The 55,931-nt window shown below is 68.0% G+C and carries 53 protein-coding genes (1 of these 53 running past the window's edge); 35 read left to right on the top strand and 18 right to left on the bottom strand.

The genetic code is table 11. The features are described from left to right. From AB0O24_RS09750 to AB0O24_RS09765, 4 genes are all read left to right on the top strand, one after another. Nucleotides 1-1,542 carry the 3' portion of a glycoside hydrolase family 2 protein gene (locus tag AB0O24_RS09750; RefSeq protein ID WP_363374481.1) on the top strand. 924 nt of this gene lie to the left of the window's left edge, so only the last 1,542 of its 2,466 coding nucleotides appear in the window; the start codon falls outside the window, past its left edge; it ends in the stop codon at nt 1,540-1,542. 15 nt (nt 1,543-1,557) lie between these two features. Continuing rightward, nucleotides 1,558-2,424 (top strand): substrate-binding domain-containing protein, encoded by an 867-nt coding sequence (locus AB0O24_RS09755; protein WP_363374484.1) that lies wholly within the window; start codon nt 1,558-1,560, stop codon nt 2,422-2,424. 142 nt (nt 2,425-2,566) lie between these two features. Continuing rightward, nucleotides 2,567-4,318, top strand: a complete 1,752-nt coding sequence (locus AB0O24_RS09760; protein ID WP_363374487.1) for a sodium:proton antiporter — start codon at nt 2,567-2,569, stop codon at nt 4,316-4,318. 266 nt (nt 4,319-4,584) lie between these two features. Continuing rightward, nucleotides 4,585-5,055, top strand: coding sequence for a dehydrogenase (locus tag AB0O24_RS09765; RefSeq protein ID WP_275797670.1), 471 nt, complete (start codon nt 4,585-4,587; stop codon nt 5,053-5,055). A 27-nt stretch (nt 5,056-5,082) separates the two neighbouring features. Here AB0O24_RS09765 and AB0O24_RS09770 read toward each other — a convergent pair whose 3' ends face one another. The 4 genes from AB0O24_RS09770 to AB0O24_RS09785 all read right to left on the bottom strand — a co-directional run bounded on the left by AB0O24_RS09770 (nt 5,083) and on the right by AB0O24_RS09785 (nt 11,411). Beyond that, nucleotides 5,083-7,422: an excinuclease ABC subunit UvrA gene (locus AB0O24_RS09770; RefSeq protein WP_275797668.1), complete on the bottom strand. Its 2,340-nt coding sequence runs from the start codon at nt 7,420-7,422 to the stop codon at nt 5,083-5,085. 627 nt (nt 7,423-8,049) lie between these two features. Beyond that, entirely contained in the window at nt 8,050-9,258 is a 1,209-nt protein-coding gene (locus tag AB0O24_RS09775; RefSeq protein ID WP_363374490.1) for an IS110 family transposase, read from the bottom strand. 391 nt (nt 9,259-9,649) lie between these two features. Further along, nucleotides 9,650-10,120: a nuclear transport factor 2 family protein gene (locus tag AB0O24_RS09780; protein ID WP_275799501.1), complete on the bottom strand. Its 471-nt coding sequence runs from the start codon at nt 10,118-10,120 to the stop codon at nt 9,650-9,652. Nucleotides 10,121-10,166: 46 nt separating this feature from the next. Beyond that, a complete protein-coding gene (locus tag AB0O24_RS09785) occupies nt 10,167-11,411 on the bottom strand; it encodes an FAD-dependent oxidoreductase (protein ID WP_275799500.1) in 1,245 nt (414 codons plus the stop codon). A gap of 238 nt (nt 11,412-11,649) precedes the next feature. On the opposite strand from AB0O24_RS09785, the gene AB0O24_RS09790 reads away from it, so the two are divergent. The 11 genes from AB0O24_RS09790 to AB0O24_RS09840 all read left to right on the top strand — a co-directional run bounded on the left by AB0O24_RS09790 (nt 11,650) and on the right by AB0O24_RS09840 (nt 23,452). Continuing rightward, on the top strand, nt 11,650-12,918 hold the full coding sequence (locus tag AB0O24_RS09790) for a cytochrome P450 (protein WP_363374493.1): 1,269 nt from the start codon (nt 11,650-11,652) through the stop codon (nt 12,916-12,918). Continuing rightward, on the top strand, nt 12,915-13,229 hold the full coding sequence (locus AB0O24_RS09795; protein WP_275799498.1) for a 2Fe-2S iron-sulfur cluster-binding protein: 315 nt from the start codon (nt 12,915-12,917) through the stop codon (nt 13,227-13,229). The genes AB0O24_RS09790 and AB0O24_RS09795 overlap by 4 nt, the downstream gene beginning before the upstream one ends. Next, nucleotides 13,226-13,702 carry an HtaA domain-containing protein gene (locus tag AB0O24_RS09800; RefSeq protein WP_363374495.1) on the top strand — a complete coding sequence of 159 codons (477 nt, stop codon included), beginning with the start codon at nt 13,226-13,228 and terminating at the stop codon, nt 13,700-13,702. The genes AB0O24_RS09795 and AB0O24_RS09800 overlap by 4 nt, the downstream gene beginning before the upstream one ends. 9 nt (nt 13,703-13,711) lie before the next feature. Next, entirely contained in the window at nt 13,712-14,683 is a 972-nt protein-coding gene (locus AB0O24_RS09805; protein WP_275799495.1) for a LysR family transcriptional regulator, read from the top strand. Then, entirely contained in the window at nt 14,680-15,660 is a 981-nt protein-coding gene (locus AB0O24_RS09810; protein WP_363374499.1) for a cyclase family protein, read from the top strand. The genes AB0O24_RS09805 and AB0O24_RS09810 overlap by 4 nt, the downstream gene beginning before the upstream one ends. A gap of 81 nt (nt 15,661-15,741) precedes the next feature. Next, nucleotides 15,742-16,305 (top strand): nuclear transport factor 2 family protein, encoded by a 564-nt coding sequence (locus tag AB0O24_RS09815; protein ID WP_275799492.1) that lies wholly within the window; start codon nt 15,742-15,744, stop codon nt 16,303-16,305. After that, the gene (locus AB0O24_RS09820) at nt 16,302-17,438 is read left to right on the top strand and encodes a zinc-binding dehydrogenase (RefSeq protein WP_275799491.1); all 1,137 of its coding nucleotides are present in this window, start codon (nt 16,302-16,304) and stop codon (nt 17,436-17,438) included. The genes AB0O24_RS09815 and AB0O24_RS09820 overlap by 4 nt, the downstream gene beginning before the upstream one ends. 45 nt (nt 17,439-17,483) lie before the next feature. Continuing rightward, the gene (locus AB0O24_RS09825) at nt 17,484-18,260 is read left to right on the top strand and encodes an aldolase/citrate lyase family protein (protein WP_275799490.1); all 777 of its coding nucleotides are present in this window, start codon (nt 17,484-17,486) and stop codon (nt 18,258-18,260) included. A gap of 85 nt (nt 18,261-18,345) precedes the next feature. Beyond that, the gene (locus AB0O24_RS09830) at nt 18,346-21,798 is read left to right on the top strand and encodes a pyruvate carboxylase (protein ID WP_275799489.1); all 3,453 of its coding nucleotides are present in this window, start codon (nt 18,346-18,348) and stop codon (nt 21,796-21,798) included. Beyond that, nucleotides 21,795-21,986, top strand: a complete 192-nt coding sequence (locus AB0O24_RS09835) for a hypothetical protein (protein WP_275799488.1) — start codon at nt 21,795-21,797, stop codon at nt 21,984-21,986. Before AB0O24_RS09830 ends, AB0O24_RS09835 begins: the two co-directional genes overlap by 4 nt. Nucleotides 21,987-22,057: 71 nt before the next feature. Next, nucleotides 22,058-23,452, top strand: a complete 1,395-nt coding sequence (locus tag AB0O24_RS09840; protein ID WP_363374506.1) for an aldehyde dehydrogenase family protein — start codon at nt 22,058-22,060, stop codon at nt 23,450-23,452. A 154-nt stretch (nt 23,453-23,606) separates the two neighbouring features. Here the strand turns inward: AB0O24_RS09840 and AB0O24_RS09845 are convergent, their stop codons facing one another. Together AB0O24_RS09845 and AB0O24_RS09850 are read right to left on the bottom strand one after the other, a co-directional pair. After that, on the bottom strand, nt 23,607-24,710 hold the full coding sequence (locus AB0O24_RS09845; protein ID WP_275798791.1) for a zinc-binding dehydrogenase: 1,104 nt from the start codon (nt 24,708-24,710) through the stop codon (nt 23,607-23,609). A 34-nt stretch (nt 24,711-24,744) separates the two neighbouring features. Next, complete coding sequence (locus AB0O24_RS09850) at nt 24,745-25,404, bottom strand: TetR/AcrR family transcriptional regulator (RefSeq protein ID WP_275798789.1); 660 nt, start codon at nt 25,402-25,404, stop codon at nt 24,745-24,747. A 739-nt stretch (nt 25,405-26,143) separates the two neighbouring features. Between AB0O24_RS09850 and AB0O24_RS09855 the strand changes: the two genes are divergently transcribed. Then, nucleotides 26,144-26,875: a hypothetical protein gene (locus AB0O24_RS09855; protein ID WP_275798786.1), complete on the top strand. Its 732-nt coding sequence runs from the start codon at nt 26,144-26,146 to the stop codon at nt 26,873-26,875. Nucleotides 26,876-26,899: 24 nt separating this feature from the next. Here the strand turns inward: AB0O24_RS09855 and AB0O24_RS09860 are convergent, their stop codons facing one another. After that, nucleotides 26,900-27,193: a hypothetical protein gene (locus AB0O24_RS09860; RefSeq protein ID WP_275798784.1), complete on the bottom strand. Its 294-nt coding sequence runs from the start codon at nt 27,191-27,193 to the stop codon at nt 26,900-26,902. A 181-nt stretch (nt 27,194-27,374) separates the two neighbouring features. Here AB0O24_RS09860 and AB0O24_RS09865 point away from each other — a divergent pair, with 181 nt between their 5' ends. From AB0O24_RS09865 to AB0O24_RS09900, 8 genes are all read left to right on the top strand, one after another. Then, nucleotides 27,375-28,049, top strand: a complete 675-nt coding sequence (locus AB0O24_RS09865; protein ID WP_275798782.1) for a response regulator transcription factor — start codon at nt 27,375-27,377, stop codon at nt 28,047-28,049. Next, nucleotides 28,046-29,041: a HAMP domain-containing sensor histidine kinase gene (locus tag AB0O24_RS09870; protein WP_275798780.1), complete on the top strand. Its 996-nt coding sequence runs from the start codon at nt 28,046-28,048 to the stop codon at nt 29,039-29,041. The genes AB0O24_RS09865 and AB0O24_RS09870 overlap by 4 nt, the downstream gene beginning before the upstream one ends. A gap of 68 nt (nt 29,042-29,109) precedes the next feature. Further along, a complete protein-coding gene (locus AB0O24_RS09875; protein WP_275798778.1) occupies nt 29,110-30,357 on the top strand; it encodes a hypothetical protein in 1,248 nt (415 codons plus the stop codon). After that, nucleotides 30,354-31,034 (top strand): DedA family protein, encoded by a 681-nt coding sequence (locus tag AB0O24_RS09880; RefSeq protein ID WP_275798776.1) that lies wholly within the window; start codon nt 30,354-30,356, stop codon nt 31,032-31,034. Before AB0O24_RS09875 ends, AB0O24_RS09880 begins: the two co-directional genes overlap by 4 nt. Before the next feature lie 43 nt (nt 31,035-31,077). Further along, nucleotides 31,078-31,926 (top strand): undecaprenyl-diphosphate phosphatase, encoded by an 849-nt coding sequence (locus tag AB0O24_RS09885; protein WP_275798774.1) that lies wholly within the window; start codon nt 31,078-31,080, stop codon nt 31,924-31,926. A gap of 19 nt (nt 31,927-31,945) precedes the next feature. After that, entirely contained in the window at nt 31,946-32,770 is an 825-nt protein-coding gene (locus AB0O24_RS09890) for a ZIP family metal transporter (protein ID WP_275798772.1), read from the top strand. Between the two features lie 59 nt (nt 32,771-32,829). Beyond that, nucleotides 32,830-33,609 carry an ABC transporter permease gene (locus AB0O24_RS09895; protein ID WP_275798771.1) on the top strand — a complete coding sequence of 260 codons (780 nt, stop codon included), beginning with the start codon at nt 32,830-32,832 and terminating at the stop codon, nt 33,607-33,609. 515 nt (nt 33,610-34,124) lie between these two features. Next, a complete protein-coding gene (locus AB0O24_RS09900) occupies nt 34,125-34,730 on the top strand; it encodes a DUF1349 domain-containing protein (protein WP_363374516.1) in 606 nt (201 codons plus the stop codon). Nucleotides 34,731-34,751: 21 nt separating this feature from the next. On the opposite strand, the gene AB0O24_RS09905 is transcribed toward AB0O24_RS09900, so the two are convergent. From AB0O24_RS09905 to AB0O24_RS09935, 7 genes are all read right to left on the bottom strand, one after another. Continuing rightward, on the bottom strand, nt 34,752-34,937 hold the full coding sequence (locus AB0O24_RS09905) for a zf-TFIIB domain-containing protein (RefSeq protein WP_275798767.1): 186 nt from the start codon (nt 34,935-34,937) through the stop codon (nt 34,752-34,754). Nucleotides 34,938-35,005: 68 nt separating this feature from the next. Next, a complete protein-coding gene (locus AB0O24_RS09910; protein ID WP_307385200.1) occupies nt 35,006-35,833 on the bottom strand; it encodes an ABC transporter ATP-binding protein in 828 nt (275 codons plus the stop codon). Beyond that, on the bottom strand, nt 35,826-37,505 hold the full coding sequence (locus tag AB0O24_RS09915; protein WP_363374519.1) for a dipeptide/oligopeptide/nickel ABC transporter permease/ATP-binding protein: 1,680 nt from the start codon (nt 37,503-37,505) through the stop codon (nt 35,826-35,828). The genes AB0O24_RS09910 and AB0O24_RS09915 overlap by 8 nt, the downstream gene beginning before the upstream one ends. Further along, nucleotides 37,498-38,517: an ABC transporter permease gene (locus AB0O24_RS09920; RefSeq protein ID WP_363374521.1), complete on the bottom strand. Its 1,020-nt coding sequence runs from the start codon at nt 38,515-38,517 to the stop codon at nt 37,498-37,500. The genes AB0O24_RS09915 and AB0O24_RS09920 overlap by 8 nt, the downstream gene beginning before the upstream one ends. Next, on the bottom strand, nt 38,517-39,959 hold the full coding sequence (locus AB0O24_RS09925; protein WP_363374524.1) for an amidase: 1,443 nt from the start codon (nt 39,957-39,959) through the stop codon (nt 38,517-38,519). The genes AB0O24_RS09920 and AB0O24_RS09925 overlap by 1 nt, the downstream gene beginning before the upstream one ends. Before the next feature lie 51 nt (nt 39,960-40,010). Then, complete coding sequence (locus AB0O24_RS09930; protein WP_363374527.1) at nt 40,011-41,570, bottom strand: ABC transporter substrate-binding protein; 1,560 nt, start codon at nt 41,568-41,570, stop codon at nt 40,011-40,013. Between the two features lie 37 nt (nt 41,571-41,607). After that, complete coding sequence (locus tag AB0O24_RS09935) at nt 41,608-42,030, bottom strand: DUF3237 family protein (RefSeq protein ID WP_275798755.1); 423 nt, start codon at nt 42,028-42,030, stop codon at nt 41,608-41,610. 265 nt (nt 42,031-42,295) lie between these two features. Here AB0O24_RS09935 and AB0O24_RS09940 point away from each other — a divergent pair, with 265 nt between their 5' ends. The 4 genes from AB0O24_RS09940 (at nt 42,296) to AB0O24_RS09955 (ending at nt 45,988) form a co-directional block, all read left to right on the top strand. After that, nucleotides 42,296-43,006, top strand: a complete 711-nt coding sequence (locus tag AB0O24_RS09940) for a helix-turn-helix domain-containing protein (RefSeq protein WP_275798753.1) — start codon at nt 42,296-42,298, stop codon at nt 43,004-43,006. Between the two features lie 138 nt (nt 43,007-43,144). Then, the gene (locus AB0O24_RS09945) at nt 43,145-44,092 is read left to right on the top strand and encodes an aldo/keto reductase (RefSeq protein WP_363374529.1); all 948 of its coding nucleotides are present in this window, start codon (nt 43,145-43,147) and stop codon (nt 44,090-44,092) included. A 90-nt stretch (nt 44,093-44,182) separates the two neighbouring features. After that, nucleotides 44,183-44,407: a hypothetical protein gene (locus AB0O24_RS09950; RefSeq protein WP_275798749.1), complete on the top strand. Its 225-nt coding sequence runs from the start codon at nt 44,183-44,185 to the stop codon at nt 44,405-44,407. 120 nt (nt 44,408-44,527) lie between these two features. Then, nucleotides 44,528-45,988 (top strand): MFS transporter, encoded by a 1,461-nt coding sequence (locus tag AB0O24_RS09955; RefSeq protein WP_363374532.1) that lies wholly within the window; start codon nt 44,528-44,530, stop codon nt 45,986-45,988. Between the two features lie 99 nt (nt 45,989-46,087). Here the strand turns inward: AB0O24_RS09955 and AB0O24_RS09960 are convergent, their stop codons facing one another. Then, on the bottom strand, nt 46,088-46,480 hold the full coding sequence (locus AB0O24_RS09960) for a PaaI family thioesterase (RefSeq protein ID WP_307385213.1): 393 nt from the start codon (nt 46,478-46,480) through the stop codon (nt 46,088-46,090). 119 nt (nt 46,481-46,599) lie between these two features. On the opposite strand from AB0O24_RS09960, the gene AB0O24_RS09965 reads away from it, so the two are divergent. Continuing rightward, on the top strand, nt 46,600-47,919 hold the full coding sequence (locus tag AB0O24_RS09965) for an MFS transporter (RefSeq protein WP_363374535.1): 1,320 nt from the start codon (nt 46,600-46,602) through the stop codon (nt 47,917-47,919). Between the two features lie 375 nt (nt 47,920-48,294). Here the strand turns inward: AB0O24_RS09965 and AB0O24_RS09970 are convergent, their stop codons facing one another. Beyond that, a complete protein-coding gene (locus AB0O24_RS09970; protein WP_307385217.1) occupies nt 48,295-48,915 on the bottom strand; it encodes a TetR/AcrR family transcriptional regulator in 621 nt (206 codons plus the stop codon). Nucleotides 48,916-48,951: 36 nt separating this feature from the next. Continuing rightward, nucleotides 48,952-49,794 (bottom strand): NAD(P)-dependent oxidoreductase, encoded by an 843-nt coding sequence (locus AB0O24_RS09975; protein ID WP_307385219.1) that lies wholly within the window; start codon nt 49,792-49,794, stop codon nt 48,952-48,954. 203 nt (nt 49,795-49,997) lie between these two features. Here AB0O24_RS09975 and AB0O24_RS09980 point away from each other — a divergent pair, with 203 nt between their 5' ends. The 6 genes from AB0O24_RS09980 to AB0O24_RS10005 all read left to right on the top strand — a co-directional run bounded on the left by AB0O24_RS09980 (nt 49,998) and on the right by AB0O24_RS10005 (nt 54,649). After that, complete coding sequence (locus tag AB0O24_RS09980; RefSeq protein WP_363374538.1) at nt 49,998-50,540, top strand: sigma-70 family RNA polymerase sigma factor; 543 nt, start codon at nt 49,998-50,000, stop codon at nt 50,538-50,540. Nucleotides 50,541-50,544: 4 nt separating this feature from the next. Beyond that, a complete protein-coding gene (locus AB0O24_RS09985) occupies nt 50,545-51,117 on the top strand; it encodes an Asp23/Gls24 family envelope stress response protein (protein ID WP_363374541.1) in 573 nt (190 codons plus the stop codon). Further along, nucleotides 51,114-51,434, top strand: coding sequence for a hypothetical protein (locus tag AB0O24_RS09990; protein ID WP_275797452.1), 321 nt, complete (start codon nt 51,114-51,116; stop codon nt 51,432-51,434). The genes AB0O24_RS09985 and AB0O24_RS09990 overlap by 4 nt, the downstream gene beginning before the upstream one ends. Nucleotides 51,435-51,506: 72 nt before the next feature. Continuing rightward, nucleotides 51,507-52,355: an SDR family oxidoreductase gene (locus AB0O24_RS09995; protein WP_275797450.1), complete on the top strand. Its 849-nt coding sequence runs from the start codon at nt 51,507-51,509 to the stop codon at nt 52,353-52,355. 132 nt (nt 52,356-52,487) lie between these two features. Continuing rightward, entirely contained in the window at nt 52,488-53,492 is a 1,005-nt protein-coding gene (locus tag AB0O24_RS10000; protein WP_275797449.1) for a pyridoxal-phosphate dependent enzyme, read from the top strand. Further along, nucleotides 53,489-54,649 carry a cystathionine gamma-synthase gene (locus tag AB0O24_RS10005; protein ID WP_363374545.1) on the top strand — a complete coding sequence of 387 codons (1,161 nt, stop codon included), beginning with the start codon at nt 53,489-53,491 and terminating at the stop codon, nt 54,647-54,649. Before AB0O24_RS10000 ends, AB0O24_RS10005 begins: the two co-directional genes overlap by 4 nt. Nucleotides 54,650-54,997: 348 nt before the next feature. Here the strand turns inward: AB0O24_RS10005 and AB0O24_RS10010 are convergent, their stop codons facing one another. Next, a complete protein-coding gene (locus AB0O24_RS10010; RefSeq protein WP_275797445.1) occupies nt 54,998-55,633 on the bottom strand; it encodes an NAD(P)-binding domain-containing protein in 636 nt (211 codons plus the stop codon). Nucleotides 55,634-55,931 lie beyond the last annotated feature (298 nt).

The following is a 55,931-nucleotide window of genomic DNA, read 5'->3' on the forward strand; positions in this document are numbered from 1 at the left end:
TTCTCGGTGCGCATCAACGGCCGGGACGTGTACGTGCACGGGGCCAACTGGATTCCCGACGACGTCTTCGTCACCCGCATCACGCCCGAGAGCCTCGCGGCCTCGATCGCGGATGCCACGGACGCGGGCCTGAACCTGCTGCGCGTGTGGGGCGGCGGCCTCTACGAGAGCGACGATTTCTACGACATCTGCGACCGCGAGGGCGTCCTCGTCTGGCAGGACTTCCTGCTCGCGTGCGCCGCGTACTCCGAGGATGCCGAGCTGTGGGACGAGTTCGAGGCGGAGGCACGGGAGGCCGTCACGCGTCTGACGAGCCACCCGAGCCTCGTGATCTGGAACGGCGGCAACGAGAACATCTGGGGCTACGTCGACTGGAAATGGCGCACTCGTTTGAACGGGCGCACGTGGGGCGAGGGCTACTATCGCGACCTCTTCCCCCGCATCGTCGCCGAGCTCGCACCGACGACCTTCTACTCGGACGGGAGCCCCTTCTCGTTCAGCTCGTACGTCCACCCCAACGACGACGCCCACGGAACGATGCACATCTGGGACGTCTGGAACACGCGCGACTACGACGGCTACCGCGCCTACCACCCCCGGTTCGTCTCGGAGTTCGGCTTCCAGGGCCCACCCGCGTTCTCGACGCTCGAGAGCGTCGTGCGCGACGAGCCCCGCAGCCCCTTCGGACGCGAGATGCTCGCGCACCAGAAGGCGAACGAGGGCAACGACAAGCTCGAGCGGGGCCTGGGTGCGCACCTGCCGGCGCCCGACGACTACGCCGACTGGCACTGGACGATGCAGCTGAACCAGGCGCGGGCGGTCTCGTTCGGCATCGAGTGGTTCCGCTCGCTGTTCCCCCTGAACCGCGGGTGGATCGTGTGGCAACTCAACGACTGCTGGCCGGTCGTGTCGTGGGCCGCGGTCGACAGCCACCGTCACCGCAAGCCCCTCTGGTACGAGCTGCGACGCGTCTCCGCGCCGCGACTGCTGACGATCCAGCCCGCACTCGACGGCGACGGCCTGCGCGTGAGCCTTCACAACGACAGCGACCAGGCGATCGCCGGCCGCGTCGAGCTGCGCCGCGAGGGCCTCGACGGCACCGTCCTGGCATCCCTCACTCTCGATCTCGAGGTGGCGGCGCGCTCGGCCTGGACAGCACCGATCGATGCGTCGCTGGCCGCAGCCGGCGACCCGTCGCGCGAAGTGCTCGTCGCCGAGTCGTCCTCGGGGGAGCGCGGTCTGCACTACTTCGTGGAGGACACCGCCCTCGCCCTCGTCGACGCGACGGCGGTGGACGCGCGCGCCGTCGCGGACGGCTACGAGGTCACGCTGACCGCGCAGACTCTGGTGAAGGATGCCACGCTCCTCGTGGACCTCGTGGATCCCGCCGCTCGCGTGGATTCGGGCATGGTGACCCTGACCGCCGGAGAACGACACGTCTTCCGGGTGAGCGGCCCCGCGGGGATCGACCCCGCGGCCTTCACGCGGGCCGGTGTCCTGCGCTCCGCGAACGACCTGGTCGCCCGCGCGCTCGCGAGATAGGCGATACTGGCGACGATGATGGTCGAGCCCGCACCCCCCTCCGCTCTGCGGCGCTCCGTCGGCCTGGTGCTCCGGCGCCCCGTGCGTCAGCTCGGCGTCGAAGCCTTCTACAGCGACTTCATGAGCGGGCTCGAAGAGGTGCTCACGGAGCACCGTCGCCCCTTCGTGCTGCAGGTGGTGCCCGACCTCGACGAGGAACTCGACGCGTATCAGCGCTGGGCGCAGTCGGGTCGGGTCGCGGGGGTTGTGCTGGTCGACATCCTCGAGCAGCACGACCCCCGGCTCGAGCTGGCCGACCGTCTCGGATTCGCGAGCGTCGCCCTGGCCCACCCCAACGACGCTCCCGACCACGCTGTCGTCTGGGTCGACGACGAGGCACCCATGCAGACCGCCGTGGAGTACCTGCGCGAACTCGGCCACACGCGCATCGGACGGGTCTCGGGCCCGGACGACCTCGCCCACACCGTCCGCCGCACGCACGCCTTCGAGGCGGTGGCGGCGCGTCTGGGCCTCGACGCCCACATCGAGGTCGGCGACTTCACCGGTGCCGGCGGCGTCGCCGCCGTCGATCGCCTGATGGCGGGCGCGAACGCCCCGACCGCGATCGTCTTCGACAACGACGTGATGGCCGCGGCCGCGGCATCCGCTCTCACCTCGCGCGGGGTCGACGTGCCCGGCGACCTGTCACTCCTGGCCTGGGACGACTCGGTGCTGTGCCGCTCGACGGTGCCGTCGCTCAGCGCGATGGCCCGTGACATCGCTCTCTTGGGAGAGCGCGCGGGGACGGCGATCCTGCAGGCGCTGGGGCACGACGCCCAGCCGGTGATGACCGCTCCGTCACCGGAAATGATCGTGCGCGACTCGACGGCTCGGGCGCGCTGACCGGACACCCCTCGTCGTGGGATCAGTCCGTGAACCCCGGGGCAGACCCCGTCGTCGCGGGCATACGCCAGGACATCGAGGGCATACGCCAGGACAGAGAGCGAGAGGCGATGCCAGAAGAACCGAGGACTAGCCTCGAATCGTGACCGAACCCCTCTTGATCGTGGTGGCCGGTGTCGTCGTGGTGGCGCTGGTGACGGTGATCGCGCCGCGCTTCAACGTCGCCGGGCCGCTGGTGCTCATGGCGATCGGGCTCGGGGTGAGCCTGCTGCCGTTCTTCCCGCCGTTCGTCCTCGACCCCGAGGTCATCCTGGTCGGGGTCCTCCCGCCGCTGCTGTACTCGGCGGCGGTGCAGTTGCCGGCCATCGAGTTCCGCCGAGATTTCGTCCCGATCGCGGGGCTCTCGGTCCTCCTCGTCGTGCTGAGCTCGGTGGTGCTCGGACTCTTCTTCTGGGCGGTCATCCCCGGCGTCGGTCTCGCCCTCGGCATCGCCCTCGGCGCGATCCTCAGCCCCACGGATGCCGTCGCCACCTCGATCGCGAAACGACTCGGGATCGCGCCACGCGTCGTCACCACCCTCGAGGGCGAGAGCCTCCTCAACGACGCCACCGCGCTGGTGCTGCTGCGCACCGCGGTGGCGGCTCTGGCATCCGGATTCGCCTTCGGCGACGCCGTCGGCAACTTCGCGTGGGGTGTCTTCCTCGCCCTGCTGTTCGGCGCCGTCGTCGGATGGGGCAACCTGCGCCTGCGCGAGCGGGTGACGAACTCGGCGGCCAACACCGCGCTCAGCTTCACCGTGCCGTTCATCGCCTATCTGCCGACCGAGCACTTCGGCGGATCGGGACTGGTCGCGGCGGTCGTCGCGGGGATCGTGACCGGCCAGGGCGCCGCACGACGGTTCACGCCGGAACAACGACTGAGCGACCGCGTCAACTGGCGCACCATCGAGCTGCTCCTCGAGGGTGGAGTTTTCCTCGTCTTCGGCCTCGAGCTGAAGGACATCGTCATCAGCAACCTGCGCGAGAACGAGGGTCTGTGGCACGGCGCGTGGCTGGCGCTGTCGGCCCTCGGGATCGCACTGGCGGTCCGCGCCGTGTACGTCACAGGTCTGATTTGGGTGCAGGGTCGACGCAGCCGCGACCTGGCACGCCACCGATGGCGGGTGGATGCCGCCCAGCAACGACTCGACCGCTTCGAAGACGCGTATCGCAACGACCCCGCGAGCCTCTCGGGCCGGGCCGACGACCCCGCCCGCGCGGCTCGGCGAATCGGCTGGATGCGCTCGCGCATCGCCCGCACGGTCGCCGACCTCGACTACTACCGCGACACGCCCCTGGGCTGGCGACACGGCGTCGTGATCGTGTGGGCCGGGATGCGCGGCGTCGTCACGCTCGCCGCCGCGCAGACTCTCCCGCGCGACGGGTTGACCGACCGACCGCTGCTCATCTTCGTGGCGTTCCTCGTCGCGCTGCTGAGCCTCGTCCTGCAAGGCGTCACACTCCCCGCGGTCGTACGAGCGGTCGGCCTGGGAGGCGAGGGCGGCGAGGGGCCGTCGCGCGAGGAGCAACGAGCGCTCGACGCGGAGCTTCGGGATGCCGCGGTCTCGGCGCTGCGCTCGGGTTCTCTCACCCGACGGGACGGTGAGAGCTTCCCCGCCGAGATCATCGACCGAGCGGGATCACGACTGACCGAGCCGCCCGACGAGGAAGCGACCGCGCGCGTGCGGGACCTGCTGCAGTTGCGCCTCGCGTCGATCGAGGTGATGCGCGACCGCCTGAACGATCTCGCGAACGACGGCCGCTACAGCACGGCCGCCCTGCGCCACGCCCTCGCGGAGCTCGACGCCGACCAAATCAGCCTCGAGTTGCGCATCGACGACGAGGACGACGACTGACGGGTGGCTGGTGGGCGCTCGAGGCGGTCGGGCGCGCCGCGGCGCGGGCTGAGCGCGGCGCGGCGAGGGCTGAGCGCGGCGCGGGCTGAGCGCGACACGGGCTGAGCGCGACACGGGCTGAGCGCGGCGCCCCGCGTGGTCCTGGGCGACGCCCGGGACTCTGCGCGGGACGCACAGCGCGGTGTCCCCGGAATGCGGTGGGCACGGGAGGCGGTGTGCGCTCCGCGCCGGACGCCGCGTGCGGCACAATGGAAGCGGAGGTTTCCATGAGCGATCCGATCCCGACGACGACGTCACCCGCGGATGCCGCCGGGACCGGCGCCGTGCCCATCGCGCACGCCGCGGCTGAGTGTCCGAAGTGCTTCACCGAGCTGCAGAGCGACCGCGACTGGTGGCGCGCCCGGCCCGCCGGGTCGCGCCTCGTGGGTTTGGTGGTCTCGCGACCCGGGATGCCCAGTGTCGTCCAGCAGCGCGATGACCTCACCCGTTTCGGTGTGCCGATCGAGGGCTTCCGGCACCCGGCCCCCGAGACGCTCGAGGGATGGGCGGCGCGCCTGGACCGGTTCTTCAGCACGCTGACGCGCGGTGACGTGCTCGTCGTGACGAGCGCTCGCTCTCTCGGGGTGACGCGCGACGACGAGACGCGGGCGGTCGCCGAGCTCCGTCAACGGGGCGTGATGGTGAAGGTCCTCTCGCACGGGGAGCGTCACCTGCACGATGCGGTCGCACCCCTCTGACGTCCGTTCCGGGTTTCTGACGGCGGTTCAGGCCCCCACGTAGCGGGCGAGATGTTCGCCCGTGAGGGTGGAGCGGGCGGCGACGAGATCGGCGGGGGTGCCCTCGAAGACTACCCGTCCGCCGTCATGGCCGGCCCCGGGTCCGAGATCGATGATCCAGTCGGCGTGCGCCATGACCGCTTGGTGGTGCTCGATCACGACGACCGTGTTTCCGGCATCCACGAGTCGGTCGAGCAGACCCAGCAGATTGTCGACGTCGGCGAGGTGCAGGCCCGTCGTCGGCTCATCGAGGACGTACACCGCCCCGGACTTCGCCATCGAGATGGCGAGCTTGAGTCGCTGCCGCTCGCCGCCCGAGAGGGTGTTCAGCGCCTGGCCGAGCGTGAGATACCCGAGCCCGACATCGACGAGTCGGCCGAGGACCGCGACCGCAGGCCCGGTGGTGAGGAACGCGGATGCCTCGGACACCGACATCGCCAGGACCTCGGCGATGTTCTTGCCGTGGAGTGTGTACTCGAGCACCTCGTCGGAGAAGCCGCTCCCGCCGCACAGCTCGCAGTCCGTTTCGACGGTCGATTGGAAGCCGAGCTGCGTGACGATCACGCCGAGACCCTTGCAGGCGGCGCAGGCCCCTTCGGAGTTCGCGCTGAACAGGGCGGGCTTCACGCCGTTCGCCTTCGCGAAGGCGGCGCGGACCGCGTCGAGGATGCCCGTGTAGGTGGCGGGGCTGCTGCGGCGCGAGCCCTTGATGGGCGTCTGGTCGACGACCACCACGTCGTCGAAGGCGGGGAGTGCGCCGTGGATGAGGGACGACTTGCCGGATCCGGCGACCCCCGTGACGACGGTGAGCACCCCCAGGGGGACGTCGACGTCGATGTCGCGGAGGTTGTGCCGGGTCGCCCCGCGGATCGGGAGTGCGCCGGTGGCGGAACGCACCGCGCTCTTGAGCTCGGCCCGGTGGTCGAGGAAGCGACCCGTGAGGGTGCGAGAAGCGCGGAGGCCGGCGACATCACCCTCGTACTGCACGGTTCCGCCGTCGCGTCCCGCGCGAGGGCCGAGGTCGACGACGTGATCGGCGATGTCGATCACCTCGGGCTTGTGCTCCACGACGAGCACCGTGTTGCCTTTGTCACGCAGCTGCAGGAGGGTTTCGTTCATCCGCTGGATGTCGTGCGGGTGAAGACCCGCCGTGGGCTCGTCGAAGACGTAGGTGATGTCGGTGAGGCTCGAGCCGAGGTGGCGGATCATCTTGGTGCGCTGCGCCTCACCGCCTGACAGGGTGCCGCTGGCACGGTCGAGCGAGAGGTATCCGAGCCCGATATGGACGAACGCGTCGAGCGTGTCGCGGAGTCCCTGCACGAGCGGAGCCACCGAGGGATCGTCGACCGTGCGCACCCAGGCGGCGAGGTCGGTGATCTGCATGGCGGCGGCATCCGCGATGTTCACCCCGCCGATGCGCGACGACCGAGCGCCCTCATTGAGACGGGTTCCCCCGCACGCCGGACAGGCGATGAAGGTGACGGCGCGATCGACGAACGCACGGATGTGAGGCTGAAGGGCGTCACGGTCTTTCTGCAGCATGCTCTTGGTGACCTTGGGAACGAGCCCCTCGTAGGTCATGTTGGTGTTCGCGATGCGCACCTTCGTCTGCTCTTTGTAGAGCAGGTCGTGGCGTTCTTCGGCGGTGAACTCTGAGACGGGTTTGTCGCCGTCGAAGAAGCCCGACTCGCTGAAGACCCGGACCATCCAACCGTCGGCCGTGTAACCGGGCACGGTGATCGCTCCGCCGTTCAGCGACTTCGTTTCGTCGAGGAGCTGCGAGATGTCGATGTCGCTGACGTGACCGAGACCCTCGCAGTCGGGGCACATCCCGCCCGTGATCTCGAACGAGCGCCGCTCCTTTTGCCCCTTTCGCGCCCCGGTGGCGATCGTGACGGCACCGGCCCCCGAGATCGAGGGGACGTTGAAGGAGAACGCCTGAGAAGACCCGACGTGAGGCTGACCGAGCCGGCTGAACAGCACGCGCAACATGGCGTGCACGTCGGTGGCCGTACCGACCGTCGACCGGGCGTTGGCGGCCATGCGCTCCTGGTCGACACGGATCGTGGCGCTGAGATTCTCGAGCGCGTCGACGTCGGGGCGGGAGAGCTGCCCCATGAACTGCTGAACGAAGGTGGGGTACGTCTCGTTGATGAGCCGCTGCGACTCGGCGGCGATCGTGCCGAAGACGAGCGACGACTTGCCCGAGCCGCTGACACCGGTGAAGACCGTGAGCCGGCGCTTGGGAACGTCGAGGTCGACGTTCTGCAGGTTGTTCTCGCGGGCACCGCGCACGCGGATGACGTCGTGGGCGTCGGGGTCGGTCATGGGCGCCTCCTCGGGATCGTCCCAGTGTGGCGGAGACCTCCGACATTCGCGACGGCGCCGCTTGCGCTGCGGGCGCCCGGGCGTACCGTCGCGCGGAGTCCCGGGCGACGGTCTGTGCCGTCAGGCGGAGTCCGGGGCGAAACGCCGAGGCCGCGGCATCCGCAAGCGGCGGGTCGCGGCTCGACTCCGCAGGACGGCACGGCATACGCACGCCGGCACCCACGGCGACCCGGGCGTACCGTCACGCGGAGTCCCGGGCCGCGACGCGTACCGTCCCGCGGTGTCCGGGGCGAAACGCCGAGGCCGCGGCATCCGCAAGCGGCGGGTCGCGGCTCAACTCCGCACGACGGCACACCACACGCACGCCGGCACCCACGGCGACCCGGCCGTACCGCCACGCGGAATCACGGCGCCGCGACGCGTACCGTCACGCGGAGACCGGGGCTAAACGCCGAGGCCGCGGCATCCGGAACCGGCGTGTCGCGGCTCAACTCCGCACGACGGCACACCCCCGGCCCACGGTGCGGCACACCCGTGCCGATCGGCGCCGCGCCGGCGCCGAGGCTCGCTCCGGAAACGACGGTGCCCCCGCGGACGAATCCGCGGGGGGTGCTCCTATGACGTTTGTCAAGCTGTGATGGGTAGCCGGGGTTGGTAGAGGGTGCCGTCGCGGAGCATGGCGTAGAGGACGTCGGAGCGTCGGCGTGCGAGGGCGATGAGGGCTTGGTTGTGGCGTTTGCCCTGCGCGATCTTGCGGTTGTAGTAGGCGCGTGATTCGGGGTCGCGGAGGGCGGCGAAGGCGGAGAGGAACAGGGCGCGTTTGAGGGTCTTGTTGCCGCGCCTGGAGGGGTGTTCGCCGCGGATCGAGGTGCCGGATCTGCGGGTGACGGGCGCGAGGCCGGCGTAGGCGGCGAGATGACCGGCGGTCGGGAACGCTTTGCCGGCGACTTCGGTGAGGAGTCGGGCTGCTGTCCTGACGCCGACTCCGGGCATGCTCGTCAGGACGGGGTGAAGAGGGTGCGCCTCGACGAGGGTTTCGACTTCGGCGGCGACGTCGTCGCGTTGGGTTTGGAGGGTCTGTAGTTGCGCTGCGAGGCGGGGCAGGACGAGGGCTGCGGCGTTGGTTCCGGTGACGGTGACCGTTTGCTGTCCGAGCGCTGCGGTGATCTCCTCCGCCCAGACGCGTCCTTTCCGTGGGGCGTGTTTGAGGAGTAGGTTGCCCAGGCGCTTCGTCCCGGCGGTGCGCATAGCCTCCGGCGAGGGGTGCTTGCGTAGCAGGGTGAGCATCGCCGGGTGATCCAGGTGCGCTCCGATGACGCGTTCGAGGGCGGGGTGGATCTGGGTGAGAAGGCCGCGGATGCGGTTGCTGACCTGGGTGATCTGCGCGGCGAGATCGTCATCGAAGCCGCAGAGCATCGTTAGTTCCGCGACCTGTTCATCGTCGACCTGGATCGATCGGAGCGTGTGCGGCATGGTGCGGGCGGTCTCGGCGATGATCGCGGCATCCCGCGCGTCGGTCTTCGCCTCCCCGGGGTGCAGGTCCGCGATGCGGCGCATGGACAAGCCCGGGAGGTAGCCGACGATCGCGCCGGCGGCCCGGGCGACGGCGACGGGGAGAGCGCCGATGGTGGCGGGCTGGTCGACGACGACCAGCACCGGACCGTGGATGCTGAGGTCGGCGATGATCTGCCGCAACCGGGCCTCATCCTGCGGGAGGGTCTTGTCGTAGAGCTTCTTACCAGCGCGGTCGAGGGCGACGGCGTGATGCTCGCTCTTGCCGACGTCGAGGCCGACGAACACCGCGACGGTGTCGTAGCCGGCGATGGTTGTGGTCATGGTGGTCCCTCCGTTCCTTGTCCGAACGGCAACCATGCAGGCGGCATGTCTCGGCATCCACGTTACGGACGGCCTCACGCCAACGCGCGGGTCGAGCTCCTATCAGCGATCACACACCGCCAACCAGGCCCGGTGACAACACCCCCCAGATCATGAGCGACAGGGGGCAGAAAACCATGCCAGGCCCGGCAGGCTGCCACCGCTCAGCATGCCGCCGAACGGATCACGAAGAAAGTAACGGGGCATCGGCGGAGGTCATGCGCGCGGAAGCTTTTGCTCGTTCTGAGATCTCGCCCGCGGGTCGAAAAGCCGCGTCAGCGCGTCCTGCCGGCCAGGACGGTTGCGCCCGGTCGCCCCGACTGAGCGGTGCGACCGGGCCGCGTCCAGCTTCTTACTTGCTGACCTTGCGGTATGTCTCGGGTCGGGGAAGCGCGGATCCGAACGAGTATGCTGCGGGGTCGTCGCCCCAGAACTCGGCCCAGCGCCTGATCTTGCCGTCTTCGATCTCGAAGACGGAGGCGAAATGTCCATCGTGGGTGTCGTCGTGGTCCGGGCTGAAGCAATGTTCGGTTCGTTCGGTGATGACGGTGGAGTCTCCCTCGGTGGCGAGGTGGAGGAGGGTTACCTTCGCAAAGGGTCGGCAGTAGATCTCGATGTACTTCTCGAGTGCACCGAGGACCGCGTCGATGCCTTCTCGGTCGGGCCTGCCTGTGTTCTGGAGAACGACGTCGGGATGCAGGTGACGAATGTAGGCCTCCTTGAAGCCGACCTCGCCCCAGTCCTTGTAGAAGTTTCGAACAACGGTTTCTGCGGTAGTAGGCATCTTCTTTCCGTTCTCGGTCGCTGCGCTCGCGCCAGACATTGGTTCGAGTCTTGATCTGTCGGGTGTTATGTCGGGGGTGCTGCCGTTACGGCGTCTTCACTGTTGCCAAATGAGCTTTGAGGGGAACCGCGGTATCGGCGAGCTCGGAGGCAGACGCGTGGACGCCGTTCTTGACGAGTTGCTTCCCCTGGGCGAAGTCGGCGACGGAGTTGATGCAGTCCAGGGCGATGACACGACCTTCTCGGAGGTAGACCACACTGAACTTCCCACTCTCGACGTCGCCGCGGATTACAGCGTCGTCGTGGCCGGTTTGAAGACCGACTGTCTGCAGTTTGACGTCGAACTGGTGTGACCAGAACCACGGCGGGGAAGGCGGGGCCTGGTCCACTCCAAGAAGGACCTCAGCCAGTGCTTTTCCGTGCTCATTCGCGTTGGGAACCGATTCGAGTCTGACTCGCGAGTCGGCAGCGAACGGGTGGGCGATGTTGACGCAGTCACCGATGGCAAACACATCGGGAAGCGACGTTCGGAAGCACTCGTCGACTTCGAGTCCGTTCGTCACCGTTGCGCCTGCAGCGGCGAGAGGCTCGACGTTGGGTATGAGGCCGACGCCGACAAGGACGATGTCTGCGGGGAGGAGAGTGCCGTCGAGAAGCTCGACGCCGGACGCATTCCCGTTCTCGCCGACGATGCGCTCGATCCCGCTCGCGAGCAACACCGTGGTGTCGTGCTTGCGGTGCAGGTCGAGGTAGAAGTCGGAAACGGCATTGCAGGTGACCCGGGCGAGGAGCCGGTCTTGTGCTTCGATGACGGTGACGTCGAGCCCGAGGGTGGCGAACGCGGCGGCGGCTTCGAGGCCGATGTATCCCCCGCCGATGATCACTGCGCGGTGAGCGGTGCCGACCCTCTGCCGCAGGTCGGCGGCGTCCTGGTGCGTTCGGAGAGAGAGGACGCCAGCGAGTTCGGCGCCGGGAAGTGAGAGTTTGCGGGCCCGGCCGCCTGCGGCCCAGATCAGCCGGCCCCAGCTGATGCGCTGACCGTCCTCGAGCATCGCGACGTGTCCTTCGGCGTCGACAGACTCGACTGTCGCAGGGGCGATCAGGTCGATGTCGTGCTGCGCATACCAATCGGCATTGTGAAACAGGAAGTCGTCGATTTCGGCTTCGCCACGCAGGAAGGCCTTCGACAGCGGAGGTCGCTCATAGGGCAGCGAGTCTTCCGCGTTGATGATGCCCACAGTTCCGGCGAATCCGCCTTTCCTGAGCGAATCGGCCACCTGCACGCCCGCTTGACCGGCCCCCACGACTAGCACGTCATATGCCTCGAGCACGTCTCTCTCCCTTCCCTTATGCGATCGACGGGGAAGAGCATCCGCACATCGTCGCCACGGTCGAGCTAAGCCAACTGGATGAGCAGACGCGCGTCCAATGCATCTTCCGCGGGGAAAAGATTCCTCCAACGCACAAAGCTCAGATGCGTTTCCCGCATTTTTCGGGTCTACAAGATGCATTGGACACTCGACCAGGCCCCGCGTCAACATGGGACCTCAGCCTCGCGGAAGGACAACGATGACCGACTGGCACGCAATCGATAACAAGCTTCTTGACCCTCACTGGTACACCACGCGTGAGTACCACGACGTGTTCAAGACCATGCGGGACGAGGACCCCGTGCACTGGACTGAGAACGAGCGATACGGTCGGCCTCACTGGTCGATCACGCGCTACGACGACGTCAAGGACTATCTGCTCCGCGACGATCTCTTCAGCAACCGGTGGGACACGCGCGTGACCCGTTCACCGAAGCGGCGCACGCCCGAGGAGCGCCACGCGCAGGGGTGGGACATCAACCCGGCCACCAACGACAACCCGGTCCACGATCTGTATCGGGCTCCGATCAACAAGCACTTCAGCGTGCCCGCGATCGGACGCCTCGGCTCGGATGTGTCCGGCATCGTCGACGAGATCATCGCGGATGTCGCGGAGCGAGGGGAGTGCGACCTCGTCGAGGACATCGCAGCCGAGCTTCCCGTGAAGGTGATCCTCCGGATGCTCGGTGTGCCGGAGTCGGACTGGCCGTACCTGCGCGAGGCGTCCTGGCAGTGGCTCGCCTCCGCGGATCCGCGATGGGTGATCGACAACGACCCGGTCGCCACGTACAACGTCGGAATGGGCAAGCTCCTGGACTACTGCCAGGACCTCGCGATCGCCCGTAGGAAGGACCCGAAGGACGACTTCGCGACGGTGATCGGCCAACTGCAGATCGACGGCGACGAACTGAGCATCCACGAGATGCGGATGTGGTTCACCACGATGATCGGTGGCGGCCTCGAGACCACACGCAACGCTGCAGCAGTCGGCCTGTGGGCCTTCATGCTCAACCCGGACCAGCGTACGGCACTCCTCGATGACCCGTCCCTGACCAAGCCCGCGATCGAGGAAGTCCTCCGCTGGGCCACCCCGACGAAGAGCCGGCTCAGAGTCGCAACCCGTGACTTCGACCTGAACGGGAAGCGGATCAAGACCGGCGACTGGGCGGTCGGCTTCCTGGCGTCGGCCAACAAGGACGAGACGGTCTTCCCGGACCCTCACCGCTTCGACATCACAAGGACCCCCAACGACCACCTCGCGTTCGGAACCGGGATCCACCTCTGCTTGGGACGGGCCCTCGCGCGACTCGAACTCGCATCCCTCATTCCGCGGGTCCTTCAGACCTTCCCCGACCTGCGCCCGGTCTCGGATGCGGAGCCGAACTGGATCGCGGACTACGGCGTCAACGGCTTCACTTCGATGCAGGTGGCGTACACGCCCGTCTCGTCGGCGGTGAGCGCCCGATGACGCGCATCGTGTACGTACTCCCCGACGGAGCGGAACGACTCGTCGAAGCGTCGGACGGGGAGTCCCTGATGAGGGCAGCTCTGCAGAACGACATCTCCGAGATCGTCGGGGAATGCGGCGGCGAGATGTCGTGCGGCACCTGCCACGTGTACATCGACGACGCTCCGGACGGGATTGATCCGCAGTCCCGTGACGAGCGGGAACTGCTTGACATGGTCGACAGTGCGCGCCCCTCAAGCAGGCTGGCGTGCCAGATCGCGGTCCGACCCGAACTTGCAGGCCTTTGCGTACGGATCGCCGACGCCCAGTGACGGACGGCATCCTGCGCTGGGGTGTGAAGCAGAGCTTCCGGGAGTACGTCCGCGCCATCGACGACGGGTCCGAAGACACCTCGGCACCTGCATACATGCAGAACGGGGAGTTCTGCTTTCCGCAAAGCGAGGGAGATGGTGGTCTCTGTTTCACGGGCAGAGCGACGCTGTCGGCCTACCGCGGCATGCTGGGCGTGACGATCATCGATCCGCGGATCGAGGCGTACAACAACGCGCTGGTGCTCTCGATCGTCGAACCCACGTCACGGTCTGTGCCGCCAAGCCGCCGTATCGTCTGCACCCTCACACCGCGTGAGTCGACAGCGGCTGACGAGCAGATCCTGGATGCGCACCTCACCGATGCGGGCACCGTGCTCTTCGACGACGTCTACCAGCCGGGAACGAGAATGGACCCGGTGACCGTCGTCGGAGCAGATCTCACGGTGCTTGTCGCGTCTTCAGCCCGACCCTAGGGTCGCTCCATGATCGACGTTCACAAGCTCCGCCAGTTCCTCATCGTGGTCAAGACAGGCAGTTTTACCCGCGCCGCGGAGGCACTCAACCTCTCCCAATCCGCACTCTCTCGCAGCATCCAATCCCTCGAAGAGCATCTGGGGACCCGGCTGATCGAACGCGAACGCGGACGGACAGGGATCACACTCACCCTGGCCGGGACCGAGCTCTTCGAGCGCAGCGACGCCATCCTCCACGATCTCGACGAAATGGAGAGCCGAATGACGGGAATGCCAGTGCGCGCGGTCCCGACCATCTCCTTCGGCATTGGACCGATGCTCGGGGGTGTCGTCCTTCCAGGGTTCTTCAAGGATCGACTTCTATCCACCCCTGATCTGCGCGTCCGCGTGCACACCAGCACGTCGGATCTCATGACCGAGCTGCTCCTGGACGGTGAGATCGAGTTCTACCTTGGACTGCCCTCCGTGCGGCGGCGATCGACCCGTGTGCGTCAGCAGGTGTTCGGGAATTTCGCGCCCAACTTCTTTGTCAGGCCAGGGCACCCGCTGGCTGAGCAGGAGCGCGTGACGATCGAGGATCTTCTCGCCTTTCCGCGTATCTCGGGGACCGCGTGGAGCGAGAACCTGATGTCCCTGGGCAGCGAACGGGACCGCTACCTTTTCGCGTCGAGCCTCCAGGTGGACGACTACGGGATGCTCGTGGACATCGCATCCAGCTCAGACGCGCTGATCGTGGCCTCCACCCAGCGTCCAGGAGACGGTCTGGTGCGCCTCCCGATCACGATCGAACTCGCCATCTCCAGTAGCGAATTGTCCGTGTTTTCGCTCGCCGGGACGCGGATGAGCCCGCTGGCAGCGGAGATCGTGGACGACCTGAAGAACCGGTACTTGGCCTTGTACGGTGCCGAGCCGGCATTTCCCCCATCATCTACAAGCGCTCACGGCAATGAACCGCCGGCGGGAAGGAGAGCATCACCATGACAACAGCAGAACGGGATCGAGTCCACATCGCGCAGATCGAGGAGTACCTCACCACGCTCTCCAACTGGGGGCGATGGGGTGAGGACGACCGCCTCGGGACGCTGAACCTCATCACCCCGGAGGTCCGACGCCGCGCAGCCGCGAACGTGCGAAGCGGCACCGCCATCTCCTTGGCCAGAAACCTCGACCCCCTGCGCCCAGACCCGCTGCACTCCGGAGTGACGAACGTGCAACGCGATTCAAAGGTCGGCGAGGTGCGTCACCTGCTCGGTAAAGAGGCCCGCTGGGACGCGGTCGGCGAAGAGATCACGCTCAGCCCTCACGGCGGCAACGCACACCTCGACGGGCTAGGCCACTACTACTGGGATGGTCTGTTCTATAACGGCTTCCCCGCGAGCGCATCTAACAACACGATCGGGTCGGCCCATCTTTCGGTCTCGCACGCCACCGAGGGCATCATCACCCGCGGGGTTCTGCTCGACATCGCCGGGCTCCGCGGTGTTCCCTACCTCGAGCGCGGCCACGCCGTTCACGTCGACGAGCTCCTCGAGGCCGAACGCCGACAAGGTGTGCAGGTGCGATCCGGGGACGTCCTCCTCATCCACACTGGCAACGCCGCCGCCCTGGAGACCCTCGGACCGGTGTACCGCACTGCCAACCCGGGACCCCTGGACGGCGTGCAGGCCGGACTCGACATCTCCTGCCTTCCCTTCCTTCACGACCGGGACGTTGCCGCCATGGGCGCGGACGGCACGCACGACGTGCAGCCCGCGCAGGTCGACGACTTCGATTTCGCCCGCCCGATCCACGCCGTCAGCCTCGTGGCGATGGGGCTGTGGCTGATGGACAACCTTGACCTGACTGCCTTGGCGCGGGCCTGCGAAGCCGAGAAGCGGTGGGAGTTCCTGTTCACCGCTCTGCCGTGGAGGTTCGTCGGAGCGACGTCCAGCCCCCTCAACCCTGTCGCGGTGCTCTGACGCCGACCAACCGCGAACGCCGGAACGCCCTTCTGGCCAGCAGACGCCACACAACACCAATCTGTATAAGGAGCATGCCCAATGCCTTCGTCAAGTCAGTTCGCCCCGGATCGCCTCGCGGACCGAGCCGAGATCCAGCACCGTGTCCACCAGTTCTGCCACGCCGTCGACCGCCTCCAGCTCGATGAGCTCAGGGAAGTGTTCCATGCAGACGGGATCGACGACCACGGCGCCTACAAGGGCGACGTCGACGGTTTCATCAAGTGGGTCGCGAACCGCCATCAGACGATCGCGTACTCGGCACACCATGTCAGCAACACGATGATCGAGTTTCTCTCGGACGACTCCGCTTTCGTGGAGACGTACTTCCTCGTCTGGCAGAGCGTGAACCCGCAGGCGAGCCTTTTCGCCTCGGACGGTGATGCGCAGCCGTTCGAGGCCATCTCCTCCGGACGGTATGTCGATCACTTCACCCGCAAGGACGGCCGCTGGGCGATCCAGAGCCGGACCACGGTCCCCGGCTCGATGACCAGAGCGGTGGGCAACGAGGGAATGGGCATGGTCCCCGGCTTTGCCGTGGGAAGCAGAAATGCCGATGACCCTGCCATCACCCGCCGTGCAGAACTCGTGGAGGCGACGCGATGAGCTCCACCGCTACCGCCCTGGTCCAGACCGGACCCGACAGTCACGAGTTTCAGGAGATCCCGCTTCCGAGCCTCGTCCCTGGCGCGGCGCTTCTCCGGGTGGAGGCCAACGGCATCTGCGCAAGCGACATCGACGCCTACGAGGGGCACGGCGGCGGCTACGACCCAGCCGACCTGACCCAGTACCCACGGATCAACGGGCATGAGATCGTCGGCGTCATCGAGGACCTCGGCGAGGCTACCGCGGCTCATCCCGGGCTCAAGGTGGGCGACCGTGTGGCGGTGAACCCATGGCTCGCGTGCGGAAGCTGCGAGGCCTGCCGCCGCAATCAGGCGCAGTTCTGCACCGGCATGCCCTGGCGGACGAGCTGCTACGGCTTCATACCGACCTACATCGGCCCGGGGCTATGGGGTGGCTACTCGACTCACGTCTACATCGACCCCCACACCGTCCTGTACCACTTCCCCCAAGAGGTGAGCGCCCCCGACGCCGCTCTGTGGAATCCCCTCGCCAACGGCATTCAGTGGGCGGTTATGGACGCCGGTGTCACCCTGGGGTCCCGCGTCGCCGTGCTCGGTTCCGGACAGCGCGGTCTGGCGTGTATTGCTGCGGCGAAAGCGGCCGGCGCCGGCCTCATCATCGCTACCGGACTCGGGCGAGACGCTCACAAGCTGGCACTCGCGGAACGGCTCGGCGCCGACGTCGTCGTCAATGTCGAAGAAGAAGATGTTGTCGATGTCGCAGCAGCGGCGACCGCAGGCGCCGGGTTCGACATCGTCATCGACACCTCACCCGTCGCGCAGCAGCCGATCCTCGACGGCATCGCGATGCTGCGCAAGGGCGGCACTCTGGCCAGTGCCGGCATCAAGGGGAAGCCCCTCACGGCTTTCCCTCTCGACGCTGTCACCATCAAAGGCATCCGACTCATCGGCGTGATGGGAACCACCCACCAGGCCCAGCAGATGGCCGCGGACCTGATCATCGCGAACACGCTCCCGCTGAGCGACCTCCGCACGCACATCTTCGGCTTCGACCAGCTCCCGCTCGCGCTCGAAACCCTGCAAGGCCGAGTCGAAGGGGAGAACGCGATCAACATTGTCGTCGAACCCCGGTTCACCGCGAACGCTGCGTGAGCTTCGCTCACCCCTCCCCGCCACCACGAAAGGACACCTTCACGCATGACCAGGCTCTACGCCCGCGCCGAGTTCGAACGACTCATCCGCAACGGCCACACCCCGGCAGGAGTGTTCGTCATGTCGACGGACGCCGCGATCACGGCGCTCTACGGCGACGCAGGCTACGACTGGGTCCTCATCGACCGTGAGCACGGAATCATGGACAACAGCCACCTTCGCGCGCACCTCATGGCGGCCGAAGCCAACGGCATCGTCCCCATCGTGCGCGTGCTCGAGAACAACCACGCAGCGATCCAGCAGACGCTCGACGCCGGCGCCCAAGGCGTCATGGTCCCCAAGATCGAGAGCGCGGACGGGGCCGCTCGCGCCGTCAAAGCATCGAGGTACCAAGCCGGTGGACGCGGCATGTGCCCCGTCGTGCCGGCCACGAACTTCTCGGGTGACGACTGGGCACCCTACGCCGCCCGCATGAACAACAACGCGCTCATCATCCCGCTCATCGAAACGAAGGCGGGCGTCGACCACATCGAGGAAATCTGCGCAGTGGAAGGCGTCGACTACGTGTTCTTCGGCCTGGCAGATCTCTCCCAAGACCTCGGGATCGACATGGTCGATGACATCGACCAGCTGATCGCACTCTGGGAGCAGGTGGTCCGCGCCGCTCACTCCGTCGGGGTCCGGGTTGGCGCACCGCTGGGGTACGGATTCGACGACCTCGCCGACTACGGAAGCCTCGCCAGCGACCTCTCAACCCTCCGCGCCGCGGCGGAACGCGACCTCGCCGGGCTTCGACAGGCGGCCACCCCTACCGCGCCCTGAAGGGCCACAACCATACGACCGGACACGCGCGTCGCTCGGCCCGGAGCGGGCGTGCTGGCCACGCGTCTTTGACGAAGAGGTGCAGATGTTCTCGAAGATCCTTGTGGCCAATCGCGGCGAGATCGCGATCCGGGCTTTTCGCGCGGCGAACGAGCTGGGTGCGGCGACAGTGGCGGTGTTCCCGTACGAGGACCGCAACTCGATGCACCGGTTGAAGGCCGACGAGGGGTACCAGATCGGCGAGCCGGGTCATCCGGTGCGGGCGTACCTGGATGTGAGGGAGATCATCCGGGTGGCGCTGCTGTCGGGGGCGGATGCGATCTACCCCGGCTACGGATTCCTGTCGGAGAACCCGGAGCTGGCGGCCGCGGCGGCGGCGAACGGGATCACGTTCATCGGTCCGGCGTCGAGCGTGCTGGAGATGGCGGGGCACAAGGTCACGGCGAAGGAGCACGCGATCGCGGCCGGGGTGCCGGTGCTGAAGTCCACGCCTGCGTCGCGCGACATCGAGGAGCTGCTGGCGGGGGCGGAGGAGGTCGGGTTCCCGATCTTCGCGAAAGCCGTGGCGGGCGGCGGCGGGCGCGGGATGCGCCGGGTCGAGACGCGGGCGGAGCTGCGTCCCGCTTTGGAGGCGGCGATGCGAGAGGCGGACTCGGCGTTCGGGGATCCGACGATGTTCCTGGAGCAGGCGGTGCTGCGGCCGCGTCACATCGAGGTGCAGATTCTCGCGGATGCGGCTGGCACGACCCTGCACCTGTTCGAGCGCGACTGCTCGGTGCAGCGACGAAACCAGAAGGTGGTGGAGATCGCGCCGGCGCCGAACATCAACGACGAGTTGCGCGCGGCGCTGCATCGAGACGCGATCGCGTTCGCCCGCTCGATCGGGTACGTGAACGCGGGCACGGTGGAGTTCCTCGTCGACACGGCGGGGGAGCGGGCGGGTGAGCACGTGTTCATCGAGATGAACCCGCGCATCCAGGTCGAACACACGGTGACCGAGGAGGTCACCGACGTGGACCTGGTGCAGTCACAGATGCTCATCGCGTCGGGCTCCACCCTGGCGGAGATGGGTCTGAGTCAGGACACGATCCGGCTGCACGGCGCGGCCCTGCAGTGCCGGATCACGACGGAGGATCCGACCGACGACTTCCGACCTGACACCGGCCGGATCACCGCGTACCGGTCGCCGGGAGGCGCCGGCGTGAGGCTCGATGGTGGCACCGTCGAGGTGGGTGTGCAGATCAGCCCGCACTTCGACAGCATGCTCGCGAAGATGTCGTGCCGTGGCCGCGACTTCCCGTCCGCGGTGCGGCGCGCGCGTCGTGGTCTGGCGGAGTTCCGGATCCGGGGTGTGTCCACGAACATTCCGTTCCTCCAGGCCGTGCTGGATGATCCCGCGTTCGCGGCGGGTGACCTCTCGACATCCCTCATCGACGAGCGGCCGTGGCTGGTGCGTGGCCGGACGTCGAAGGACCGTGGCACAAAGATCCTGAACTGGCTCACCGACGTCACGGTCAACCAACCCCACGGCGTCCCGGTGACGACGGTGCATCCGATCGACAAGCTCCCGCAGATCGACGTGACCGCCCCGGCCCCCGCGGGATCCAGGCAGCGGCTACTCGCGCTGGGGCCGGTGGGCTTCGCGGATGCTCTTCGCACCCAGACCGCTCTCGCGGTGACGGAGACGACGATGCGCGACGCGCACCAGTCCCTCCTCGCCACCCGGGTGCGGACGAAGGACCTCGTCGCGGTCGCTCCCCACGTGGCCCGGATGACGCCGGGGCTGCTGTCGATGGAGGCGTGGGGTGGCGCGACCTACGACGTCGCGTTGCGCTTCCTCGGCGAGGACCCGTGGGAACGGCTCGCCGCCCTCCGGGAGGCGCTGCCGAACATCGCGATCCAGATGCTTCTCCGTGGCCGCAACACGGTCGGCTACACCCCGTACCCGACGGAGGTCACCGACGCGTTCGTGACCGAGGCGGCGAGCACGGGCATCGACATCTTCCGCATCTTCGACGCCCTGAACGACGTGTCGCAGATGCGTCCCGCGATCGACGCGGTCCTGGCCACAGGCTCCACGGTCGCGGAGGTCGCGGTCTGCTACACGGGCGACCTCCTTGACCCGGGCGAGGACCTCTACACCCTCGACTACTACCTGCGGCTGGCGGAGCAGATCGTTGACGCCGGGGCGCACATCCTCGCGATCAAGGACATGGCCGGGCTACTCCGTCCCGCCGCGGCCGCGAAGCTCGTCACCGCGTTCCGCGAACGCTTCGACCTGCCCGTCCACGTTCACACCCACGACACCGCCGGCGGCCAGCTCGCCACCCTCCTCGCCGCCAGTGCGGCGGGTGCCGATGCGGTCGACGTCGCCGCCGCCCCCCTGTCGGGCACCACGTCGCAGCCGTCCGCATCCGCTCTGGTCGCCGCACTCGCCCACACAGACCGCGACACAGGCCTCGACCTGAAGGCCTTGTCCGACCTGGAGCCCTACTGGGAGGCGGTGCGGAAGGTCTACGCCCCGTTCGAGCCCGGGCTGCCCGGACCCACTGGGCGAGTGTACCGGCACGAGATCCCGGGCGGTCAGCTGTCGAACCTGCGCCAGCAGGCCATCGCCCTCGGACTCGCGGACGACTTCGAGCTGATCGAGGACCTCTACGCCGCCGCGAACGGCATCCTCGGCCGCATCCCGAAGGTCACCCCGTCCTCGAAGGTCGTCGGCGACCTCGCCCTGCATCTGGCCGCGGTGAAGGCCGACCCGGAGGACTTCGCCGAGAACCCGCAGAAGTACGACATCCCCGACAGCGTGATCGGGTTCATGGCCGGCGAGCTTGGCGAGCTGCCCGGCGGATGGCCCGAGCCGTTCCGCACCAAGGTCCTCCAGGGCCGCGACGTCAGGGTCGGGGTCACCCCTCTCAGCGACTCCGACCGCGCCGACCTCGCTCCCGACGCCGAGCCCGCGACACGTCGGCAGGCACTGAACCGGCTCCTGTTCCCCACCCCGACCCGCGCGTTCGACTCCAACCGGAACCTCTTCGGCGACCTGTCCGTGATCGACACCGTCGACTACCTCTACGGCCTCCGCCAGGGCGAGGAGCACGTCGTCGACATCGACAAGGGCGTCAAGCTCTACGTCGGCCTCGAAGCCATCTCAGAGCCCGAGGAGAAGGGCATGCGCACCGTCATGACCACCCTCAACGGGCAGCTGCGGCCGGTGTTCGTCCGCGATCGCTCGGTCACAGTCGAAACCAAGGCTGCGGTGAATGCCGACCCGGCTCAGCCCGGACAGGTCCCCGCCCCGTTCTCGGGCGTCGTGACCCTGAAGGTCGCCGTCGGAGACACCGTGGCGGCGGGCCAGGCCATCGCCACCATCGAGGCCATGAAGATGGAGGCCGCAATCACCACCCCCGTCGCCGGCACCGTCTCCCACCTCGCGATCCCCGCGACGCAGCAGGTCGACGCGGGCGATCTCCTGGCCATCATCGCCCCGGGCGGCGCGTCCGTGCCCGCATCCGCCCCGGCAGAGGACAACAAGTGAGCCAGACCGTCGCCCTCCGTCCCGCGCCCAACGGCCGGCCCTGGCTCGCCGTCTCGTTGGGACTTGACTTCACTCAGACCCTCAAGGCCGGCCTCTGCCCGTTGCTCCTCGGCGGAGCCATCAAGGCCGCGATCGCCACAGCACCACTCTCATCCGCTTGGCACCTCGCCTCGAGGATCGGCCGCTGAAGCAACGGCGACCGATAGCAACCCTCAAGCCTCCATCGCTCCTACTCGACGAAGAGAAGAAAGGTACCCCCATGGCTTATGCCACCGTCAACCCATACACCAATGAGACTGTCGCCACATTTCCCGACGCGACGGATGCCGAAGTGGATGCTGCTCTCGACGCCGCTCACGCGGCGTACCAGTCGTGGCGTCAGAGACCTGTAGCCGAGCGGGCTGCGATTCTGGCGCGGGCCGCGGACATCATGCGCGAGCGCACCGAGGAGCTAGCCCGGATCAGCACACTTGAGACGGGACGCTTGTTGGCGGACGCGCGGTACGAGATCTCGGTAGCCATCGGCATTCTCGACTACTACGCCCAACACGCAGAACGCCTTCTCGCCTCACGCCCCGTCGAGACGTTCGCCGGTGACGCGTACAGCGCCGTCACGGTCATCGAACCGACTGGCATCGTGTTCGCGATCGAACCGTTCAACGGCCCCTACTACCAGCCGATCAGGCCGCTGGCCCCCCAGCTGGCGGTGGGTAACGTCGTCCTGTTGAAGCACGCCTCGATCGTGCCGCAGAGTGCGGCCGCGGTGCAGCAGATCATGACCGACGCCGGGGTTCCCGACGGCGTCTTCACCAACCTGTACCTCACCCGCGCACAGATCGAGCGTGTGATCGGCGATCCGCGAGTGACAGGGGTTACCCTCACGGGCAGCGAAGCCGCCGGCGCGGTCGTCGCAGCTCAGGCAGGCGCAGCGTTGAAGAAGTCCGTTCTCGAACTCGGCGGTTCGGACGCGATGATCATCCTGGACGACGCGGATCTCGATCTCGCAGTCAGCTGCGCCGTCGCCGGCCGCATGAGCGTCAACGGCCAAGTGTGCATCTCGCCCAAGCGAATGATCGTCCTCGACCCCATGTACGATGCATTCCTCGAACGTTTCCTGTTCTCCCTCTCCGGGCTTACTCCGGGAGACCCGTTCGACCCGGCGACGACCCTGGCACCGATGTCATCTCAAAGTGCGGCCGAAGAGGTCGAGGCACAGATCCGGCTGGCGGTCGATCACGGCGCCAAGGCGAACTACGTCGGTGCTCCCGTCCCTCGCGCCGGAGCGTTCACCCAGCCTGCGGTCTTGACCGAGATCGACTCGGACAACCCGATTTTCCGCCAGGAGATCTTCGGGCCCGTTCCGATGGTGTTCCGTGTCAAGGACGAGGAGGAAGCCATAGCACTGGCCAATGACTCTGACTATGGACTCGGCGGGTCGGTTTACACCCGCGACCTCGACCGCGGCGCCGCGGTCGCCGCCCGGATCGAGACGGGCATGGTCTGGTTGAACTCTCCCACGGGTACGACTGGGGAACTTCCGTTCCACGGCACCAAGCGTTCGGGGTACGGCACCGAGCTGGGAGCGGAGGGGATCACCGAGTTCGCCAACGCGAAGCTCATCGTCACGGTGCCCGCAGTGCGACAGTCGAGCTGACTCGTCCGCATTCGATCGAGAGGCCGCCGGAGTGGTGCAGGCTCACTGCCTGCACTTCCGGCGGCCTCTCTGCGTCGTAGCGATCAGCGTTGTGGGCAGTGGCTTCGCGCGCCTAGCGACGTACGGAGCCACTGCCCGCGATCTATAGTCCGGCTCAGAACCTCGTGATCACTGATCGGATAACTGTTCCGGATGCCAGTGAGTCGTACGCCTCATCGATCTCATCAATCGAGATCTCATTCGTGACGAGATCGTCGAGGTTGTAACGTCCCGCGACGTACATATCGGCGTAGAACGGGATGTCGCGCTTCAGGTTGGTCGAGCCCATCATCACTGCCTTGATGGTCTTGTGCGTCGCAAGGAACGCTGCGGACGTCTCGATCTCGATCTTCGCGCCTGGCTTGCCCATGCCCACGAGGACCGCTGTTCCGCTCGTCTTGGCCGCGGCGATGGCCTGCATCTGAGTGGCGGGCAGGCCGATAATCTCAAAGGCGTAGTCCACCCCGCCGCCGCTGATACGACGGATCTCCTCGACCGGGTCGGTGTTGCGAGAGTTGACGACGTGCGTCGCCCCGAAGCGGGTCGCCATGTCCAGTTTGGTGTCCTGGATGTCGACAGCGATGATCGTCTTCGCGCCAGCGAGACGAGCAGCGGCGATGGCGTTCAGGCCCACGCCGCCAGTGCCGATGACCGCGACCGTATCGCCAGGAGCTACCTTGGCGCTGTTGATGACAGCGCCGGCGCCGGTGACGGTCCCGCAACCGAGGAGCGCCGCGCGGGAGAAGGGGATCTCGTCGTTTACACGGGCGAGCTGGTTCTCGTGGACGAGTGCCTTTTCTGCGAACCCGCCGAGCCCCATCCCTTGGTAGATCGGCCCGTCCGATCCAACCAGGCGAGGCTCTTCTCCTGCGCTGCGCTCGACCGCTAGCGGGTTGAGGCAGTCGGTCTGGATGCCCTCGATGCAGGGCTGGCATCTGCCGCACCACTGCACAAGACAGCCGACCACGTGGTCGCCGACCTGAAACTCGGTGACATCCGGTCCGACTGCAGTGACGACACCAGCGAGTTCGTGGCCGAAAACGGCCGGCAGCGGAAACCCGAAGTCGTTGGCCATCAGCGAGTGATCAGTGAGACACAGGCCAGACGCCTTGACGTCGACAAGCACCTCACGACCGATGGGGTCAGCGATTCGGATCTCGGTGGTGGTGAAGCCCTTCCCTGTCTTGAGGGTCACGGCTGCCTTCATCATGTTCTCCATTCATCTTCGAACGGGGTCGCCGACGGCGACCCAACTAGGCCTGATGGATCAGGTCATCCAGGGGAGTGATCCCTGCGTCAGACGTCAGCCACCAGTGCGGGGCGACGGTGTTGAAGACGCGCAGGAACGTGCGCGGGTTCCGGTCCTCGACGTAGCGGAGCCAACTGGTCAGCACCCCAACGAACAAGTGGGCGAAACCATTGGCAGCCGCCTCTGCGAAGAATTCAGGGTCGACATCTGCTGGCGGGGCGTCTCCACCGTTCCACGTATCTAACCCGAGAGTCTTCTGACTGAGGATCACCGAATCGTGCACATGCCTGATCAGCATCGAGGTCACGCCCGGCGCTTTATCGAACAGAAGCGCCGGGGCGTACACCGCTTCCCGGTGGACGACATGCCCGACCACCTTCATCAAGGTCGCTTCGAACTGCAGTCGCCGCGCGAGCGGATCCCGGATATCCCCGCGAAGTCCCGCGTCGCGCAGGTCGTCCAGTTCGGAACGGAGCGCTTCCTCCAACAGAGCTTCAGGTGAGGGGGAGTGCCGATAGAACGTCGCTCTTCCCACTCCCGCGCGTGATGCCACGTCGGTGATCTTCACGTCTCTGATCGGCGTCGACGCAGCTGCTTCCAGCACGGCCGTATGCAGACGGGCACGAGATTTCGCCTGGCGAGCATCTCCCTCGAATTCACCCATGATACAAGTGTCTCATAAATGGCTCACGAGAAGGAGGAAATTCAGGCTGGGCAACACCGTGGCGGGAAGCTCTTGTAACGCCGGGGCGAGTCACATCATTTGTGGCTACCGCCGCGCGGTCGCAGTTGGACTCCCTCCCCAATGAGTCGCTGCCGTACGTTGTTGTAGCTGGTGCCGAGGCGAGACGCGATAGTGGCGATCGGATGGCCGTGTTCGTACAGCGTTCGTGCGACCTCGACCTGGTCGCTTGTGAGCGGTTGACGTCGCAGTGTTGCTCCCTCGTCTCGAAGCAAGCGAAGAATGCCGGTCTTTGACAGGCCGTAGGTCTCACACAGACTCGGAGTCGTTGCGCCCGACTCGTACTCGGCGGCGATTCGCTTGATCTGTGCCGGTTCGAGACGTCGGCGCAGTGATCGACTCACCTGCTCTCCTGGGGTAGCGGAGAAAGGCGAATTTGGCGCCAGATCAGCCCGTTTCTGCAGTTCCACAAGAGGTGGCGGTAGTAGCGCGGATTTATCCGAGTAGCGGTGTACCGGCTCTACTTCTCAGAGGGGCTAGCTGCCTTACTCGAACAATTCTTCGGTGTCGCTCTCTCGCGCTCATCTCTCCTCAAAGTGGTCTGCACAGTGGCCGGGTTTTGAGAGTTTTCTTAGTGACGTCCGGCCACGCTGGCGGCATGCGTTCGAGTCGTCGTGCCGTTCGGCCGTCACGGGTCCCCGATCCATCGGTTGTCTTCTGGGTGGCGAAAGCCGCTTCCACCGCGCTCGGCGAGGCGGTCTCGGACTTCTCGATCCGGGCCCTCGATCCCGTCGTCGCCGTCCTCCTCGGGTTCACCTTCTTCGTCGTCGCTCTGGCGTGGCAGCTGACACGTCGGCGATACGTGCCGGGCGTCTATTGGCTGGCCGTGGCGGCGGTCGGGGTGTTCGGAACGATGGCGGCCGACGTGATGCACGTCGTCGTCGGGCTGCCGTACGCTGCATCGGCGATGCTCTACGCCGTTCTGCTGGCCGGCGTCTTCGTGCTGTGGCGACGCACCGAGGGCACCCTGTCGGTCCACGATGTGACTACGACGCGCCGCGAGCTCTTATACTGGGCAGCCGTCGTCGGTACGTTCGCGCTCGGCACCGCAGTCGGTGACCTGACTGCCGTCACTCTCGGGCTCGGGTACGTCGCGTCGATCGCGCTCTTCGCTGTTCTGATCGCGGTCCCCTTCCTAGGATGGCGCTTCGCGCGGTGGGATGCGGTGCTGTCGTTCTGGTTCGCGTACGTTCTGACCCGTCCCCTCGGCGCATCCGTTGCAGACTGGCTCGGAAAGCCCGGTGCGGAGGGCGGTGTGGGAATCGGATCCGGCTGGGTGTCCCTTGGCCTGGCCGTCGTGATGATCATGCTCGTCTCTGTCATGCAGGCGAGTTGGCGTGTACCCGCTGCGGTCGAACCGGAACGTGAGACGGATGCGGGCGGCCTCCGATGACGTCGACCACCCGCATCCCGCGGCTCAACCGGTCGGCGCGTCGTCGCCCGTCTCGCCGTCGGCGGTGCCGTCTTCGTGACCGGGGTCGTCGGCGCTTTCCTGATCGGGCGTCTCCCCGACCTGGTCGTCGGCTGTCTCGCCGTCGCCACCGGTGTCCGTCGCATCCGAACCCCTGACGTGAGGTGCGGGTGTGGACACGGCGGTGGTCGCGTTCGCGTTCGCGGGCAGGGACATCGCGGCGACGCCACCGATTCCGGCCAGCGCGATCACGCCAGCGGCGAGACTCAGGCTGATCCATCGACGTTGCGGGGTGTTCATGGTCCGTCCTTTCTTCGGCTCGGATGAGCCGTTGAGAGAAGACTCGCTCGGGGATTGTAAGAAACGACGAAGATGAATCGAGTGATTCCCCGACGGCAGAACTGTGGCGCACATCAGTGCTTTCTGAGATGCAGGGGTCCAAGCTGGGACCGAACGTAACGAATTCCAGCGGAGGTTGAACATGGTCGCTCCCCTGACGCATCGCCCTCGGCTGTTGCTCGTCGAGGACGACGACCAACTCGGCCCGCTGATGGCGAAGGTGCTCGACGAGGTGTACGACGTGACGCTCGTCGCCGACGGCGGGGAGGCTCTCGAGGTGGCAACTTCTCGGACGTTCGACGTGATGGTCGTCGATCGGCGTCTTCCGTCTGTGGACGGGCTCACGATCGTCGAGACGCTGCGACGGGCGGGGGCGGGAGTTCCACTGCTCATCCTCACCGCGCTGGGCACGGTCCAGGACAAGGTGCGCGGCCTCGACGCCGGGGCCAACGACTACCTCGTGAAGCCGTTTGAGTTCGACGAACTGTTCGCTCGTCTCCGCGCCATCCGTCGCGTAAGCGGAGGAGAGGGGCCCTTTGTCCGCGTCGGCGAGTGGGAGTTCTATCCCGATTCCCGAGCGGTCTACTCGCCGTACGACGGACGCATCATCCTCACGGAGCGGGAGAGCTCTCTGCTCACCCTTTTCGCGGTCAACCCCCAGCGGACGTTCTCGCGCGACGACATCCTCCGCTCCGTTTTCTCGCCCGATGACACCCCGGGAGCCGTCGACACCTACGTGCACTACCTCCGCAAGAAGACCGACCCAGCCATCGTGCAGACCGTGCGCGGGCGGGGATACCGTCTGGGACTGATGTGAGCACCCAAAAGTACCCTCTCGACGCTGACGCCCTCCTCGTTCGCGCCGCCGCCCGGCGGGTCGCTCTCACCATCACTGTCGCCGTGTCGCTGCTCGTCGTGGCGGTCCTCGTGGCGGCCTTCTCGGTGGTGCTCACGCAGATCCCGCTCGGCGACCTCCTGCATCCCGGACCTCGTGAGACGGTCGTCGACATCGACGGAGTCGACATCCTGTTGGCGGGCACGCTGATCGGCGTGGCGGCCATCGCCTCGGCGGGGCTGCTCGGGTGGCTCGTCACCCGCCGGGCGGTGCGCCCCCTCGTGGACGCCCTCCGACGCCAACGTGAATTCGTGGCCGACGCCTCGCATGAATTGCGCACGCCTCTGGCGGTTCTGGATGCCAGGATCCAGGTGCTGCAGAGGTCCTTGACGCCGTCGGATCCCCATGCGTCCGTCGTCGCGGACCTCCGTGCCGACTCGCGCGCCCTCATCGGCGTGATGGCAGATCTTCTCGAATCCGTCGAAATTCCGAAGGACGCTGTGTCTGAACCCGCGCCGGTCGCACCGGTGGTGGAGTCGTCCATTGCCGCGATGCGGCTCCTCGCGCGTCAACGAGAAGTGACGCTCGTAAGCCGACTTTCCAGCGACGATCTTCGGGTCTCAATGCCCGCATCTAGCCTCCAGCGCTGCGTCGTCGCGCTGGTCGACAATGCGGTCAAGCACTCACCCGCGGCAGGGAAAGTCGTCGTCTCCGTGAGACGCGAGGGGCGTCACGTCCGCATCGATGTCACCGATGAAGGCCCCGGCATCCGAGGAATCAGCCCCGATCGAGTCTTCGACAGATTCGCTCGATCGGCCCATGCCGTCGGGGGCGGCGGGTCATCGCGAAGCGGGTTCGGCATCGGGCTGGCGCTCGTTCAGGATGCTGTCACGCGATACGGCGGATCCGCGATCGTCTCGACTACCTCGGATGCCGGCACGACGATGACTCTTCGCATCCCGGTGTCCCGGTAGGAGGTCCCCGCACCGGAATCCGCTTCTTTCTGAGTCGCATCTTAGGGCGGCCCTCCTACCGTGCCCCCATGACGATCTCCCTGCCCTCGGCCCGCGCGTCGAGACGCATCATGTCCAGCAAGGTGCCCCAGATCACCATCTGGTTCTGGATCATCAAGGTTCTCTGCACGACGGTGGGGGAGAGCTTCGCCGACTGGATCAATGTGACTCTCGGCGTCGGGCTGGAAGCCACATCCGTGATCTTCACCGTCGTGCTGGCGGCGGTCCTGACCTGGCAGCTGGCGCAGCGGCGGTACGTCCCGCTCGTGTACTGGCTCACGGTCGTCGTCGTCAGCGTCACCGGCACGCTCTACACCGACATCCTCACCGACGATCTGGGCGTGCCCCTCGCCGTCAGCGCGGCCGTTTTCGCTGGTCTGCTCGCCGTTGTGTTTGCGGTGTGGTGGCTAAGCCAACGCACGCTGTCGATCCACAGCATCACGACGACGCGACGCGAGCTGTACTACTGGCTCGCCATCCTCGTCACCTTCGCCCTCGGGACCGCGGCTGGCGACGGCATCCTCGAACTCACCGGGTGGAGCCCCGGAGTGTCGGTGCTATTGCCGGCAGGTCTGATCGCTGCTGTGTTCGTCGGGTGGAGGCTCGGCGCGAATGCCGTGCTGTCCTTCTGGCTGGCCTACGTCCTGACGCGTCCGCTCGGGGCCAACCTCGGCGACTGGCTCGGGTTCGACCCCTCGGAAGGGGGTCTCGGCCTGGGCGTCGGATGGACCAGCGTCATCTTTCTCATCGCGATCCTCGGAACGGTCGTTTTCCTCACGGTGACCCGCGCCGATCAGGCGAAACTGGCGCCAACCCCCGATCCGCGTCCGAAAGCCACCAGACGGGAACGTTGGATGCTCGCGTACTTCGCGATCGTCGGGGTCGTCGCCGTGGCAGTACTCAGCTGGGCGCATGCGCAGCCCCACACCACGGCAGCGGCGAGCGAAGAGGGTCCGAGCACCCACGCCACGCTGGCTCCCGGGCAGTCGGCCACCGCCAGCTTCCCCGCCAGCACCGTCGCCGGCTACCGGAACATCGTGCAGGAAACCCTGTCGATGGTGCGCAGCAACGACCAAGCAGGCGCGAAGACGCGTATCACCGACCTCGAAACGGCCTGGGATCAGGACCAGCCCACACTCGAGCCACGGGATGCCGCGGCATGGGCAGTGATCGACGGACGCATCGACGCGGTGCTGAAGGCCGTACGAGCCTCCGCGCCAGACCCCACCGCGGAGACGGACGCCCTTCAGACCCTGATGAACACCCTCTCGTCATGACCAGTACCCACCTTGTCGCCGCATCCGCGGGTCTGCTTCCCGACGCGGCATCCATCCTCCACGCGTTCGGGCCGTGGGTGCTCGCGGGGATCGCCGTCCTCATCTTCATCGAGTCCGGGGTCCTGTTCCCGTTTCTCCCGGGTGATTCGCTTCTCGTGACGGCGGCTGTCCTCGCCGGCCCCCTCGGGATCCAGCCGTGGCAGGTTCTCCTCGTTGGCATCCCCGCCGCGATCCTCGGCGACCAGACGGGCTACTGGCTCGGCCGACGATTCGGCAGACGTATGTTCCGAGAAGGCGCGCGTGTTCTGCGCCCCGAACGACTGCGAGACGCGGAACGGTTCTTCGAAAGATACGGCGGCGGGTCGCTGGTGCTCGGACGATTCGTACCAATCGTCCGCACGTACGTACCCGTCGCTGCGGGGACCGCGCACATGCCCTACCGGCGTTTTCTCGTGTGGAACACCGCGGGCGCGACCCTGTGGGTCGTGGGCATGACGGTCATCGGGCTCGTGCTCGGTGGCATCCCGTTCATCGTCGACAACATCGACGTATTGATGATCGTCATCGTGCTGATCTCCGTCCTGCCCGTCGTCTTCGCACTGGTGAGGAAGGGGCTGGCATCGCGTCGCGCGCGCAAGGAAGGTCCCGACGGCGAGACCGCTCCCGAGTCTGATTGACGCCCACGGGCGATGAAGAAAACCTCCCATCCCGAAGGACCGCATGCATATTCTCGAGGTCATCATCCTGGGGCTCGTTCAGGGCCTGACCGAGTTCCTCCCGATCTCCTCCAGCGCCCACCTGCGCATCGTGGGCGAGTTCCTCCCGTCGCAGACCGATCCCGGCGCGACGTTCACCGCCATCACCCAGATCGGCACCGAGCTCGCGGTGTTGCTGTACTTTCGCAAGAAGATCGGCCGCGTCATCTCGCGCTGGTTCCTCTCGCTGACCGGCCGTGTGCCGCGCAACGATCCGGATGCGCGCATGGGCTGGTACATCATCATCGGTACGCTGCCGATCGCCGTGCTCGGGGTCGCTCTGCAGACGCTGATCCGCGACACCTTCCGGAGCCTGTGGATCACCGCGATCGTGCTCATCGTCTTCGGCATCCTGCTCGGCCTCGCCGACCACTACGGCAAGCGCCGCCGCGACCTCGACGACCTCACCTACGCGCACGGCATCGCCTACGGTTTCGCCCAGGCCCTCGCCCTCGTCCCCGGCGTCTCCCGCTCCGGCGCGACCACCACCCTGGGCCGTGCGCTCGGTTACAACCGCACCGCTGCCGCCGAGTACTCGTTCCTGCTCGCCGTGCCGGCGGTGTTCGCGAGCGGACTGTACGAGCTCTACAAGAGCTTCGACGAGGGCACCGGTCCCTACAACCTCGGCGAGACCGCCATCGCGACCGTGATCGCGTTCGTGGTCGGCTACCTGGTCATCGCGTTCCTCATGCAGTACCTCAAGCGCGGAAGCTTCCTGCCGTTCGTGATCTACCGCGTCGCCCTCGGCATCCTGATCATCGTGCTCCTGCTGCTCGGCGTCATCCCCGCCGAATCGGCCATCATGACCAACTGACGGACGGCGAGGAGATCACATGAACGCAGGCACAATCGTCCTCATGGGCGTGATCGCCGGAGGCACGATCTTCATCGGCCTTCCGGCCGGCCGGCTCTCCACGAGAGCAGGGGGATTTCGGGCCCTGCTCAACGCCATCACCATCGGTGTGCTGCTCTTTCTTTTGTGGGACGTACTGGTGCATGCCGTCGAGCCGGTGGAATCCGCTCTCACCGCGGCAGCGATCGAGGAGCGCGGGTCGTGGAAGGAGTTTCTGATTCTCACGGCCCTTCTCTTCACCGGCATCACGATCGGTGTACTCGGGCTCGTCGCTTATGACGGCTGGACAGCCCGACGGACCAGTCGCCGCGTCGCCACGGCGAGATCGGGCGTGCTGCGGCTGGGTGAGCCGGCCAGCCGATTGGCCTTTCTGATCGCGGTGGGTATCGGCCTTCACAACTTCGCAGAGGGTCTTGCCATCGGGCAGTCCGCCGCGAGAGGCGAGCTCCAGCTCGCGGCCGTCCTGGTGGTCGGGTTCGGCCTTCATAATGCGACAGAGGGATTCGGGATCACGGCGCCGTTGGCAGGATCATCCGGCCGCCCCTTGTGGCGACAGCTCGGGGTGCTCGGTCTGATCGGCGGCGTTCCCACGCTTGTGGGCACCGTGCTCGGCAGCGTCATCGTGAACGACGCCCTCGCCCTCACCTTCCTCGCTCTCGCGGCCGGATCGATCATCTACGTCCTGGTCCAGCTCGTCGGTGTCGCCCTCAACTTGCGAGGCGGCTACCTGACATACATCGGTCTCCTCGTTGGCCTGTTCGCTGGTTTCGGAACCGATTTCGTCGTAACCGCGGCCGGGGTATGACCGCGAGCCTCGCCGCTGTGGACTCACCGTCGTGGATGATCGGTCAGTAATCTGCAGGGGTGCCTACCGTCGACATGCTCGTACGAACGGGTCTGGCCACACTGCTCCTCACCGCTGTGGCTGTTCTCGTCCTTGCGGCCGGCGGCATCCGGGGGTGGTGGAGCCCCACGGTCGCTATCGCGCGCGCGGGCATGCAGCTGGCGGCGCTCAGCTTGGTGCTCGGCGGTATCATCGGGGATCCCGTCTGGGTGGGCGTCGGGCTGTGCGTCATGTTCGCTGTTGCTGTCGCCGTGTCGACACGGCGAGCGGGCGAGCCCCTCGCCGCTTCATGGAGGGCAGCGGTTGCGCTCGGCATCGGTGTCGGCGTCGCTGGTGGGAGCGTGTTTCTCACGGGCGCGGTTGCGTGCACGCCCCGCTACCTCCTTGCCGTCGGAGCGATGGTGATCGGTAATGCGATGACCGTGTCGTCGCTCGCGGGTCGGCGCTTCGCGCAATTGCGCGCGGACCGGTGGGCCGAAGTCGAGGGGTGGCTGGCGCTCGGTGCGACCCCGCGACGAGCCACTCGCGATCTCGGACGAATCGCCGTGTACGACGCGCTCGTCCCTGGAATCGACCAAACCAAGACGACGGGGCTGGTCGTCCTTCCCGGAGCTTTCGTCGGAGCGGTTTTCGGCGGGCTCTCCCCGCTGGAGGCAGGAAGGTTCCAGCTGGTCGTCCTCGCGGCCATTCTCGCGGCGGGGGCCATCACGGCGACGATCACCGTCTCACTGACGTCGGGTCGAATGTGGACGGCCTTCTCTTCCCGCCGCGGGGCCGACGCTGGACGCCCGCTCGAATGAGAGACTGTCGGACTCCGTTGTAGCTGACGTCAAAGCGTGCGGCGATTGCTGCGAGGGACATACCGCTCCCGTAGAGATCAGCCGCTTCTCTCACCTGCTCAGTACTGAGCGGCTGACAACGGAGTTGGACGCCCTCATCACGCAGCAGTTTCAGCAGGCCACCCTTCGAGAGGGTGTACTCCGCGCAGAGGGATGGGGTCGTCGCGCCGGACTGATACTTCGTGACGATCTCAGCGATGAGAGCTGGCTCGAGGCGACGGCGCAAGAGTCGAGGCAACGGCTCTGGGGGCGAGTTTGAGACAGACGGATTCGGCACTAGACCAGCCAATTTCTGCAGTTCCACCAGGGGCGGTGGCAGAAGCACTGATTTATTCGAGTTGCGGTGTACTGGGCCTACCAAGACCGTCAGACAGAAGCGCCGGAGATTCTCCGGCGCTTTTCTCGTCGGTCTGCGCCTGGCTGGCCCGAGCCGCGCGGAATGGCATACGCGCGCCACTTCCTGGGAAGCTGATGCCATGCACCTTCCCGCCCTCCCTTTCGCCCTCCACGCCTCCGAAGGATCGGCGTGGATGCCGACGGCATCCGGAATCGAAGGGACCGCCCCGGCCGGAACCGACCTCTTCGTCGACCCGAGCGGGGTCAGCGGGGTCGCGGCCGAGACGCTGCTCAACGCGCACACCCTGCTCGGCACGCCGCCGGCGGGGGACTTCACGCTGTCCGCGCGGGTGACACCCGACTTCGGGGCGACGTTCGACGCGGGGGTCCTGCTCGCGTGGGTCGACGACACGACGTGGGCGAAGCTGTGCTTCGAGCGGTCCCTGGCCGGAGCGTCGATGGTCGTCTCGGTCGTGACGAAGGGGGTGTCGGACGACGCCAACGGGTTCGTCGTGCACGCGCCCGACGCGCGGCTCCGCATCGCGCGCGCGGGGAGCCTCCTGGCGTTCCACGCTCACGACGGCGAGGGGTGGAGCTTTGTCCGGGCGTTCACGCTGCCGGGTGTCGCCGATGCCCTGACCGTCGGTTTCGAGGTGCAGAGCCCGACCGGAGAGGGATGCCGCGTCGCCTTCGACGAGATCGCGTTCGAGCATCGGACGGTCGCCGACCTGCGCAGCGGAGACTGACCCGGTCGCCTCCGCGCGCGCTCACCACCAGCCGGACGAAGCCTCGTCGCCCGTATCCGAGGAGTCGGAGCCGTCGGCCCACGCCAGCCGGAACCCGCAGTCGCGGCACTCGTCCGCCTCGAGGCCCTCATCGATCAGGGGGTGCATCGTGATACCGCACGACGGGCAGATGGGCTGGGCGTCGTCGCGGAGGTCTCCGTACGTCATGGTGGTCTCACAAGCTCGCGGTCGTGCGTGGAGCCTCCATTCAACCCCGGCCACGAGGGGGTGAGGCGCTACCCGCGCCCGACCGTCCGCACGGCCGCCGTCACCACCGGCGCCGCGATGTCGAACGCCGCGCCACCCGGCACCGACTCGAGGAGCCGGCGCGTGTAGTCGTCGCGGGGGTCGGCGAACACGGCCTCGATCGGGCCCTGCTCCACGATGCGTCCGTGCAGCAGCACGACCACCTCGTCGCAGAGCTCTTCGACGACGGCGAGGTTGTGCGAGATGAACAGCATCGTCAGTCCGTGTTCGTCGCGCAGGCGCTCGAGCAGCTGCAGGATCTCGGCCTGTGTCGACACGTCGAGCGCCGAGGTGATCTCGTCGGCGACGATCACGTCGGGGTCGACGACGAGCGCCCGGGCGATCGCGATGCGCTGGCGCTGACCGCCCGAGAACTCGTGGGGGTAGCGGTCCACGGCATCCGGACCCAGGGCGACGGATGCCAGGGCCTCGACGATCCGTGCCCGGTGGCGTCGCAGGCTCGCGCCGCGCGGATCGATGGCCTCGGCGAGCGTCTGCCCGATGGTGCGGCGCGGGTCGAGGGATGAGAACGGATCCTGCGGGATGTACTGCACCCTTCGGCGGACCGCCGCGATGATCGAGCGGGGAGCGGACGCCAGCTCGATCCCGTCGAACACGACCGACCCGGCGGCGACCCGGTGCAGGCCCACGATCGTCTTCGCGAGCGTCGACTTGCCCGAGCCGGACTCTCCGACGACGCCGATCGTGCGCCCGCGATCGACGCGCAGATCGACGCCGTGCAGCACGCGGGCGCTCCGGATGCCATGACCCAGATCGACCGCGAGGTCGCTGATGCTCAACAGAGGGGTGTCAGACACGGTGGGCCTCCTCGAGGGGGCGCGGAGCGGTGCGCAGGGTGGGGGTGGCCGCGAGCAGGGTCCGCGTGTAGGGGTGCTCCACCTCGCGGCGGCGCAGCTGCTCGGCGGTCAGCCGCTCGACGATCTCGCCGTTTCGCATGACCAGCACGCGGTCGCACAGCGCCTCGACCACCCCGATGTCGTGCGAGATGAACAGCACCGCGGTGCCGTGGTCGCGGTTCAGGCGCTTGAGCTGACGCAGGACGTCGGCCTGCACGGTGACGTCGAGCGCGGTCGTCGGCTCGTCGGCGATCAACAGGGCGGGATCGGTCACCAGCGAGCTGGCGATCGTCGCGCGCTGCAGCATGCCGCCCGACAGTTGGAAGGGGTGCTGTCCCATCACGGTTCGCGGCTCACGGATCCGCATCTCGCCGAGGCCGTCGCGTAGACGGTCACGGGCAGCGCGGCGTGAGAGACCGAGATGGACGCGGGCGACCTCGGTCAGCTGCGCGCCCATCCGTAGGGCCGGGTTGAAGGTCGAGCCCGGGTCCTGGTAGACCAAGCCGACCTCGCGCGCGAGGCGCGAACGATGCTTGTTCGACAGGAGGTCGAGGTCGCCGAGGCGGAGGACCTCGGCATCCACTCGCACCCCGTCGGCCTGAAGTCGCGCGAGGGACATCGCCGTCATCGACTTGCCCGAACCGGACTCGCCGACGAGCCCCAGGATCTCTCCTGCGCCGATCTCGAACGAGATGCCGCCGACGAGCGTCTTGCCGCTCGGGGCGGTCACGGTGAGCGCGCGTACCTCGACGAGGGCGTCGGTGTGCACCGAGGTTCCGCGGGGCGTGCGACGTGCGGCGGAGGCACGTGAGGTGCGCGAGCTGCGGGGGTCGAGCCAGATCGCGAGGCCGTCGCCGGTGAGCATCGCCGCGACGCCGGTGAAGACGAGCATGACGGAGGGGCCGACGACCTGCATCGGCTGCGAGTACACGGCGGGGAGGCCCTCGTTGAGCAGACGCCCCCAGTCGAACTCGGGGCTCTGCACGCCGAGGCCGACGAACGACAGGCTCGAGATGTCGAGCAGGGTCAGGGCGAAGCTCGACGCGATGAGCACGAGGAGCGGGCCCGAGATGTTCGGCAGCAGGTGCCGGCTGAACAGACGCAGGCGGGGGACGCCGAGCAGACGAGCGGTGCCGACGAAGTCGCGCGTCGCGACGGAACCGGTCATGTTCGAGGTGATGCGCGCGAAGCTCGGGACGCCGGCGAGGGCGATCGCGATGATCGCCGGAACGGTGCCGGCGCCGAGGATCGCCGCGATCACGAGCGCGAGGATCAGCGAGGGGAACGCGACGGTCGAGTCGACGATGCGCAGCACGACGTCGCGCACCCGGCGGCTTCCCACCCAGATCAGTCCGCCGATGAGCACTCCGAGGACGACCGATCCGATCGTGGCCGCGGTGGCCATGAGCAGGGTCAGACGCGTGGCGACGAGCGTGCGGGCGAGCACGTCGCGTCCGAGGTCGTCGGTGCCGAGCAGGTGCGCGGGCGAGGGTGGCATCCGGGTGTCGGCCGTGACGGTCGTGGCGCTCGCTCCCCAGACGATCGGGGCGACGACCGCGATGACGACGAGCACGGCGAGCATGATCGCGCCGGCGATGAGGGATGCCGGGATCCGGCGTCGGCGGTCAGACATGGGTGGGTCCTCCCAGGGTGCGCGGGTCGATGAGGCCGAGGACCACATCGATCACCAGGTTGATGAGGATGGCGAGCGCGCCCACCGTGAGGACGATCCCCTGGATGACGGGGAAGTCGCGGAAGATGATCGCCTGCACGACCTCGAGGCCGAGGCCCGGGAGGCTGAACACCGTCTCGATGACGATCGCGCCGCCGAGCATGCTCGCGAGGATGAGCCCGGTCAGGGTGAGGGTGCTCGCCATGAGGTTGGGCAGGGCGTGTCGGATGTAGAGCCGTGCCGCGCTCAGTCGGCGGCCGCGGGCCGTGCGCATGTAGTCCTGGTGCAGGACGGAGTAGGTCTCTTGCACGACCACGCGTGCGACGGCGAAGGTCGGGCCGAGAGCGAGAGCGGCGATCGGGAGGATGTAGGCGTTGGACGTCGCCGCCCCGCCCGCGGGGAGCACCTTCAGCCAGATCGCGAACACGACCACCAGCAGGGTGCCGGCGACGTAGGCGGGGAACGAGGCGAAGAAGCCCGCGATCGTCCCGAAGCCGACGGACAGCCACGGGCGACGCCCACTGCGGGTGAGCACGCCGATCGTCATCCCGACCGGGATGGCGACGAGGATGACGACGAGGATCGCGCCGATCGCGGTCGTGGCCGTGTAGGGCAGCTTCGTCGCGATGGTCGTGGTGACGGGGGTGTTGTAGCGGAAGCTCTGGCCGAGGTCGAGAGTGACGAGACCGTGGAGGTAGTCGAGGAACTGCACCGGCAGAGGGTCGTTCAGGTGAAGGCGCTCGCGGAGAGCCGCGACGGCATCGGCCGAGGCGTTGGGGCCGAGGATCGCGATCGCGGGGTCACCGGGGATCAACGGGACGATCAAGAAGGTGAGGAGCACCAACAACCCGAGCGACAGCACGAGGCCCCCGAGACGGCGGAGGGCGAACGCGCCCCACCCGCCGCCCCCGCCCCGCCGGCGCACCGGTGGGGCGGGGGCCTCGGCGATCACCGAGAGATCGACGCCCGACATCAGCCCGCCGTGGTCCCGGTCAGGACGACACCGCGGGCGAGAGGAGCCTGGCGGTGCTGCCAGTCGAAGATCGGCTCGAGCTCGGCGCCGAGGCGGAGCAGCGTGGCCTCGTCGTAGGGCGCCCCCACGAGCTGGGCACCCAGCGGCATCCCGTTCGCTCCCGTGTGCACGGGCAGCGAGAGTGCCGGGAGGCCCGAGATGTTGCAGAACGCGGTGAACGAGATCGTCGAGAACTCGGTGAGCCGCTCGCCCGCGGGGTCGTTGTTCGCCTCGTCATAGACAGAGCCGACCAGGGGAGTGGGGACGGCAGTGGTCGGGGTGAGCAGCACATCGAAGTCGCGACCCCACTGGGCGTTCACCCGGCGGGTCTCGATCTGCAGCAGGACGGCGATCTCGGCGTACTCTCCCGCGTGGAACGATGCCGCCCGGTCGTAGCGGTACCGGATGTAGGTGTCGAGCTTGTCGGCATCCTCGATGGGCGAGGCCCAGGTCGAGGCACTGATGACGAGGTCGGCGAATCCGCGGGTGGCGCGCTCCGAGAAGAGGAACGGCGAAACGGGCGTGACATGGTGGCCGAGGCTCTCGAGCGCTCGCGCGGCCACCAGAGCCGCCTCGCGATTCTCGGGGTGCACGTCGACGCCGGTGGGTGCCTCGAGGAGCAGGCCGATGCGAAGGCGGGGTCCGGTGGTGCGGATCTCTTCGAGATAGGGCCGGATGGGCGCGGGCGCCGAGTACCACCCGAGCGGATCGAGGCGGCCGAGCGCGTCGAGCACCCCCGCGGCGTCTTCGATCGTGCGCGTGATCGCCCCCTCGGTGGTGGAGTGCTCCCACGCGCGCACGTCGTTGGGAATGCGGCCGCGGCTCGGCTTCAGGCCGACGAGGCCGGTGGCCGCGGACGGCACGCGGATCGACCCGCCGCCGTCCGAGGCGTTGGCGATCGGCGCGATGTCGGCCGCGACGGCGGACGACGCGCCTCCTGACGAGCCGCCCGAGGTGTAGTCGAGGTTCCACGGGTTGCGGGTCTTGCCGTGACGGGCGTTCTCGGTCGCGGTCAGCGCCCCGAACTCGGGGCTGTTCGACCGGCCGAACAGCACGAAGCCGGCCTCTTCGATGAGATCGACGGTGACCTCGTTCGCCTCGGCGGGGCGCTCCTCGACCGACATCGACGAGAAGGTGAGGGGCTGGTCACGGACGGCGACCAGGTCTTTGATCGGCATGGGCACCCCCTCGAACGGGCGAGACGTGTCGCCGCGGCGGATGCGGTCGTCGGACTCGCGCGCGCGGCGGAGGACGTCGTCGCGGTCGATCCACACGATCGCGTTCACGGCGGGGTTCACCGCGTCGAGACGGTCGAGATAGTGCTGAGCGGCTTCGACGGCCGAGACCTCGCCGGAGCGGATCTGACGGGCGAGCTCGGTGGCGGAGATGGAGGAGGAGATCATGAGGGGTCCTTTCGGGATGCCGAGCCCTGAGGCCCGGCATCCCTGTCGGCGTTACTTCGAGATACGGAAGAGGGGGTCGTCGAGCGCTCCGCCGAGCATCTGCACCCTGAAGCCGGGACGCGAGGCGTAGATGAACGCGTCGTTGAGCAGCGGCAGCGTGTCGGAGCGGCTGACCAGCGCCTGGACCGTCTCGTCGAGGGCGGCGCAGCGTGCGGTCTCGTCGGTCGCGCTGTTGGCGGCGGCGAAGCTCGTCTCGGCGCCGGTGTTGGCGACCGCGCCGAAGTTCGTGCCGCCCCCCTCGAGCGTGGGACCGGTGAGGTTCAGCAGGGGGCTCGCGAGCGAGCCGAGGAAGTTGAGGTCGGCGAAGACCGTCATGTCCCAGTCGCCGGGCTTGGCGGCGACCGTGGTGATCCAGCTGCCGACATCGGTGTTGGTGAGGTCGACCTCGGCGCCTGCGGCACGCAGCGCTTCGGCGATGTACTCGTTGCCGGCACCGGCCGGGCCGATGATCGTCGGTGCCACGAGGCGGATCTTCGTGCCCGACAGCGCCGCGGTGGCAGCGGCCACGTCCTGCGAGGGGATGTCGATGTTCGAGCCGCTGACGCACGAGACGCTGTCGGCTCCGAGGGAGGTGAGCACCGTGCCCGTGTCCTGCGAGGTGACGTTGCCGAACATGGAGCGATCGATCGCCTGGATGACGCCCTTCCGCAGTCCCTCGTCGGTGAAGGGGCTCCCTTCGCGCTCGTTGAAGATGAGGTAGCTGTCCGAGAACGGGTTGACGGTGACGGTGTAACCCGTCTGGCCCTGGAACCGGTCGCGGGTCGTTGCCTGGATCTTGCCGATGTCGAGCTGACCGCCGAGGATGAGGTTCGCCGTGGCGGTGGAATCGGGCGACACCGTGTAGGTGAGGTTCGTCGCGGGAGAGCCGGTGACCGAGCTGGTCCAGGCCGGCCACGCCGAGTAGTCGCCACGCAGCGTGTAGTCGTAGCTCACCCCGGGCTGGAAGGTCTTCAGCGTGTACGGACCCGACTCGCTGCCCTTCACCGTGCCCGCGGCGAGACCGGCGGGGTCGGCGAGGCCGGCGGGGCAGATGATGCCGCTGCTCGCGACCGACATCGCGTCGACCATGTACGGCCACGGGTTGGCGATGTCGACCGTGACCGTGCCGGCGGCGTCGTCCGCGGTGATGGTCGGGGTGTTGCCGGGGCCGAACGTGTAGACGACCTGCGTCGAACCGCTGGCGGGCCGGGCGAAGTAGTCGAGGGAGTTCTTGACGATCGTCGGCGTGATCTTCGTGCCGTCGGAGCACGTGGCATCCGCTCGGATCGTGAAGACGGCCTGCGTCGGGGTCGACGTCCATTTCGTCGCGAGACCGGGCACCAGACCGCTCGCGTCGCGGCGTACGAGGGTGTCGTAGGAGCTGCGCGCGAGCAGGAAGTCCGGGAGCGAGGTGGCCAGCGTCGGGTCGAAGGTGGCCGGGATGTCGATGGTCGTGCGGATCGTGTCGGTGTACGTGGCGGTGGCGTCGCCACCGGTGGTCGTGCAGCCGGCTGTCGCGAACGCGACGGTCAGAGCGAGGGTTGCGGCGATGACGCCGTGACGGGTTTTCATGGTCTGCCTCTCGGGTGATGCGCGGGTCGGGTCGGGGTCAGTCGGCGATCTCAAAGATCTCGATGGTCGTGTGGTGGGGGTTCGCGGTGGCGCGGCCGACGAACATCGATCGCGTCAGCCACTGCAGGTGGGGAGCGACCGTGCGGAAGCGCGGCGTGCTCTCGAAGTAGACGGCGCCGTCCGCGGGCTCGCGCACGACGCCCACGTTGTAGACGTCGATGACGTCTCCCTCGGTGGTGCGGATGAGGTAGCGGGCTTCGACGGCGAAGGTGCCGTCGGCGCGCACGAGACACCAGTCGCCGCCCCCGGGCACGATCTCGCCAGTGACCTCGCCGGTCACGGGTCCCCCGGTGATGGGGATGAACTCGAGGACGTCGTCGCCCTGCTTCTCGAGCGGGATCCCGGGAGCGACGTGAGCGGTGATGGTGACGCAGTAACGCAGGGATGGAGCGGGAGCCATCGGTTCCTCCGGGCTGTCAAATCGGTGCGCTTCGTTGCGCGGTGACGCCGAGTATGTCCATAGTGGATGACATAGTCAACAGCATTCACTAACTCGTAACAATGGCCGTCCACGAGGGAAACACGGGTGACGCGAGGCACGGATGACTGCTCTCCAGGCTGAGCCGCACGCGAGGTCGAAACGTTGTGATTGGGATAGTCTTCTTCGTTCACGAGGTCGAGTACCGACCAGACCCGTGGACGCCCGCGGGGAGATCGGAGGCAGCATGGCCGAAGAGAAGAGGACCCGTCGCAAGCGCGGTTCGCTCAGTCGCGCCGAGATCGTCGACGCCGCCCTGCGTCTCATGGACGGCGAGGGGGAGTCCGCTCTCACGTTCTCCCGTCTGGGGGCGGAGCTGAAGTCGTCGCCCACTGCGGTGTATCGGCACTTCGCCAGTCGCGAAGACCTGCTGACCGCCCTCGCGGATCGCCTCGACGGCATCTCTCTCGAGGGCTACGAGCCCACGGATGACTGGCGAGCCGACTTGACGGACTTGGCGTGGCGTGCCTGGCGGACGGCGGAGGCTCACCCCGCCGCCGCGGCCGCGACGCTGCTCATGGTCGCCAACAGCATCAACGAGCTGCGCGCCGTGGAGTGGATCCTGCGAGCGATGGCGGTTGCGGGCCTGCGTGGTCGCCCGGCCGTGATGCAGTACCAGGTGTACACGCAGATGGTGCTCGGTGCGGCTTCGGCCTACGGGGCGCGACTGGTGAGAGCCGATTCGCGCGAGGTCGCCGAAGGCTGGATCCAGGTCTATGCGCCCACCGATCCTTCGCAGTACCCGCACGCGGAAGCGGCGAAGGCGGAGCTCGCGATGATGAACTACCGCGAGGTCTTCGCCACGCAGCTCGAGATGTACCTCTCCGCACTCGCGCTCGCGGTCGCCGCCCAAGGTGACGCGTCCGAGAACCCGGGGGACCGCACGGCCCGAGCGTGATGGGGCGCGGGCGCACCGCGCGACGGGTCCGGGTGGATCCTCCCCCGTACTGGGCAGGATGGGGAGCATGAACTCCCGCCTCGCCCTGATCACCGGCGTCGGCACGGGGGCGACCGTTCCTGCGGCTACCGTCGAGTCATGACCGACGCCGCTTCGCCGTCCGCTCGCCTCGGACTCGGTCTCGCGGCGGTCGGTCGTCCCGCCTACATCACCACCGACCGCGACGTCGATCTGGGTGACCCCGAAACGCGCTCGATCGACGCGATGCGCGAGCGCGCGCACGCTCTGCTCGACGAGGCCTGGGCGCTCGGCATCCGCTATGTCGACGCCGCCCGGTCCTACGGGTACGCCGAACGCTTCCTCGGGTCGTGGCTCGCGGCGCATCCGGAGCGTCGTGCCGAGCTGACGATCGGGTCGAAGTGGGGCTACGAGTACGTCGGCGAATGGCGAATGGATGCCACGGTCCACGAGCGCAAAGAGCGTTCCGCCGCGATGCTCGAGAGGCAGTGGCCGGAGACTCTCGCCGCTCTCGGGTCGGCACCCGATTCGTACCTCATCCACTCGGTGACCCCGGAGAGTCCCGCGCTCGGGGACGCGGGCGTGCTCGAACGGCTCCGCGAGATCGCCGCCGGGGGAGTGCGCGTGGGGATCTCGACCAGCGGGCCCCATCAGGGCGATGTCGTCGACGCGGCGCGGTCGCTCACCGACAGTCCGTTCTCCGTCGTGCAGGCCACGTGGAATCTGCGCGAGCAGGCGGCGGGACCGGCTCTGGCCCGCGCCCACGCGGTGGGCTGGACGGTGGTGGTGAAGGAAGCTCTCGCCGGAGGAGAGCTCGCTCGTTCCGAGCCCGACGGCGACGTCGGAGCGGGCCTCGACGGAGCGGGCCTCGATGGAGCGTCGCTGGCCCTCGGCGTCGCTCGAGCGCAGCCGTGGGCCGACGTCGTGCTGAGCGGAGCGGTGACGATCCCGCAACTCCGCCGAGGAGCCGCGGCCACGCCGCGTGAGGTCGACGTCGAGACGCTCGGCCGGTGGGCGGACGATTCCAACGAGTACTGGCGCCGTCGGGCGGCTCGCCCCTGGCGGTAGGTAGCCGCCGGGCGTGATGAGTGACCGCGGGGGTGCCGTGTCCCCTAGTGTCGGCAGTACGTGCCGTCTGACTCGCTTCGAGGAGAACCGATGACCCCCACTGCGCCCGTCCCCACGAAACTCCGCATGTTCTTGAACAGTCTGCTGACCGCGGTGATCGCGAGCGTCGTGTACCTCGTCATCGGTATCCTCCAGGGCCACTCGTCATCGTCGATCACCTTCACCGTCATCGGCATGCTCGTGGTGATCACTCTCGTCAATTTCCTCGCCCAGGTCTGGCGCTACAGCCCGCCGCGTTCATCCCGCAAGGTCTGACATCGCGGACGCTCCGATGCGCCGGGGTAGACGAAGCCTGGACCCACGTCTGAGGGAGGCGCGAATGACACCGTTTCCGACCGAGGGGTCGACGGGTTCGGCCCACGGCCTTCCCGACCGATGACGGAATCGGTGGATCCGCGCCGGTGGCGCGCGCTGGCCGTCCTACTGATGGGGCAGTTCGCCTCGCTCCTCGACCTCAGCGTCACGAACGTCGCCCTCCCCTCGATCGGGCGCTCGACGGGCGCCGGAGCGAGCGAGCTGCAGTGGGTGATCACGGGCTACGTCCTGGCCTTCGGGCTCGTTCCCGTGATCGGCGGTCGACTCGGCGACGGCCGCGGGCGCCGGCGCATGTTCATCGTGTCGATGCTCGGGTTCGTCGTCGCGAGCGCCCTCGTGGGACTCGCGCCGACCCCCGAGGTGCTCATCGCGGCGCGCGTCGTCCAGGGGATCTTCGGTGGCATGATCGGGCCGCAGGTATCGGGGTTCATCCAGAACGCCTTCCCTCCGCTCGAGCGGGGCAGAGCCTTCGGGCGGCTGGGGCTCACGGTCGGTGCGGGCACCGCCCTCGGACCCGTCGTGGCGGGCCTGCTGATCGCCGTGGGTGGCGAAGACAACGGCTGGCGCCTGGTGTTCTTCATCAACGTGCCCGTCGGTATCGCCGCCGTCCTGCTCGCGCGGCGCTGGGTCGCCGCCGACGTGCCCGCGGCGCAGGGAGCGGGGAGACGGCTCGATCTGCTCGGCGTCGTTCTGCTCGGCGCCGGGCTGCTGTGCCTGCTGTTCCCGATCGTCGAGACCGGCCAGGCCGGCGGTCCCGTGACACTTCTCCTCCTGCTCCCGGCGGCGGGACTCCTCGTCGCCTTCGTCCGGCACGAGTCCCGTCTGACGCGAGCGGATGCCGCGCCCTTGGTCGATCTGCGCCTGTTCCGCACGCGATCGTTCGTGATCGGCGTGATCTTCGCGGTCGTGTTCTTCTGCAGCAACACCGGCATTCCGCTCGTGCTCGCGCTCTACTACCAGAACGGCCTCGGCTTCACGGCGTTGCAGTCGGCGCTGGGGGTCACGGCCTACGCCGTCGGCACGGTCTTCGGAGCCCCCATCGCCGGACGCTTCGTTTCGCGGGTCGGCAGGCCCCTGCTGCTCGGAGCGGTCTCCGTCCTCACCCTCGTCACGATCGTGCTCGCCGTCGTCGTCCAGGCCGCGCCCGGGGCCACCGACCCGACGGGCGTGATCCTGCGCCTGTGCGTTCCGCTCTTCGTCCTGGGTATCGCCGGCGGGTCGATCGTGACACCGAACCAGACGCTGACCCTCGCCGAGGTCGATCCCGCACGCGGCGGCGTCGCCGGTGGCGTCGTGCAGACCGCGCAGCGGGTAGGCGCCTCGATCGGTCAGACGGTGCTCGGCACGAGTTTCGTGCTGGCGCTGGCGGGAACCTCGCGCGCGGCCGGACCGGGTTCTCCCGCCCCCGATCCGAGCGCGTTCGCCGGTGCGCTCACCGTGGCGCTCGCCGTGTCGGTCGTCTTCTCCGCGGCCGCCGCGGTGCTCAGCGGGGTCGAAGTGCATCGTTCACGGAAGCGATAGCGCGCGGACCTCGTCATGACCGCGTGACCGCGATCGGTGGGCCGACCGAGAGCCCCTGTGAGGCGGCGGCGGAATCCGGGAGCGCGGTCGCCCCTGCGCTCACTCCGGGTCGACGAGGAGGTTCGTGATGCGGGCCGTCGCGACGAGCCGACCATCGTCGTCGGTGACGCGCACGTCATAGGTCGCCATCCGGCGCCCGCGATGCGCCGGTGTGGCGACCGCATGGATGCGACCCTCGCGCGCGCCGCGATGGTGGGTGATGTTGAGGTCGACGCCGACGCACACCTTGTCGAAGGTGCTCGCGTGGATCATCGCCGCCCACGAGCCCACCGCCTCGGCGAGCGCGGCGGTGGCCCCGCCGTGCAATCGACCTAGCGATTGCGTGTTCCCCTGGACGGGGAGGGATGCCGAGACGCGCTCGGCGGACTGCTCCGTCACCGTGATGCCGAGGCGCTCGTCGAGGGCTCCGGGCACGATGGTCCAGGTCGTCATGAGTGCTCCCTCCGCGGTGCGCTTGTCGCGAGCCCGCTCCTCTGACACTATTACTGAACGCTCGGTTGGTAATAGTTTCACCGGGTGTTTTCCCCGCCCCACGGAACGACGGAGTTCTCATGGCCACACAGACCTCGGCATCCCCCTCTTCGACCGGGCTGAAACGAGAAGAACGGCGCGTGCTCGCCGGTACCCTCGTCGGCACCTCGATCGAGTGGTACGACTTCTTCATCTACGCCCAAGCGGCCGGGCTCGTGCTCGCGCCGCTGTTCCTCGCCCCGCTCGCCGAGTCCGACCCGGCCATCGCCCAGGTGCTGTCGTTCGCGACCATCGGCATCTCGTTCCTCTTCCGCCCGCTCGGCGCGATCGTGGCCGGCTACCTGGGTGACCGCCTCGGCCGCAAGAAGATGCTCGTCCTCACGCTCATCATGATGGGCGTGTCGACGGCCCTGATCGGCCTGCTGCCGACCTACGCCGCGATCGGTGTGGCCGCCCCCGTCCTTCTCATCCTTCTGCGCGTGCTGCAGGGTTTCTCGGCTGGCGGCGAGTGGGGTGGTGCGGCCCTGCTGTCGGTCGAGCACGCTCCGGTGAGCCGTCGCGGATACTTCGGCGCGTTCCCGCAGATCGGCGTGCCGGTGGGCATGATCCTCGCCACCGCGACGCTCTGGATCCTCACGTCGTCGATGTCGGCCGAGGCCTTCCTCGCGTGGGGGTGGCGCGTGCCGTTCCTGCTCTCGATCGTGCTGATCGTCGTCGGCTACGTCATCCGTCGCGCCGTCGAGGAGAGCCCGGTCTTCGAGGACCTCGTCCGTCGCCGCAAGGAGTCCTCGGCCCCGCTCGGCCAGCTCTTCCGCAAGAACTGGCGTCAGGTCGTGCTCACCGCGCTGGTCTTCATCGGCAACAACGCCGCGGGATACCTCCTCATCGCCTTCTTCTCCACGTACTCCGTCGCTATGCTGGGTCTCGAGCGGCCGACCGTGCTGCTGGCCACGACGCTGGCATCCTTCGGGTGGCTCGGTTTCACCCTCTGGGGCGGCTGGCTGTCGGACCGCCTCGGACGCGTGCGCACCTTCCAGCTCGGCTACCTGCTGCTGGCCGTCTGGGCCGTGCCGATGTGGTTCCTCATCGACACCGGGAACATCGTCTGGTACTTCGTGGCCCTGTTCGTCATGACGCTCGGCCTCGGCCTGTCGTACGGACCTCAGGCGGCACTGTACGCCGAGATGTTCCCGGCCAACGTCCGCTACTCGGGCGTCTCGATCGGCTATGCGCTCGGCGCGATCATGGGCGGTGCCTTCGCCCCGATGATCGCCGAGGCGCTGCTGCGCTCGACGGGCGTCTCTTGGACGATCGGCGTGTACATCGCCGTCGCCGCGCTGGTGTCGCTCGCCGCGGTGTCGATGATCAAAGAGACGAAGGGCGTCGACCTGCACGCCTGATCCGGATGCCGACGGAGGGGCCTCGCGCGGTGCGCGGGGCCCCTCCGCCGTGTCGTGGCCCGCTCCCCGTGCCGTCGTGCGGAGTTCTCGGGCGACGCGCCGCTCGGCGGGGACGGGATGCGGCGTGTCGGCGCCGAAGTCCGCGTGACGGTACGCGCGGTCGTTCCGTGCCGTCGTGCGGAGTTCTCGGGCGACGCGCCGCTGGGTGGGGGCGGGGTGCGGTGTGTCGGCGTCGAAGTCCGCGCGGCGGTACAGGCGGTCGTGCCGTGCCGTCGTGCGGAGTTCTCGGACGACACGCCGCTCGGCGGGGACGGGGTGCGGCGTGTCGGCGCCGAAGTCCGCGCGGCGGTACACGCGGTCGGCGCGTGCGGGTGCTCAGACGGTGCGGAGTCCGTCGAGCGCGATCCGCACGATGTCGTGGCCGAGGCGATCGCCGTCGACACTGCCGCCGGGGCGGTACCACTCGACGACCGAGTTGATCATGCCGAACAGCAGGCGTGCGGCGACCGCGGCGTCGACGTCATCGCGCACACTGCCCTCCGCCTGCGCCTCGGCGACGAGGGCGGTGACGCGGTGGTCGAACACGCGTCGGCGCTCGAGCGCCGCCTGCTCGACGGCGCTGTTCCCGCGCACGCGAAGCAACAGGGTCACCGCGGGCAACTGGGCCACCAGCACGTCCGTCGCCCCCGTGAGGACGAATCGAAGACGATCGGATGCCGCGCCCTCACGGGCACCGGGCTGGTCGAGAACGGCCTCGAGGCCGCCGAGCGCCGCTTCGAGGGCGACCGCCAGAAGCTCTTCCTTCGAGGCGAAGTGGTGGTACAGCGCCGACTTGGTCAGACCCAGGCGACGGGCGAGGTCGGCCACGCTCGTCGCGTCGTAGCCCTGCTCGTTGAAGAGCTGCACAGCGACCGCGAGCAGACCCTCACGGTCGTACCCCGGACGCCCGCGGCGCGCGGGAGCCGTCGTCGTCGTCGAGGGGTCGGCAGCGGTCACGCACTCAGTGTGGCACTTCGATCGAGCGTTGCCGCGTCAGCGCGTGTCGCGCCACGAGTGCTGCGGGTCGTAGCCGAGCAGGCGGCGCGCCTTGTCGATCGACAGCAGCGTCGTGTTCTCGCCCAAATCGCCGCGCGTCTCGACGCCGGGGAACACCTCGGCGACGAGCTCGGCGTTGGGGCGGGTCATGACGGTGTCGGCCGCGGCGATGATGAACGTGTCGAACCCGGCCGGTGCCTTCTCGAGGGCGCGCTCGACGGCTTGCGCGCCATCACGCGCATCGATGTAGCCCCACAGGTTCCACTTGCGGGTGCGCGCGTCGGCGTCGAACGGGAACTCGGCATAGTCGTCGGGAACCATGACGTTCGAGAAGCGCAGGGCCGTGATCGACAGCTCGGGGTTCCAACGCACCAGTTCGACGGCCAAGCGCTCCTCGAGCGTCTTGACCAGCGAGTACACCGACTCAGGTCGCGGCGCGTACTCCTCGTCGACGGGGATGTAGGGCGGGTCGATGTCGAACGGCAGACCGAGCACCGTCTCGCTGGAGGCGTAGACGATTCGCTGGATGCCGAGGCGCACCGCCGCCCAGAACACATTGAACGTGCTGGTCATGTTGTTGTGGAAGGTCGCTACGTCGGACCGGATGCCGGGAGCGGGGATCGCGCCGAGGTGCACGAGGGCGTCGACACCGTCGTGCTGATCATTCACTCCCGCGAGCGCGTCGATGACCTGGCCATAGTCGGTGAGGTCGACCTGCACGAAGCCAGGACCGCGCTCGCCGCGGATGTCGAAACCGATCACTTCGTGACCGGCGGCGCGGAGCTCCCGCGCGACGACCGTGCCGAGCTTTCCGGACGAGCCGGTGAGAGCGATGCGCATGGGGCTCCTCGATGTCAGGGGACGTTCTCCGACGCTACCGCCGCCCTCCGACATCGGGGCCGTCTCCAGAAAGCGGAAATTCTGCACAGGTGTCCGCTCCGCGTCAACCTCTCGGTCCGGTTTCCGTCCGAAGTGTTTCGCTATGTGGACGGAACCGCCTCTTCAGCACCCCGGGTGTGCACGCACACCCCGACAGGAAATCGATGCCCTCTTTGTCCACCGCCACAGACGCGTTCCTCGCGTCGCGGGCAGCTGATGGCGACCAGCTCGCCTTCGGAGTGCTGGTGCGTCGACATGCGCCGTTCCTCGTCGCGTTCGCCACGCGCCTCACGGGCTCTCGCGCCGACGCGGACGACTGCGTCCAGGAGGCGTTGATCACTGCGTGGCGGCGCCTGCCCGACCTCACCGAGCCCGAGAAGGTGCGCAGCTGGCTGACGACGATCGTCTCCCGCAAAGCGACCGATCGACTCCGCGCCCGCAAGGTCTCCGATCAGATCGATGAGCAGATGGTCTCGGCGAAAGACGACCCGGAGCGCTCGGTTGTGGCATCGTCGCAGATGGACGCGCTGAAGAAAGTGCTGTCCGAGCTGTCCGAAGAGTTGCGCGTGGTCTGGGTGTTGCGCGAGATCGGCGGCCACAGTTACGACGAGATCGCCGTCGAAGTCGGCGAGAACGCGGCCACGGTGCGCGGCCGACTCGCTCGGGCTCGGAAGATCGTGCTGGAACGCATGCAGGAGTGGAGGTGAGGGGATGAGCGACGACGTCGACGACATCGGGGGCTCGGGCTATTCGCTCGAGGACCTCTCCGCTTACCTCGATCGCGGGCGCGTGCCGCGCATCGCCGCGATCGAGCGCAATGCGGAATGCCAGGCCGTCCTGGCATCCATGGAACGAATGGGGCGTCTCTCGCGCGAGATCGTCGAAGAACAGGCCGCCGAACCCCTGGCCGAGTCCTGGTACGACTCGATCATGCGCGAGGTGATGCGCGAGTTCCGCGCGGGCCGCGATATCCCCCTCGTCCGAGGCGCCGACGGTGTCGAGATCGTCGTGACGGAGGGGGCGCTCTACGAGCTCATCCGTTCCGTCGGTGACGGCGTCGACGGCGTGCTGGTGGGGCGTGTGCGCCTCCAGCAGAACGAGCCCGATGCCCCGCTCGACGTGCGTGTCTCGGTGAGTGTGCGCTTCGGCCGGGCCATGACGGATGCCGTGGAAGAGATGCGCGAAGGGATCCGTACCGCGATCCAGCGACACGGCGACCTGCGGGTGGGGCGCGTGGACGTCACCGTGGGCGACGTCCACGTCGACGGAGAGGAAGACCAATGACCGAGCTGACCACCGCTGCCCTCGCGCCGCGCATCGACCTCGCCGTCACCGCCACCGAGGGGGTGCGGGAGATGTACTCGGCACGCCCGCTCGTCGCCCGCGCCGTCGAGCGCGCCGTCGACACCGAAGGATCCCTCGCGGCGGTCGACGACGTCGACGGTGCACGTTCGATCACCGTCTGCATCGGCGTCTCGACCCAGGACGACTCGGTCGCGGTCGCTTCCGCGGTCGCCGCTGCGGTGCGCGGCACCGACGAAGCGGCAGCGGCGGCGACCGTACGGGTCCGTGTCGGCCGGCTGGTGGCGCCCGCCTCCTGAACATCTTCTCGGCCCCGGCAAAGGGACGGCGCAATACGCTGGATGCACCGCTCCCATCACCCCGGAGGCCGAATGCCCACGCCGCCCGTCATCGCCGTCACCGGCTCCACCGGAGCCGTCGGTGGCCGTGTCGCCCGCGATCTCGCCGCCCGCGGCATCCCGCAGCGTCTTCTGGTGCGCGACGCCTCGCGTGCTCCGGCGCTCGAGGGCGCCGAGGTGCACGTGGCCCGGTACTCGGACACGGATGCCGCTCGCGCGGCGCTGAGCGGCGTCGAGACGCTCTTCATGGTCTCGGCCTCCGAGACGGCCGACCGCGTCGAGCACCACCGCGAGTTCGTCGAGGCCGCCGCCGCGGCGGGCGTCCGCTCGATCGTCTACACGTCGTTCCTCGCGGCCGCTCCGGACGCCGTGTTCACTCTGGGCCGCGATCACGCGGCGACCGAGGAGATCATCCGCGCCTCGGGCATGCGGTGGACGTTCCTGCGTGACAACTTCTACATGGACATGATGGAGCTCTTCGCGGGCGACGACGGTGTCATCCGGGGCCCCGCGGGCGACGGGCGGTGCTCGCTGGTCTCGCGCTCCGACGTCGCGGCGACGGCCGTGTCGGTCCTGCTCGATCCCACCGCGCACGCCGACACCGCATACGACCTGACCGGCCCCGAAGCCCTGACCATGGCCGAGGTGGCCGAGAAGATCTCGGCCGTCCGCGGTCACCCCGTGCGCTTCCTCGACGAGACGGTTGACGAGGCCTACGCCTCGCGCGCGGCGTTCGGCGCTCCCCGCTGGCAGGTCGACGCGTGGGTGAGCACCTACACCGCCATCGCGAGCGGCGACCTGGCCGGCGTCTCGAGCGATGTCGAGCGGGTCACGGGTCGGCCGGCGCAGAGCTTCGAGGAGTTCCTGGGCGCTGTCGCGTGAGCATCGTCGGCGTCGGGTATGCTGGCGGCGTGCTGACCTGTCGCTGTTGTCGCTGAACGCCTCTCCGCGTTCGTTTTCGACGACCCCGTCAGCCGCGCCCGTACGGGCGCACAAACCCCTCAGGATGCCACCGTGCGTTACGCCCAGAGCGTCGCCGACCTCGTCGGCAACACCCCCCTCGTCCGTCTCACCCGCGTCACCGACGGCATCGCCGCCACGGTCCTCGCGAAGATCGAGTACGTCAACCCCGGTGGTTCGGCGAAAGACCGGATCGCCGCCAACATCATCGACGCCGCCGAGCGTGACGGACACCTGAAGCCGGGTGGCGTGATCGTCGAGCCGACCAGCGGCAACACCGGCGTGGGTCTCGCGCTCGTGGCCCAGCAGCGCGGGTACCGGTGCGTGTTCGTCGTCCCCGACAAGGTCGCCGAGGACAAGCGTGCGGTCCTGCGGGCCTACGGGGCCGAGGTCGTGGTGACCCCGACCAACGTCGAGCCCGACGACCCGAACTCCTACTACAGCGTGTCCGACCGCCTCGTGCGCGAGATCCCCGGCGCCTTCAAGCCCAACCAGTACGCGAACCCGAACGGGCCCCGCAGCCACTACGAGACCACCGGGCCCGAGATCTGGCGCGACACCGATGGGCAGCTGACGCACTTCGTGGCCGGCGTCGGGACCGGTGGCACGATCAGCGGCACCGGCCGGTACCTTCGGGAGGTCGCCGGAGGCGCCGTGCGCATCATCGGTGTCGACCCCGTCGGCTCGATCTACTCGGGGGGCGACATCCACGGGTACGACGTCGAGGGCGTGGGCGAGGACTTCTGGCCGCCCGCTTTCGACCCGACCGTGGTCGACGCCTACGAGCGCGTGTCCGACGCCGAGTCGTTCGCGATGACCCGCCGCCTCGCCCGCGAGGAGGGTCTTCTCGTCGGGGGATCCAGCGGCATGGCCGTCGTCGGCGCTCTTCGCGTCGCCCGCGATCTCCCCGCCGACGCGGTCATGGTCGTCGTGCTGCCGGATCACGGACGCGGCTACCTCAGCAAGATCTTCGACGACGACTGGATGCGCGCGCGCGGCTACGACGTCGAGCCCACGGCATCCCTCATCCCCACCCCCTCCGAGGAGCACTCCGCATGAGCACTCACGACGCCGCCCGCGGCTTCGACAGCCTCGCCGTCCACGCGGGCCAGGCCTTCGACGAGACCACCGGGGCGGTCATCCCGCCGATCCACGTCTCGACGACCTACGCGCAGGACGGCATCGGCGGCCTCCGCGGCGGATACGAGTACGGCCGCAGCGGCAACCCCACGCGCACGGCGCTCGAGACTCAGATCGCCGCGCTCGAGGGCGGCGTCCGCGCCCTCTCGTTCGCCTCGGGTCTCGCCGGAGAAGACGCCCTGCTGCGCGCAGCCCTGGTCCCCGGCGACGCGGTGCTGCTCGGCAACGATGTCTACGGCGGCACCTACCGCCTGCTCGCGCGGGTGCTCGGGCCGTGGGGCGTGAAGCTGCGCGTGGTGGACATGAGCGACCTGGATGCCGTCGCCGCGGCGATCGAGGAGCGCGCGCCGCGGATGGTCTGGGTCGAGACCCCCAGCAACCCGATGCTGCGCATCACCGATATTGCGGGTCTGGCGCGCCTGGGCCACGCGGCCGGCGCGATCGTCGTGGTCGACAACACCTTCGCGTCGCCCGCCCTGCAGCGTCCGATCTCGCTCGGTGCCGATGTCGTCGTGCACTCGGCGACGAAGTACCTCGGCGGCCACAGCGACGTCGTCGGCGGGGCGCTCGCCTTCGCTGACGCCGGCCTCGCTGAGAAGGTGCAGTTCCTGCAGTTCGCCGCCGGTGCGGTCTCGGGGCCGTTCGACGCCTACCTGACCACGCGCGGCATCAAGACGCTCGCGGTGCGCATGCAGCGTCACAGCTCGAACGCGCAGGCCGTGGCCGAGCACCTCGCCGGTCACGACCGCGTCGCGCGCGTCTACTACCCCGGTCTGCCGGAGCACCCGGGCCACGCGCTCGCCGCGTCGCAGATGAGCGGCTTCGGCGGCATCGTGTCGCTCGAGCTGGCCGACGGCGCCACCGCCCGCCGCTTCGCGGAGTCGACGCAGCTGTTCACCCTCGCCGAGTCGCTCGGTGGGGTCGAGTCGCTGGTGAACTACCCGGATGCCATGACCCACGCCTCCGTGCGGGGGACCGAGCTCGCGGTGCCCGACACCATCGTGCGTCTGTCGGTCGGCATCGAGTCGGTCGACGACCTGGTCGCCGACGTCGACCGGGCGCTCGCTTCGCTCTGAGTCGGACGCCGGGGTCCCGGCATCCACGCGTAAACGCGATTCGCTCACGGAAACACGGGGAGAGCGTGTTTCTGCGCGCGGATCGTGTTTATGCGCGCGTACCGATACCGCTGCGCGAACCCCGGCGGCAGCACGGTTCGTGCGGCGGGGGTATTTCGTTGCGGCGCCGGGGTCCCGGCATCCACGCGTGAACGCGATTCGCTCACAGAAACATGGGGAGAGCGTGTTTCTGTGAGCGAACGGCGTTTATGAGCGTGCGGCGGGCCGGGGCGCGGAGCTCGCGCCCGCCGGGGCTCGCGCCGTCGCGGCCGCAGCGTGCGACGGTCGCGATGGCTGCGCCCGCCGCGGTCAGCGCTCCGCGCGTGCCAGATTCTGCGTCAGCTCGTCGGCGTTCTGGCGCACGACGTACGCGGGCTGGTCGCGCTCGACGCGCCAGCTCTCGCTGAGCGAGCCGATGTTGACGGTGTCGAAGCCGAACTCGTCGTACACACGCGTGATGAGTGCGACGCCCTCGTCGGAGTCGCTCGCGGTCGCCAGTGCGCGACGGTTGTCGGTGCCGGCGGGGGAGCCGTCGGTGAGGATGTCGGCGGCCATGATGTGGTTGAACGCCTTCACGACGACCGACTCGGGGAGGTGCTCCTGCAGCATCTGCGAGGTCGTGGTCTTCTTCTCGTCGAGGGCGGCGATGTGTCCGTCGCGCTCGAAGTAGTAGTTGTTCGTGTCGAGGACGATCTTGCCCGCCAGGGGAGCGGCCGGGATCTCGCCGATGGCCTTCAACGGCACCGTGACGACGACGAAGTCGCCGGCTTCCGCGGCATCCTGTGCCGTCGCCGCGCGCGCCCGATCGCCGATCGACGCGACGAGATCCGCGAGGGTCTCGGGCCCGCGCGAGTTGGCAATGACCACGTCGTAGCCGTTGTTGACGAAGCCCTTGGCGAGGGCCGAGCCGATGTGTCCTGCTCCGATGATTCCTACGGTTGTCATGCTCGGGATCAACGGCGGGTTCGGGAGGGGCATTCCCGCGAAGGGTGGGATTGTCATACGCGTTCTAAATAACTAGCAGTTCGAGATATCAGTGTCAATGGGGCGTCGTCGCGTCATATCGCTCGCTACCGTCAGTGTTGTCGCACCCTCGCGCGAGTGGTCGCGGACCGGTGTTCGGGTCACCGTGCCGCTTGACCTGCGAGGGCGACGGCCCCCGGTGGACGCGGCTTCGGACACCGGGGGCCGCTTTCTTTTCCCGTGCTCGCGGCCTCGAGGGCAGACGCCGCGCGGGCGGGCG

It is taken from the genome of Microbacterium sp. NPDC086615, assembly GCF_040686055.1.
Taxonomy (GTDB): domain Bacteria; phylum Actinomycetota; class Actinomycetes; order Actinomycetales; family Microbacteriaceae; genus Microbacterium.

Bases quoted from the DNA above. Each gene is read 5' to 3' on its own strand.
- AB0O24_RS09790 (WP_363374493.1), top strand. From the start codon at position 11,650: ATGACCGACTGGCACGCAATCGATAACAAGCTTCTTGACCCTCACTGG.
- AB0O24_RS09985 (WP_363374541.1), top strand. From the start codon at position 50,545: ATGAGCGACGACGTCGACGACATCGGGGGCTCGGGCTATTCGCTCGAG.
- AB0O24_RS09915 (WP_363374519.1), bottom strand. From the start codon at position 37,505: ATGTCTGACCGCCGACGCCGGATCCCGGCATCCCTCATCGCCGGCGCG.
- AB0O24_RS09955 (WP_363374532.1), top strand. From the start codon at position 44,528: ATGACGGAATCGGTGGATCCGCGCCGGTGGCGCGCGCTGGCCGTCCTA.
- AB0O24_RS09765 (WP_275797670.1), top strand. From the start codon at position 4,585: ATGAGCGATCCGATCCCGACGACGACGTCACCCGCGGATGCCGCCGGG.
- AB0O24_RS09840 (WP_363374506.1), top strand. From the start codon at position 22,058: ATGGCTTATGCCACCGTCAACCCATACACCAATGAGACTGTCGCCACA.
- AB0O24_RS09875 (WP_275798778.1), top strand. From the start codon at position 29,110: ATGACGATCTCCCTGCCCTCGGCCCGCGCGTCGAGACGCATCATGTCC.
- AB0O24_RS10005 (WP_363374545.1), top strand. From the start codon at position 53,489: ATGAGCACTCACGACGCCGCCCGCGGCTTCGACAGCCTCGCCGTCCAC.
- AB0O24_RS09830 (WP_275799489.1), top strand. From the start codon at position 18,346: ATGTTCTCGAAGATCCTTGTGGCCAATCGCGGCGAGATCGCGATCCGG.
- AB0O24_RS09965 (WP_363374535.1), top strand. From the start codon at position 46,600: ATGGCCACACAGACCTCGGCATCCCCCTCTTCGACCGGGCTGAAACGA.
- AB0O24_RS09900 (WP_363374516.1), top strand. From the start codon at position 34,125: ATGCACCTTCCCGCCCTCCCTTTCGCCCTCCACGCCTCCGAAGGATCG.
- AB0O24_RS09860 (WP_275798784.1), bottom strand. From the start codon at position 27,193: ATGAACACCCCGCAACGTCGATGGATCAGCCTGAGTCTCGCCGCTGGC.
- AB0O24_RS09960 (WP_307385213.1), bottom strand. From the start codon at position 46,480: ATGACGACCTGGACCATCGTGCCCGGAGCCCTCGACGAGCGCCTCGGC.
- AB0O24_RS09905 (WP_275798767.1), bottom strand. From the start codon at position 34,937: ATGACGTACGGAGACCTCCGCGACGACGCCCAGCCCATCTGCCCGTCG.
- AB0O24_RS09930 (WP_363374527.1), bottom strand. From the start codon at position 41,570: ATGAAAACCCGTCACGGCGTCATCGCCGCAACCCTCGCTCTGACCGTC.
- AB0O24_RS09845 (WP_275798791.1), bottom strand. From the start codon at position 24,710: ATGGAGAACATGATGAAGGCAGCCGTGACCCTCAAGACAGGGAAGGGC.
- AB0O24_RS09810 (WP_363374499.1), top strand. From the start codon at position 14,680: ATGACAACAGCAGAACGGGATCGAGTCCACATCGCGCAGATCGAGGAG.
- AB0O24_RS09805 (WP_275799495.1), top strand. From the start codon at position 13,712: ATGATCGACGTTCACAAGCTCCGCCAGTTCCTCATCGTGGTCAAGACA.
- AB0O24_RS09980 (WP_363374538.1), top strand. From the start codon at position 49,998: ATGCCCTCTTTGTCCACCGCCACAGACGCGTTCCTCGCGTCGCGGGCA.
- AB0O24_RS09995 (WP_275797450.1), top strand. From the start codon at position 51,507: ATGCCCACGCCGCCCGTCATCGCCGTCACCGGCTCCACCGGAGCCGTC.
- AB0O24_RS09865 (WP_275798782.1), top strand. From the start codon at position 27,375: ATGGTCGCTCCCCTGACGCATCGCCCTCGGCTGTTGCTCGTCGAGGAC.
- AB0O24_RS09825 (WP_275799490.1), top strand. From the start codon at position 17,484: ATGACCAGGCTCTACGCCCGCGCCGAGTTCGAACGACTCATCCGCAAC.
- AB0O24_RS09815 (WP_275799492.1), top strand. From the start codon at position 15,742: ATGCCTTCGTCAAGTCAGTTCGCCCCGGATCGCCTCGCGGACCGAGCC.
- AB0O24_RS09890 (WP_275798772.1), top strand. From the start codon at position 31,946: ATGAACGCAGGCACAATCGTCCTCATGGGCGTGATCGCCGGAGGCACG.
- AB0O24_RS09990 (WP_275797452.1), top strand. From the start codon at position 51,114: ATGACCGAGCTGACCACCGCTGCCCTCGCGCCGCGCATCGACCTCGCC.
- AB0O24_RS09850 (WP_275798789.1), bottom strand. From the start codon at position 25,404: ATGGGTGAATTCGAGGGAGATGCTCGCCAGGCGAAATCTCGTGCCCGT.
- AB0O24_RS09920 (WP_363374521.1), bottom strand. From the start codon at position 38,517: ATGTCGGGCGTCGATCTCTCGGTGATCGCCGAGGCCCCCGCCCCACCG.
- AB0O24_RS09880 (WP_275798776.1), top strand. From the start codon at position 30,354: ATGACCAGTACCCACCTTGTCGCCGCATCCGCGGGTCTGCTTCCCGAC.
- AB0O24_RS09795 (WP_275799498.1), top strand. From the start codon at position 12,915: ATGACGCGCATCGTGTACGTACTCCCCGACGGAGCGGAACGACTCGTC.
- AB0O24_RS09820 (WP_275799491.1), top strand. From the start codon at position 16,302: ATGAGCTCCACCGCTACCGCCCTGGTCCAGACCGGACCCGACAGTCAC.
- AB0O24_RS09945 (WP_363374529.1), top strand. From the start codon at position 43,145: ATGACCGACGCCGCTTCGCCGTCCGCTCGCCTCGGACTCGGTCTCGCG.
- AB0O24_RS09780 (WP_275799501.1), bottom strand. From the start codon at position 10,120: ATGTCTGGCGCGAGCGCAGCGACCGAGAACGGAAAGAAGATGCCTACT.
- AB0O24_RS09940 (WP_275798753.1), top strand. From the start codon at position 42,296: ATGGCCGAAGAGAAGAGGACCCGTCGCAAGCGCGGTTCGCTCAGTCGC.
- AB0O24_RS09755 (WP_363374484.1), top strand. From the start codon at position 1,558: ATGATGGTCGAGCCCGCACCCCCCTCCGCTCTGCGGCGCTCCGTCGGC.
- AB0O24_RS09975 (WP_307385219.1), bottom strand. From the start codon at position 49,794: ATGCGCATCGCTCTCACCGGCTCGTCCGGAAAGCTCGGCACGGTCGTC.
- AB0O24_RS09935 (WP_275798755.1), bottom strand. From the start codon at position 42,030: ATGGCTCCCGCTCCATCCCTGCGTTACTGCGTCACCATCACCGCTCAC.
- AB0O24_RS10010 (WP_275797445.1), bottom strand. From the start codon at position 55,633: ATGACAACCGTAGGAATCATCGGAGCAGGACACATCGGCTCGGCCCTC.
- AB0O24_RS09925 (WP_363374524.1), bottom strand. From the start codon at position 39,959: ATGATCTCCTCCTCCATCTCCGCCACCGAGCTCGCCCGTCAGATCCGC.
- AB0O24_RS09885 (WP_275798774.1), top strand. From the start codon at position 31,078: ATGCATATTCTCGAGGTCATCATCCTGGGGCTCGTTCAGGGCCTGACC.
- AB0O24_RS09770 (WP_275797668.1), bottom strand. From the start codon at position 7,422: ATGACCGACCCCGACGCCCACGACGTCATCCGCGTGCGCGGTGCCCGC.
- AB0O24_RS09775 (WP_363374490.1), bottom strand. From the start codon at position 9,258: ATGACCACAACCATCGCCGGCTACGACACCGTCGCGGTGTTCGTCGGC.
- AB0O24_RS09950 (WP_275798749.1), top strand. From the start codon at position 44,183: ATGACCCCCACTGCGCCCGTCCCCACGAAACTCCGCATGTTCTTGAAC.